The organism is Nocardia sp. CA-136227, assembly GCF_050955695.1.
Taxonomy (GTDB): domain Bacteria; phylum Actinomycetota; class Actinomycetes; order Mycobacteriales; family Mycobacteriaceae; genus Nocardia.
Map to the genome: position 1 here is coordinate 5,811,599 of NZ_CP192081.1, position 56,064 is coordinate 5,867,662.

Here is a 56,064-nt window from a genome sequence, read left to right on the forward strand (position 1 = left end):
GGGTGGCGGCCCGCTGGGCTGGTCGGATCTGCTGGTGCGTTCCGAGCCCGTCCCCGCCTACCTGGACCACGACTGGACCCGTGACTGGGGCGAACTCCAGCGCCTCACCCCGTACGTCGACGCCCCCGCCGCCCCGGTCACCGTGCGGGTGGAGAACCGCTGGGGCTGGGCCGATGACGACCCCATCCGCGCCGACCCGGCTCGGACCCCGTAGCCGGACGGCGCGGGGAGCCTATAGTCGGTCGATATGACCTTTCGCAGCGAGAGCAGCACGGTGCCGTCGGTCGTCCTGAACGACGGACATGTGATTCCGACGCTCGGTTTCGGGGTGTTCCAGGTCGCCGACGCGGAGGCGTTCGACGTCGTGACCGCCGCGCTCGGCGCGGGGTACCGCAGCATCGACACAGCCGCGATCTACGGCAACGAGGTCGAGGTGGGCCGCGCGATCCGCGAGTCCGGAGTGCCGCGCGACGAGGTCTACCTGACCACGAAGCTGTGGAACTCCGAGCAGGGCTACGACTCGACCCTGCGCGCCTTCGACGAGAGCATGATCCGGCTCGGCCTGGACTACCTGGACCTGTACCTCATTCACTGGCCGGTGGCGCAGGCGGACCGGTTCGTCGACACCTTCCGGGCCTTCCAGACGCTGAAGTCGCAGGGCCGGGTCGGTTCGATCGGCGTCTCGAACTTCACCCGCGACCATCTGTCCCGGGTGATGGCCGAGACCGGCGAGATCCCGGCGGTGAATCAGATCGAACTGCACCCGCACCTGGGCCAGGCGGACCTGCGCGCCTTCCACGCCGAGCACGGCATCGCCACCGAGGCGTGGAGTCCGCTCGGGCGGGGCGCGGATCTGAAGGATCCGGTCGTGGTGGAGATCGCGGAGGAGACCGGCCGCACCCCGGCGCAGGTGATCATCCGCTGGCATCTGCAGCTGGGCAATGTGGTGATCCCGAAGTCGGTGACGCCGTCGCGCATCCGGGAGAACTTCGACGTCTTCGGTTTCGAGCTGACCGCCGACCAGATGCACCGCATCACCGCCCTGGATCAGGGCATCCGGATCGGCCCCGACCCGGACGTCCTCACCTACGGATTGGACGTTTAGACGAAATTCCCGGCCGGAATCCGCTGAGCGGGACGATCTCTGACCGACCGGCATGAGGGTTCGGACGCTTACCGGGAAGCAGCGCTTCCCCGTAACGAAAGGGCCTTCACGCCAATGAAGTTCGCACGCCTGAGCACCGTCGCCTGCGCCGTGACCGTGGGCCTGACCGCACCGCTGCTACCACTGGATTCGACGGCGGCGGGCCGGGCGGACACCGCGATCGGCATTCGCTACGTCAACTCGGTGACGCTGTCGGACGACACCCAGTTCGGCGGCTTCAAGGTGGGCGGCCTGTCGGGCATCGACTACGACAACGCGAAGAAGAACTACCTCGCCATCAGCGACAACCGCGGCGAACAGGGACCGGTGCGGGCCTACACGCTGCGGCTGCCGATCGGCGCGGATGGCCGCCTGGGCGACCCGCAGTTCGACACCCTCATCCAGCTGCGCGACGCCGACGGCAACCCGTACGGCCCCCGCACCTCCGACACCGAATCCATTCGCTGGACCCCGAATCACAAGGGCTTCTACTACACCAGCGAGGGCGAGGCGAAGGTCGGCCGCCCCGGCTTCATCCGCGAGGCGACCCTGGACGGCTCGTATGTCCGCGATATTCCGGTGCCCGAGGCCTTCCAGCCGGTGCTCGACACCCAGGGCGTCCCGCAGTCCGGCATTCGCGACAACCTCGGCTTCGAGGCCATGGACGCGGCCGGTTCGTCCATCGTCGCGCTCAGCGAGAACGCCCTGACCCAGGACGGTCCCGCGGCCGGACCGGAGGTGGAGAGCCGCGCCCGGCTGGTGCGGATCCACCACACCACCGGCGCGGAAATGGGCGAGTACATCTACCCGGTGGACAAGGTCGCCCCCGGCGCGCTGCCGGTCGCCACCGGTGTCGCCGAGATCCTCTCGATCGACGGCGACCGCTACCTGACCCTGGAACGCAGCCTCGTCCCGAACCAGGGCTTCACCGCCCGCATCTACGAAACCTCCGTCGCCGGTGCGGATCCGGTGACGGGTGCGGCCTCGGCTCCGGCGTCGGCCGAGCCGATGTCCAAGCGGCTGCTGTTCGATTTCACCGCCAACGGCCTCGACCCGCAGTGCGCGGAGGGCATGACCTGGGGCCCGGAGCTGCCCGGCGGCGGTCGCTCGCTGATCCTGGTCTCGGACAACAACTTCGGCCAGGCGGGCAAGACGGCCTTCCACCTGCTGGCCGTCGACAACGCGCGCTGACCCGCGGGGGTCAGGCGGCGACGAGGTGTTCGGCGCGGTCGCGCTCGATGTACAGGTCCCAGTAGACACGGGCGATGTCATCGGGCGCGGCGTGCGGAATGCCCTCGGGCGCAACAGCTCCGATGAACACATTGATGGCGACTGTGGCCGCGTACAGTCCGGTGCCGCCGAGCACATTGTGCAGGTTCAGCGCCCAGTTGCGCAGTCCCGCCTGGGCGATGTTCAGGGTGGCCAGCTGCGGATACGGTGAGATGGCGCCGCCGCCGGTGGTGAACAGCAGAGTCCCCGCGCCCGCGGCCCGCATGGCGGGCAGCACCGACTGCACGGCGGTGACCGCGCCGTAGAGGTACCGGTCGACCTCGGGCCGCAGCGTCTCCATGGTCACCGCCTCCGGATCGACCATGACGAGCCCGGCGTGCGGCGAGAACTCCAGCACGTCGATGGACCCGAAACGCGTTGCGGCAGATAACTTCAAATTTGAAGTTTCGCAGAGTGAGCTTTACTACAATCTTGAACTTATTGGTGAACCAAAAAGATCCGCTGCCGGCCGGGAACCCGGTCGGCAGCGGATCTTCGGTATCGCGACCCGCTAGTTCTGCGGCGGGCCGGCAGGACCGTTCGGCGGCTGCGCCCCGCCCGGACCGTCCCCGGGCGGCGGGCCCGGCTGCGCGCCCGGCGGCAGCGGCTTGCCGATGTGCTGGGCCAGGTCCGGCAGCATGCGCGTGGCGACCTGCTCCCAGTTGCCCCAGTTGTGGACGCCGATGCTCGGGTAGTCGTAGCTGACATTGTCGTAGCCGAGCGCCTGCAGACGGGACTGGAACGCCTTGGTGTTCGCCAGGGCGATGCCCTCCAGGGGCATGCCCTGGATGATCGCGTCCGGCGAGGACAGGTCCTGCTGCGCCGGGGTCCCGCTGCCCGCGGCGATGTAGAGCCGCGTGTTGTTCTCGATCAGCTTGGGCGCGAAGCCGTACGGGTCCATGCGCTGCCATTTGGCGCTGCCCGCGGCCGCCATGGAATCGATGTTGTAGCCGCCCGCGGCGAGCAGCGCCAGACGCAGCGCCTCCCGCATGCCGGGCGCCGCCAGGGACAGATAGCCCGACATCGAACCGGCGTAGACGAACTGGTCCGGGTGGTAGGCGGCCATCAGCAGCGCCGCGCTGCCGCCGCTGGACAGTCCGAAGATGCCGTTGCGAGAGTCACTGAACCCCAGGCGATCCCGCAGCGCGTCCCGCAGATCGTGGGTGAGGAAGGTCTCCCACTGATAGGTGTAGGACTTGCCGGAGCTCTCGTCCCAGCCCGCGATCGCGGACCCGGAGTCGCGGCTCGGGAACAGCCCGGCGTCCGGATTCACGCCGCCGAAGCTGCTCGGGGCGTCCCAGTCCTGGTAGAAGCTGGACTCGCCGCCGACCGGCAGCACCACATTGATATTGAATTTGGCCAGTGCGGCCGGGATCTCGGTGTGCAGTTCCCAGCCGTTGTAGTCGTTCTGAGCGCGTTCACCGTCGAGCAGGTACACCACCCGATCGGTATTGCCGTCCGCCGCCCGCACGATCCGGGTCTTGATCGACCCCATGCCCGAGTCGACGAAGAAGTCGAATGCCTTGGGATTCGGCTCCGCCGCAACCGGTCCGGCCGTCACCACCGCCGCCCACGGCACCACGGTCGCCAGCGCGGCTCCCACCAGGCCCCGTTTGGCCCATCCACCCCGCATATCCTGTTGTCTCCCCTCGATCCTCCCCCGCTGCCCTGTTCCCGGCGCGGCGGTCCGCCAGGCAGCATATCCGGTGCGCCCGGGCGGGTCGCCCCGAATACCGTTGCCGCCCAGCCGGGATCGGCTCAGGCGGTGGCGATCGCGTTCTCCAGCATGCCGGGATCGTGCGCACACACCATCAGCAGATCCGGTCCGCTCGACCGGAACAGCTCGGCCAGACGCGCCTGATTGGCGTGCATCACCGCGCGGTCGTGAGCGAGGACGTTCTCGGCGAGCGCGTGCATGCGCGGCACCGGCGACCCGTCCAGGCGACCCGGGTGCAGGAAGGCGTCGCCACAGTGCAGCACCCAGCGGTGACCGGCGTCGACCGCGACCGCGGCGTGCCCTCGGGTGTGACCGGGCATGGGGACCAACACGATTCCGGGACTGATCTCGGTCAGTTCCCGCGCGGTGAACCCCCGCCAGCTCTCCCCCTCCGGCGCGTACTCGACGATCTTCGGCCCGTGCGCCCAGAAACCCGGGCGGAAGCGGTTGCGCTCCTGCCAGGTCGGCTCATGCATCGCACCCAGCGCCTCGGCGGCGGTGATATGCAGTGTGGCGTGCGGGAAGTCGGCCATGCCGCCGATATGATCACCGTCGAGATGGGTGGCGACGATATGGCGGACATCCTCGGGCGCATAGCCCAGACCCGCGAGCTGACGCACCGCGGTCTCCGCCGGATCGAGGATGGGCCGATTCATGAACCGGGCGGGCCCCAGCCGCCCCGCGGGATCGGCGATATCCGCCAGGCCGAAGCCGCTGTCCACCAGCACCAGACCGGCCGCGGTTTCGATCAGCAGCACGTGACAGACGTACGTGGCGAAGGGCAACCGCATGGTGCCGCAGTTCAGGTGGTGGACCTTCATGACCCGATCGTGCCCCAAAGTTCTTGTTAAGCAAACCAGTAGATCACTCGCGAAATCTAACCTCCAACGAAAGAAGGGGGTCAGTGATGTTGTCGGGCATCGCATGGATGACGGGCTCGGTTTTCTTCGTCGGCGGTCCGCTGCTGTTGATGCTCATCTACGGAATCAAGCAGTCGAACGCCGATCGGGCGCGGAAGGAACGGCTGTGGCGGTGGGCGGTAGCCAATGGCTGGCAGTTCCAGGAGCACGCCGTCGCGCCGTGGACCGACCGGCTGCCCGGCCGCAACCGTCGCGGCCTCGGCGTCATGGTGACCGGGGTGATCGGCGGACATTGGGTGACGATCGCGGAGTACACGTTCACCGCCACCGATTCCACCGAGCACTATGTCGTCGTCAGGATCATGCTGGATCGCCCCCACCCTTCGGTGGCCGTGCAGCGGCGGGGACTCGCCTCACAGTTCGGGCGGGCGCTATTCGGTGACAAGCCGACCGCGACCGGCAATGTCCTGTTCGACTCCCGCTACACGATCACCGCCTCGGACCGCTCCCAGGTGAAGGCCATGGTCGGCCAGCCCTTGATCGACGCCCACGTCCATGGCTGGTTACCGTCCTGGAGTCTCGTGGGAAACGAGTTGCTGACCTACATGACGGCGGGAAAGTTGCAGGACCCGAACCAGATTCTCGCTTGCGCGGGTCCGCTGCTCCGGGTAGCCGACCTGCTCGGCCCCACCGACTTCGCGCCGCCGACCGACCGCTGATCCCGGCTGCCGGTGGAGGATCAGACCGGTTCGAGGGTGAATTCCGGGCTGCGCCCGCGGGCGTCCAGCCGCCCGTCACCCCAGCTCGAGCTGCCGTAGGCGTCGACCTCGATCGCATACGTCCCCGCGGGCAGGTCATCGGGCAGCCGGACCGAGGCGCGGTCCAGCCGATCGACCAGGCTCAGATAGGTTCGGGGCGAGGGGGATTCGACCGCGACCAGGAACACCCGCGCGGACTCGAAGCGCGGCGAGTCCGCGTCCGAGGACCAGCACACGCGCAGTGACCGATGCGCCCCATCGGCGAATTCCACGGTCACACGCAGCACCGGCACCCCTCCAGGCTAGACCGCGTCGTCGAGGGTCACGCGAACGCTGACCCGCCCGTTGTCGCGCTCGGTCACCGCGTGGCCGCTGCGGTCGACGCCCTGGAGGCGCAGCGAGATCGGCCCGCCCGCGCCCAGGAAGTTGCGCCACCACGTCTTCTTCTCCGGCATGGCGACACCGATGACGATGTCCTTGCCGGAACGCATGTACCCGACCGGCAGCGAGAAGGTCTTGCCCGACTTCCGCCCGGTGTAGGTGATGACGACCAGCCCGCGTCCCACGAACGGCCCGATCACGGGTAGTTCGGTCAGCGCGGCGATGCCCGCGTTGACGCCACTCATCAGCTGTGCCACAACATTTTTCACGATGGTGCCCTTCTAGTTCATGACCGTTGACTGGGCGATGATGGCCGATCCCATCCAGCGGCGCAGGTAGCGCCGCAGTTCGGCGTCGCTGCGCGGCGGGTTGCCCGGGGAGATGAAGAACGACTGCATGGTGCGCAGCAGGAATTCGACCAGCTCGCGCAGGGATTCGTCGTCGTAGCCGTAGTGCCGCCAGTCGACGTCGAAGCGTCTGATCATGGTGAGGCCGAAGGCCTGCGCCTCGTCGGAGGTGATGCCCGCGGGGTCGGCGCTGGAGGAGGTGGCGGCCAGCAGCAGCCCCAGGTGCGGGGTCCGGCGGACCTCGGTGATGGTGTACGCGATGCCGTGGGTCATCGCCTCGACGGCATCGGTCATGCCGCTGACCTCGGCTTCGAGGCGGTCCAGGAAGCCGTCCACGGAGGCGATGGCGGAGGCCCGCATGAGGGCGTCTGCGCTGGGGAAGTAGCGGTAGACGGTCTGCCGGATCACGCCCAGGGATTCGGCGACGTCGGCGATGCTGATCGCGGCGCCGGTGCGCGCGATCAATTCGACTGCGGCGGCGACGATTCGATCCGACGCCTCCGCGTCGTTCTCCGGGGGACGACCTCCCCATCCGCGCCTGCGTGCCACGGCCCGACCGTAACACGCGGACCTCGACAACCCACCGCGGCATGCCCCTGAGCAGGGATTTCATATCATACACTTGTACACGTGAGTGTATGTTTGTATGTTCACAGCGGCAGCGGTGCGCGCGACCGGGCCACCGGACCCCACCCCCTCCGGAAGACGAGGAATCGCCCGATATGACTGATCTGATTGTGCGGAAGCTGACTTTCGCGTTCGAGCAACACGACGTGCCGTTCCTCTGGAATCCGGAGAACCCGGCCTTCTCCAGCATGGCCAACGCGGTCTCGTTCCTGGCCATCGGTTTCGAGAAGATGATCGTGCAGATGATCACCCAGGCCAAGTCGCAGTTCACCGACCCGGAGGTCGCCGAGGAAGCCGACGCCTTCATGCGGCAGGAGGGGCAGCATTCCACCGCCCACCGCCAGCACGTGCGCGGCCTGATCCGCGCCTACCCGGGCCTGCAGGAGACCCTCGACGAGGTGGTGGGGGAATTCGACAAGCTCACCGCCGAGAAGCCGCTGAAGTACCGCCTGGCCTACACCGCCGACCTGGAGGCCACCTTCACCTCGGTGTTCAAGCTCATGCTCGACAACGAGGCCTCGCTGTTCCGGCCCGGCGACGACCGTGTCGCGTCGCTGTTCATCTGGCATTTCGTCGAGGAGGTCGAGCACCGCAGTTCCGCGCTCATCATCTTCGAATCGCTGGTGGGCAGTGACCTGTACCGGATGCGGGTGGCGCCGTCGATCTTCCGGCACGTGCTGCGCATGGTGCGGATCGCGTGCGCCGGATTCAACAAGCATGTGCCGCTGGAGGAGCGGAAGATCGACGCCATGTCGATGTTCGCGACCTACCGCTATCAGCAGCTGCTGGGCAAGGTGGTGCCCAGCCTCGCACTGCCGTACGCGGGTCCGGGCCCACGCGCCTTCGACGATCTGCCGATGAGCCAGCAGCTCGCGGCGCTGCGCGGCGTCATCAGAAGCCAGCTGCCCAAACACGATCCGGCGCACGAGGCCACGCCCGCACTGGCCGACGTGTGGTTCAAGCGCTACCAGGAGGGCTACGACGTGACCCGCTGGTACACCGCCGAGACATCCGGAGCGGGGGCGAACTGATGGCCGAGCATTGCGCACCCACCTTCGAGGGGCTCGCGAAGTCGCTCGGCTTCTCCTGTGAGGAAGCCGGCGGACTGTTCGAGCTGAGAAGCCCGCTGGCACTGGAGAACTGGACCCTGCCGGTCCTGGAAACCACCATCATCCTGGGCTCGATCCTGGCGCTGGTGTGGGCCGTCATCCGGCTGCGCCGCCACGGCGACCCGACCAACCTGGTGCTGTGGTTCGGCGCGACCGCGTACCTGTTCGTCATCGAACCGCCGCTGTACTTCCCCGCCGCGTTCGGCATCTCCGAACACGTGGACACCATGTTCGCGCACAACGTGTTCACCGTGGACTTCCTGTGGGGCCGCCTGCCGCTCTACATCGTGGCGATCTACCCGTTCATGGCCACGATCGCCTACGAGATCGTGCGCATGCTGGGCGTCTTCCGCTACGGCGCGCTCGCGGGCGCGACCTGTGTCGGCTTCGTGCACCACGCGTTCTACGAGATCTTCGACCAGATCGGCCCGCAGCTGCGCTGGTGGGAGTGGACCACCGACAACCCGCTCAACCAGCCCATGTTCGATTCGGTGCCGCTGCCGAGCGTCGTGGTCTTCGCCGCCCTGTGGCCGATGTCGCTGGCCTTCTGCGTCTACCGTTTCGTGGGCCGCCGCGTGGATGCCGGTGAGCGGTTCACCGGTCTCCAATTGGTGTGGCGCACACTGGGGATCGGCCTCGCGGCCTCCGCGGGCACCTTCATCCTTCCGCTCCCGGCCACGGTCCTCGGCGCGGGCAGCACCACCGTGCGCGGCGTCATCTACGCGCTCGAGCTGATCGTGCTCTCGGTGGTGGCGGTCTGGCTGATGTACCGCCAGTGGTCGCGGCTGCGGCAGCCCGGCAACACCGATCCGCGCTACGACAACGCCTTCGTCCGCGTGTACGCCGCCGTCTACCTCGTCGTCTTCGCGGTCCTGTGGGCCACTGCCCTCCCGGACTTCTTCAACGCGAAGAACGGCATCACCGAGAACGGCGACCCCATCGGCAACCTCTGGTACACCCTCGCCTGCTTCGCGGTCGGGATCGTGTCCGTAGCAGCGGTTTCGTTCCGCCCGGCGACCGGTTCCCACGACGCGGGACTGACCCCGGCCCTGGCGGGAGGCGACAGCTAACATTCGGCCATGGCTGGTGGTACCCACATGTGGCCGGTCGTCGACCTGACGGACCTGCTCGATGTTCTCGATCTGACCGAGGCCGGGCCCGGGCGGTTCCGGGCCCGCAATGTCACCTCGACGCTGCCGACGACCCTGGGCAGCCAGACGCTCGCCCAGGCCGTCATCGCGGCCGAGCGCACGGTGCCGCACATGGCCGTCCAGTCGCTGCACGGGGTGTTTCCGCGCGGCGGGTACGCGGATCGCGACGTCGAGGTGGAGGTCGAGACCGTGCAGTCCGGCCGGGCGCTGGCCACCGTCCAGGTGTCGTTCCGGCAGGAAGGGCGCGAGCACGCGCGCGTGCTGGCCATGCTGAGCGTCGAGGAGCCCGACTTCCTCGCCCACAGCGCCCGCCTGCCCGAGGGCGTGCCCGGTCCCGACGAGTGCGACGAGCTGCCCTGCGCGCTGCTGCCCTGGGAGGTTCGCACGCTCGGCGGGGCCGACGCGCTCGCGCTCGAACTGGCCGGCCCGCCGACCCTGGACGTGTGGATGCGCTGCGACAAGGCTCCGGACGAGCCCGCTCTCGCCCGTGCGCTACTGGCTCACGGCAGCGAGGGCTTCCTGGGCCCGGTCGCCATGCGGCCCTATCCCCAGTCCGAGATCGCTCGCCTCGGTGGTCGCGGCGCTGCCGCGATGCTCGCCCAGACGGTCACCTTCCACCGCCCGTTCAGCCTGCACGACTGGCTGCTCATGCGGTGCGAGAGCAACTTCGCGGGCAGTGGGCGGATGCACGGCCGGATCCAGATCTTCACGCGGACAGGCGATCTGGTGGCCTCGGTGGACACCCAGGGCCTGATGCGCAGCGCCGCCTGAGAACGGCCGCTCCGGCCGATGGGGGGGCAAACCGGTCACCCACGGGTGTCCGGTCGGTCAAGGCGGTGAGTCCCCAGTCCACCGCCTCTACCTCTGGGTATGTTCTTGCGAAACCAGCCGGACACCCGCCGTTCAGTGTTCCCCCGAGGGGACGGCGGGACTCAGAGGAGTTCCCCACCCGCATGCGCAGATCAGTTCGCAGCCAAGGCAATCGCGGTCGTTTGATGCGGTTCGGTGCGATCACGGCCACGACCACCGTGCTCGCCCTGGGCGGGCCGTTCCCGGCCGCGACGGCCGATCCCGCGCCGCAGCCGATCACCGACGCGACCGATCTGCTGGCGGCGATCCACGGTGGCCGGTTGCTCGGGGTGCCGCCCTTGCGGGATGTGATCGCGGGCAGCGCCGCCAGCCTGTCGTCGCCCGAATTCTGGTCGAACTACGTGCGCGAGATCCTCGTCCACAACAAGGTGCTGCTGCCGCTCCCGATCGATGTGGTCAAACCCGATGTGGCCCTGCCGCACGCGCCGATCGCGGCCGGGGCCACCGCCGCGCTGCCGCCGGCACCCGTCGATCTGCTCGACGTGACCTACGAGTGGGCGGGCGGCACCAAGACGGTCGCCGATTTCCTCAATGACTCCGGCACCGACGTCATCGAATTCGCGCACTGGGGGTCCCTGGTCGCGCAGTACTTCGCGAATGGCTGGTCCAATGACACCGCGCATCAGGCGTGGTCGACCACCAAGTCGTTCGTCTCGACCCTGGTCGGCATCGCCGTCGACCAGCACCTGATCGCCTCGCTGGACGATCCGATCGAGCGCTACATCCCCGAGCTGACCGGCACCTCCTGGCAGGGCGCGACCGTCCGGAATCTGCTGGAGATGCGGTCGGGCATCCGATGGGACGAGCACACCGAGGAGCTGTCGCAGAACACCCAGGTGACGCAGTGGATCGAGATGTCCCTGGACTACTACACCGAGGGCGGGTCGGGGAAGACCCGGGACGAGTTCCTGAAGTCGCTTCCGGCGGATCGGGCGCCCGGCGTCGCCTTCAACTACAGCAGCGCCGATACCCAGGTGCTGGCCTGGATGCTGGAGAGCGTCTACCACCAGCCGTTCAACCAGGTTCTCTCCGAACAGTTGTGGCAGCCCGCGGGCATGGAAGCGCCGGCCGACATCATGACCGACCGGACCGGCGCGGCCATCGCCTCCGAAGCCCTGTTCGCCCGGCCTCGCGACTTCGTGCGGCTCGGTGAGCTGCTGCGTACCGGCGGCCGCACGCCCGAGGGCCGGCAGGTGGTGTCCCCACAGTGGGTCACGGCCGCCACCACCGGCATGAAACCGGCCAGCGACGCCGGGGACGCCACCGTCGGCGGCTACGGCTTCCAGTGGTGGAGCGGTGCGACGCCGGATGGCTTCCAGGCCAACGGCTTCCAGGGCCAGTACATCACGGTCGCCCCGTCGAACTGCGTGACCGGTGTCCGACTGGCGCACACTCTCCAGCTGAGTACGGACGGGGAGTTCGCGGGCCAGGGCAATGACGAATGGCACGCCCTGTACCGGGCGGTGCTGGCTCGGCTCGGCGGCTGTTGAGCCCCGCCGCGTTCGAGGGGTAGCCGCCGGTGTCCGCTGGTGTAAACGATCTCGCGAACTTAGATTGGACGTGTGACCAAGTTTGGCGTCCGTCGGTGCGAGGTCCGGACGAAGTGAGCACGAGGCTGGATCTGCCCACGATCCCCCCGTCGGTCCTGAGCGGGCTGGTCGAGATCGGCGCGCGGGAGGCCCGCGACGTCGGGCGGTGGTTCACGGGGACCGGTCTGACCGCGCCGGATGTGCTGACCGCGGACTCGATCAAGGTGTCCTTCCGGCAGGCCGTCACCGTCCTGCGGCGCGCCATCGCGGATATGCCCGGGCGGCCGCTCGGCATGCAGGTGGGCGGGCGGGACATCCTGCTGTCGATGGGCATGCTCGGGGTGGCCATGCGCTCGGCCGCCACCGTGGGCGAGGCGATGTCGATCGGGCTGGAACTGCACCAGGCGTCGGGCAGCCTCATGGACATCGAACTCGAGCGCGACCAGCACCACGCGGCGCTGCGCCTGCACGAACGCTGGCCCGAACCGCAGCTGCTCAGCTTCCTGTGCGAGGAAATACTGTGCAGCACCATGATTTTCGTGCGGTCCGTGGTCGACTCGGACTGGTCGCCCACCCGGGTGGAGCTCAGCTATGCCCCGCCGCCGTACGCCGGTCACTACGAGCGATTCTTCCGCTGCCCGGTCGAGTTCTCCGCCGAGGCCAACCGGGCGGTCTTCCCCGCCGCGGACCTGACCCTGCCCTTCGCCACACACAGCGAGCCGACCCGGGCGATCGCGGTCGACGCGTGCCGCCGCCTGCTCGATATCGGGCGGCGGGAACCGGATGTGGTGCTGATCGTCGAAACCCTGCTCGAGCAGAATCTGCGACATCCCCTGACGATGGCCGAGGTCGCCGCGCGACTGCACGTCACCGAACGCACGCTGCGCCGCCAACTCGCCACCGCCGGTGAGAGTTTCAGCTCGGTCCGCGATCGGGTGCGGGAACGGCGCGCCACCTATCTGCTGCAGGATTCGGCGCTGCCGATCTCGGCGATCGCGCACCAGATCGGATACAGCGATATCCGCGAGTTCCGCCGCGCCTACATCCGCTGGACCGGGTCCGCGCCCAGCGTGGCCCGCCGCACGCTCGCGTAGCCGGTCCGCCTCCCGGACAAGGGATCCGGACCGGCTGAGCGGTCACAGCGGCAGGTGTTCCTCGTACCAGCGGGCGGCATCGAGGATCGCTTTGTCGATATCGCCCGGGTAGTAGCCGAGTTCGGCGATGGCGCGGACACTGCTCGTCGCCTGCGGCAGGGACAGGTAGCGGGCCAGACCGGGATCGAGTTCGGGAGCGGTCCGGGTGACCATGGCGGTCAGCTCCCCGAACAGTCCCGCCGCGCGCACGATCGAACCGGGCAGCGGCAGTGGCCTTTTCGCCGCCCCGACCAGTTCCGCCATACGGCTGAACACCTCGTGGTAGCTGTGGTTCGGCCCGGCGAGAATGTAGCTGCTGCCGCGGGTGCCGGCGTGTTCGAGCGCGGCGATCATGCCGCGGGCGACCGCCCGCACGTCACACCAGGACGTGGTACCGGGCGGGCACGGATAGCGGTGGCCCTGTTGCAGCGCCCGGATGACCCGGCCGATCTGCAGGGTGTAGTCGTAGGGGCCGATCATGAAGCCCGGGTACACGATCACCGCGTCCAGTCCGCGCTCGATCCGGTGCCGGACCGCGATCTCACCGGCGAGTTTGGTGTCGGCGTAGTGATAGCCGATACCGGTGAACAGCTGGTCGCCGCCGTCCTCGGTGACGGGTCGGCCGTCGCGGTGATACCCCAGCACATCGGTGGTGCTGGTGTGCAGGAACCGTTTCACGCCGGACTCGAGTGCGGCATCCGCGAGCAGCGCCGGGACCACGGCATTGACCAGCCGCCGCCGTTCCGCCAGGCCGGACCAGGTGGAGGTGTCGCCCGCGACGTGAAAGACCCAGTCGTGGCCGTCGACCAGGCCGCGGGCCGCGCCGGGCGCGGTCAGGTCGGCGAGGCGAATGGTGATGGGAAGCTCTGCGAGCCAGCGGGTTTCCGAGCCCGGCATGCCGGACGCGGTCACCTGATGACCGGCGCTCAGGAGTTCCCGGACCAGGTTCGCGCCCACGAATCCGGTCGCGCCGGTGACCAGGCACCTCATGACCGGGCCTCCGACGCCGACCGCCCGGCCCGGATCGGATCGAACAGGCCCGCGGTGAGGTTGCTCCAGCCGAATCGCTTGCGCAGCACCGCGAGATAGCTGTGATAGGCGTGGGCGTCGACATAGGCGCGGTGCCGGGCCGAGGCCAGGAACTTGATGCCGCCGTTGAGTTTCGGCCGATCGCCGGCGATGAGTCCCTCGAACGCGGCCGCCCGTGCGGGGTTGCGCTGCTGGTCGTGCAGGTACTGGGCGACGACATTGCTGATGTGGTCGAACAGCGTGTACGCGCTGGAGTTGACCTCGAGATAGCCGAGGCCGAACAGGTTGCGGTGCTCGCGATTGAACACCGACAGGTACAGGTCGGGTCGGCCCTCGGTCCAGTCGAAGTACTTCTCCGCATAGGGAATCGACCAGTCGTAGCCGGTCGCGTGGAGGATCAGGTCCACCTCCTCGCTGCTGCCGTCGGCGAACCGGACCCGGGCGCCTTCCAGCTTCGCGACATCGGGGCGGATCGCGACATCACCGTGCTGGAGGTAGTGGATCAGCTGACTGTTGAGCAGCGGATGCGATTCGAACAGTTTGTGATCCGGTTTCGGCAGACCGTATTTCGTCAGATTCCCCTGGAGCAGCCGCAGCAGCGCCTGGAAGAACGGGCGCTCCAGCCACAACGGCAATTGCGGTCCGCTATTGGCGATTTCGTCGCTGGGGATACCGAAGATGTGTTTCGGGATGACGTGATAGCCGCGCCGGATGCTGACGAAGGCGGCCTCGGCATTGGCGGCGGCGTCGCAGGCGATATCGGCGCCGGAGTTGCCCAGTCCGACGATCATGACCCGCCGCCCGCGGAATTCGAGGGGACTGCGGTAGGTCGAGGAGTGCCGGATCTCTCCGTCGAACGAGCCCTGGTGTTCGGGCGAGCGCGGCTGCCAGGTCACGCCGGTGGCGCAGATGACCGCGGCGTACCGACGCTCGGTGCCGTCGTCCAGCGTGACCAGCCAGTCGAGGCCGGCCTTCAGCACATCGACTACGGCGCAATCGAATCGGATCGCCTCGCGCAGGCCGTATGCGTCGGCGAAGGAGCGCGTGTACGCCAGGATCTGCCGGTTACCCGGATAGTCCGGGTAGTTCTCCGGCATCGGAAAGTCGAAGAACCCCGACGTCTTTCGCGACGAGATGAAATGCGCGGACTCGTACATCGGGGTGCCCGGGTTGTCGAGATCCCAGATGCCGCCGACATCGGAATGCCGCTCGAACTGGTCGTAGGGAATCCCGAGGCGTTTCAACGCCCGAGCCGCGGACAATCCCGCCGGCCCGGCGCCGATGATACAAACCCGACCCGGCCCCTCGGCCGCTTGTGTTCCGGACATGAACCCTCCGTTCGACGGTGACGATAACGGCATCCAACAGCCGCCGGGCCCCTGCTGACGAGGGGTGATGCGGCTGGAAAGGGGGGATAACCGGACACGCCGGGCGCGCTGCTACGCTCGCGGTCCGCGGATCTTCCCGACGCACCGTCGGTAAGTTTGTCTCCGCAGAGAGGTGAAGGCACCGACGATGAACAACTTCCCCGGAGTCGACGGTTTCCTCGGCACGAGAGCGTCGTGGGCGATGGACACCATGGTGCTCGCCATGGCGATCGTCGTCGCCGTCCTGGCGTGGAGCGTCTACCAGGCCAGGGTCAATCGAAAGTTCGGCCTGCACAAGGGAGTTCAGATCCTGCTGGCGGTGGGCTTGCTCTCCGCCGTGGTGCTCTTCGAGATGGATGTCCGCTTCAACGGCTGGCAGGAGCGGGCCGCGGGCGTCGTCGGCGGGACGGCCTCCACCGTGGTGTGGACCGCCTTGGCCATCCACCTGGCCTGCGCGGTCTTCTCGGTCGTCCTGTGGCCCGTGGTGATCATCCGCGCGGCCCGCAACTTCGATTCGCCGCCGCACCCCGGCGCGCACAGCGCCTGGCACCGCCGCTGGGCGCCGATCGCGGCCATCGGCATGACGCTGACCGCCGTGACCAGCTGGATCTTCTACGGCCTGGCCTTCGTCGCGTAACCCGCTGCGGCTCAGACCTTCTTGCCGACAGCCCCGTACAGCGACACATTCTTGTCGTGACCCGGCGGGAATACCTCGTCGGGATTGCGCCACCGGTGGATCATCTCCACCCCCGGCTCGACCAGTTCCAACCCGTCGAACAGCCGCTCGACCGCGTCCCGGGTGCGCGGCTGCACCGGTATCCCGCGATCGATATAGACCTGCAGCAGCCGGGCCATCCCCTCGGGATCGTCGGGCCCGGCGTCGAAATCGGTCGTGACATGCGAGACCGCCAGATACGACCCCTTCGCGAGCGGCTCCATCAGGGCCCGCACGATCTCGTGCACATCCCCCGGCACGAAATGCAGCACCGCCATCAGCGACACCGCGACCGGCTGCGAAAGATCCAGCGTCTCGAGCAGTTCCGGAGCCTGGAGAATCTCCTCCGGTTTCCCCGCGTCGGCCAGGACGAAGGCCGTCCGCCCTTCCTCCGCACTCACCAACAATGCCCGCGCGTGCGAGAACACCATCGGATCATTATCGACGTAAACCACCCTCGACTCGGGCGCCAACCCCTGCGCCACCTGATGCAAATTCGGCTCGGTGGGAATCCCCGTCCCGATATCCAGGAACTGCCGAACCCCCTCCCCGGCCAGATACCGGGTAGCGGTCCGCATGAACTCCCGATTGGTCTGCGCGGTCACCCGAACAGCCGGAAACTCCGCCAGCGCCTTGTCCCCCGCATCCCGATCCGCCTCGTAATTGTCCTTCCCCCCGAGGAAGTAGTCGTACATCCGAGCCGAATGCGGCACATCAGTACGTAGCTCACGCGAACCCGCCACCATGGCCCCCTAGACCCGTATCCGAAAACCCGTCCCCCGCCTGTATACCGCAGCGCCCTGATCACCGCCCCCGGATCGGGCAATACCCCGAACCTCGGAACCCACGCGAAACACCCCGTCGGCAAGGACATCCCGCCTCTCAGCCACTCTCGACCGCAAGCCGGGAGGTGCGCGCTTCGGATATAGATCTGAGCGAATCGCGCATTGGAACGCTCGCGGGAGTGCCATAGCGTTGGTCGGGTACCAAACGCTCAGGGAAAGTGGAGGCCTTCGGTGGCTATTCGGATCGGTGTATTTCTGCCCACGTCGGGACCGCACAGCACGGGGTCGGGACCGCGGGAGGTTCGGGAGAGCGCGCGGGTGGCGGAGGCCGCGGGGCTCGAATCACTGTGGGCGACAGACCACCTCGTCGCCAGTCAGCCGATGCTCGACAGCACCGTCGCTCTCAGCACGGCGGCGGCGGTGACCGATCGGATTCGGGTCGGGTTCGGGGCCATGTTGGTGGCGATGCGGCCGGTTGCGTGGGCGGCCAAGGAGATCGGGACGTTGCAGCAGGTGTCGGAGGGGCGGCTGCTGTTGGGAATCGGGACCGGCAATCCGGCGCACGGGGATGTCGGGTGGCGGGCGGCGGGTGTGCCGTTCGCGGAGCGGGGGGTTCGCACCGATCGGGCGCTGGCCGTACTGCCGGGGCTGATCAGTGGTGCGCGGACGGCGCTCGACGAGGGCCTCGACGTCGCACTGTCGCCGGGTGCGTCGGTGCCGCCGATTCTGATCGCGGGCAATAGCTCTCGGGCCCGTCGCCGGGCCGCCACCTATGGGGATGCCTGGATGCCGATCAATCCGGGTCTCGACGATCTTCCCGGCTTGCTGACCGAGTTGAAGGACCTCGCTCAGCAGCATGGCCGGCAGACCCCCGCGGTGACAGTCGTCGCGCCGGCGCTCTCGGCGGATCCCCGTCGGGCCGCGGACGAATTGGTCGCCTACGAAGCCGCCGGTGTCGAGCGGGTCGTGCTGGCTCCGACCGGCCCCGATTGGCGGCGCGACTACGCATTCGCCGACGACGTGCGCGCCGCGCAGTAGAGCTCCCTCCACTCTCGATCACAGGACAGACCATGTCGGTTTCGCAGCGCCTCATCCTCGCCACCCTGTCGGCGTCGATGCTCATGACCATCCTCGACGGCAGCATCGTGACCGTCGCCATGCCCTCGATCCAACGGGATCTCGGCTTCAGCCCGTCCGAACTGAGCTGGACGGTCAACGCCTATCTCATCGCCTTCGGCGGACTCCTGCTGCTCGCCGGGCGGCTCGGGGATCTGATCGGGCGCCGGACCATGTTCATCGCCGGGAACGTCGTCTTCACCGCGGCCTCGGTTCTCGCCGGTGCGGCCACCGGACGGGAAGTGCTGATAGCGGCGCGGTTTCTTCAGGGCGTCGGCAGTGCGCTCGCGGCGTCGGTGGTGCTCGGCATCCTGATCACCCATTTCACCGGGAATGCCGAGCGCGCCAAGGCCATCGGCGTCTTCAGCTTCACCGGCGCGGCCGGCGCCTCGGTCGGGCAGGTGCTCGGCGGGGTGCTCACCGATGCGCTGAACTGGCATTGGATCTTCCTGATCAACGTGCCCATCGGGCTGGCGACCGTCGTGCTGGCCCTGCGGGTGGTGCCCGCCGATCGCGGGATCGGATTCGGTGCGGGCGTGGACGTCCTCGGCGCGGTGCTGGTGACGTCGGGGCTGATGCTGGGGATCTACACGGTGGTCGGGATCGCGGAGCACGGCTGGCTGGCGGCTCGGACGCTCACGCTCGCCCTGGTGTCGGCGCTGCTGCTGGCGGGTTTCCTGGTTCGTCAGGCCACGGCCCCCGCACCGCTGCTGCCGCTGCGGATCTTCCGTTCCCGCAATGTCTCCGGCGCGAACGCGGTGCAGATGCTGACCCTGGCGGCGATGTTCGCCTTCCAGGTCCTCGTGGCGCTCTACATGCAGCAGGTGCTCGGTTACAACGCGCTGCGGACCGGGTTGGCGATGCTGCCCGCCGCGGTGGCCATCGGCGGGGTGTCGTTGTTCGTGTCCGCCCCGCTCATCACGCGCCTCGGTGCGCGCACCGTGCTCGTCGCCGGACTGTTGTTGCTGCTGACCGGCATGGCCTGGCTGACCCGCCTGCCCGTGCACGCCGACTACACCGTCGATCTGCTGCCCATGATGGTGTTGATCGCCGGTGGCGGCCTGGTGCTGCCCGCGCTGACCGGACTGGGGATGTCCGACGCCGAGCCCAGCGATGCCGGGCTGGCGTCGGGACTGTTCAACACGACCCAGCAGATCGGGATGGCGATCGGTGTCGCGGTGCTGACCACGCTCGCGGCCTCGCGCACCGGAAGTCAGCTCGCCGAAGGAGTTTCCGAGGCCGCGGCGCTCACCGCCGGGTACCGGCTCGCCTTCACCGTGGCGGCGGGCCTGCTGGTGGCGGCGTTGATCGTGACTGTCACCGTATTGCGTCGCCCGGCGGCGGTGGCCGGTTCGGTTTCGTCCGAAGCGCTCACGGTCGCGGGTTGACGCCGGGTCGGGGTCAGCAGCGCCACGCAGGCGATGCTGAAGATCACGCGGCGGTGATATTCCAGCCCAGTTCGGTCGCGTGCTTGGGCAGCATGAGGATCACCACGTAGAGCGTCGCGGCATGCAATCCCAAGGCCACCAATAGCTTTCCGCGCCCGCGCAAGGATTCAGCGCCACCCGTGGGCCTGCGGACGCCCGGAGACGCCGGCAGTCGAGCCGCCAAGTAGGCCGTCACCCCGAGTCCGACCGCGCCCAGCAGCGCGTAGGTGGCCCGCACCCCGATCGGATCGAACAAGGCGGTCGCCGCCCACGGCGTGATCAACTGCCCCAGATTGATCCCGAGCGCGGCCCGGGCGAGCGACGGTCCGGCCTGATCGCCGTGCACCCGCCCGATCAACGTGGTGACCGTCAGCGTGGACGATGCCGCGAACCCCAGCCCGCCGAGCACCATGTACGCGGCGACGAATTCCCAGGTCCGGGTGACCACCGACAGCACCAGGGAGCTGCTGGAGATCAGTGTGAGCCCGCCGATCAGCACCGCCTTGGCCCCGATCCGGTCGAGTAGCCACCCGATCGGATACTGGGCCAGCCCGGTGACGGTGGTGCCGAGCGCGGCGGCTACGGCCATGGCGGCCGCGCTGATCCCGTAGTCGGCGGCGGTCGGCGCGAAGAACACGCCCATGGTGAAGTTCAGGCCGAAGGACACGGTCATGGCCGCGAGCCCCGCCCAAGCGATCCGTGCAGAACGCATGATGTTGTCTCCCCATCGAATAGGACGAACGCCGGTCGATCCCGAGTCCCTCAGCTCGCCGCTGCCCGCAGGGCCGCGTTCTCCCGCTCCAGATCGGCGATCCGCTCCCGCAGGTCGGCCACCGCCTCCAGCACTTCCTCCCGCGGATACAACTCCGGAATGTGCTGACTGCAGTTCCAGTCGAACGCCTCGACCTCGATCAACACCGCCCGCTCCGCCTGCGCCCGATACCCCGGAACAGACAGCGAGGCAACAAATTCCGGCTGCTCCGCAGCCTCCACCACCCGCGCCCGCCCGAAAATCTTCAACCGAGTCCGCGCCGCGTAATCCATCAGGAACAACGCCACCCGACCGTCATGATCGAGATTCCCCCGACTGATGTACTGCTTGTTCCCCCGAAAGTCCGCGAACCCCAACGTCCGCGAATCAACCACCTTCAAGAACCCCCGACCCCCACCCCGATGCTGAATGTAAGGCCACCCCGTCTCACTCACCGTCGACAGATAGAAACTGTCCCGCTCCCCGATGAACCAAGCCTCGTTCTCCCCCAACCGATCCGCCACCTCCGGCACCGCCGCCATCCGCTCATACCCCCGCAAACTCCCATGCACCGCCTGATGAGCCCGAACCCCCTCAGTGAACGCAACCTGCGCATAATGCCCGGTCATCCCCCAACCTCCCTCTCGATCGGCCCATGCGAGATGCGCCCTTCTAACTGTTAATGAATGTTTTAACAGTTAGAGGCGATGGGTTGATTCCCGAGCGGGAACATTTGTCCTATATCCGGGGTGGGTGGGCGGTGGATAGTGGGGGCTCGTTCACAAGGAGGGCTTCGTGCGGATTCTTGTCTCGGGGGCTGGTGTCGCGGGGCCGGTGTTGGCGTATTGGCTGAACAGGCATGGTTTTTCGGTGACCGCGGTGGAGCGGGCTGCGACGGTGCGCAAGACCGGGGGGCATGCGGTGGATTTGTTCCGGCCTGCGGTGGAGATCTCGGAGAGGATGGGGGTGCTGGATCGGATCGAGGGGTGCGCTACCGGGACTGCGCGGTTGACGTTGCGGCCGGAGGGGTCCTCGCGGGCGGTTCGGGTGGATCTCGGCAAGATCTTCAGCGCCGCCTCCGATCGGCATGTCGAGATCATGCGGGATGATCTGAGCGAGATCTATTACGACGCAACGTGTGACGATGTGGAGTACCTGTTCGGGGACTCGATCACCGCGTTCTCGCCGGACGGCGAGGTTCGGTTCGAGAATGCGGCACCGCGCCGGTTCGACCTCATCATCGGCGCAGACGGGCTGCACTCCACGGTCCGGCGGCTCGCCTTCGGCGACCAACCCGGTTCCAGCGCTTTCATCGGGGCCTATCTCGGCGTTCTCACCCTGCGCGATGCCGCCGCGCTGGAGCGTGAGCTGCTCATTCACGTCGGCGTCGGCCGGACCGTGGGGATGTACGGCACCCGCCATTCCGGCGAGGCACGGGCGCTGTTCCTGTTCCACAGCGAGCAGGAGCTCGACTACCACTACCGCGATGTGCCACGGCAGAAGGAACTGCTGCGCAACGCCTTTCAGGGCATGCATCCGGACGTGGACCACTGGCTGTCCGAGCTCGACAGCACCCCGGCCTTCTACTTCGACTCGATCACCCAACTCCACCTGAACACCTGGTCCAGAGGAAGGGTGACGCTGGTCGGCGACGCGGGCTACTGCCCCGGCCCGGCTGTAGGCGGCAGCACCACCCTGGCAGTCGTCGGCGCCTATGTCCTCGCGGGCGAACTGGCCAGAGCCGGCGGCAACCACGAACGCGCTTTCGCCGCTTACGAACGCGTGATGACACCCCACATCCAGGCCGGCCGAGCAGCCGCCCTCAGTGCCGCGAAAACCCTCATCCTCGCATCCCACCTCGGCATCACCGGCCTGACCCAAGGCGCCCGTCTGATCTCAGCCCTCCCCGCTCGCCCGCGCCGAGCCCTCCTGCGGCTCGCCAGCAAGACCGGCCGCCTCTACAGCTCCATGCCCATCGACGACTACGAACATCAGAACCAGAGTGCATGGGCGACGACGAGAACTGGAGTCGATGAGGGATAGCGCCTGACCCGGATCCGGTCCAGCGGCGACAGTCCCATTCTCACTCCGTGGCCCGTCGCCGAAGAGTCACCGGCAGTGAGTCTTCCGGCAGCGGGGTCGCGCTCATGTCCAGGGGCATGATGTAGTCCTGCGGGACTTCCCATTCGAAGCTGCGGAGCAGCTGGTGGAGGACCATTTTGATTTCGAGGCCGGCGAAGTGCTGGCCCAGGCATTTGTGGGGGCCGCCGCCGAAAGGGGCCCAGGCCATGCGGTGGCGTTTGTGTTCGGCGCGGTCGTCGCTGAAGCGTTCCGGGTCGAATTCCTCGGGTTGGGACCAGATTTCGGGGCGGTGGTGGTTGGCCAGGGCGGGGACGACCACCATCGAACCTTCGGGGACGAAGTAGCCGCAGATCTCGGTGTCCTGGACGGCCACGCGGGGCTCGATCTGGATCGGCGTGCACAGGCGCGTCGTTTCCTTGAAGATCCAGTCCAATTCGGTGAGGTCGGCGAGTTCGTCGTAGCCGAGTTCGTGGGGCATGTCGAGGGAGCGGACGCGGGCGCGTTTCTGCCAGTCGGGGTACTTGGCCAGGTTGTAGACGATATTGGCGAGGGTGCCGGTGGTGGTGTCGTGGGCGGCGGCCAGGAGGAAGACCATGTGGTTCACGACGTCCTCGTCGGTGAAGCGTTCGCCGTCCTCGCCGGTGGCGTGGCACAGCATCGACAGGAGGTCGGTGCCCGGCTGGTCGCGGGCGGTCGTGATCCGTTCGGCGAGGAACACTTCGAGGGTGCGGCGGGCGCGCAGACCCTTCCGCCAGCGACTGCCGGGCAGCGATATCCGCACCATCGCGCCGCCGGCGTGCAGGAGCGCCATGATGGCGCCGCTGATCCGGTCGGCCTCCGCGCGGGGCAGGCGCGCACCCATGAAGACCTCGAGGGCCACGTCCAGGGTCAGCTGCTCCAACCGCTTGTGCATGAGCACCGGGTTGCCCTCGGCCACACTGCCTTCCGGAAGCTCCGCGATGTGGCGTTCCACGATGGTGTGCAGGGCTTCCAGGTAGGAACTGAGCGCCGAGCGGCCGAAGGCCTGCTGCATGATCGCGCGGTGCGCCTTGTGCTCGTCGAAATCGAGCATCAGCAGGCCGCGGTCGAAGAACGGCCCGTTGAGCGGCTTCCACGCGGGACCGTTGGCGAACACCCGGTCCCGGTTCATCAAAACCTGCTGTGCCGCATCGGGACCGGCGGCGATGATCCACCGGCTGCCGAACATGTTCAGCACATGCACCGGGCCGTAGGTGTTCTCGTCCTCCCGAGCCGAACCGTGCGGGTCGCGGCGCTGACGCCGCAGCTGCGAGATCCAGTTCGTGGCCGGCCCGCTGATCTGCCGGAGCTCGCTGCCCGCCGGTGGTGCCGCGACGAATTGTGTTCTGGGCAAGGCAAACCCCTCCTGCGTAACTGTCGACAAAGCCGAAAGTTACCTGCAGGGAAGGGGTCCACACCGCCGTTCGGCGTATTTTGCCGAATACTCCTGCGTTTTAATGCAGATTCGCCACGACGTCGGCTGCGATCGCCTTCGCCGCGGCCTCCGAGGCGGCCGCGCCGTTCCAGTCGTTGACGACGACATCCACGACGGCATTGCCCGAACGCAGGATGATTCGGGCGTCGGAACGCCCCGGAATCGCTTTCGGACTACCACTGACCATGGCGGCCGACTGCACCTTCGACCCGAGTTCGGCGGGGGTGATCTCGACGGACTTCGACTCGTTGAGCTGCGGCTGATACACATCGGAAAGCGAGCTCTGGGCACGGCTGTACATCGACGGCGAGCCGGCGGCCATGCGCAGGACCACCTGGATGCTGACCGGATGCGTCACGGAATCGACCGTGGTCCAGCTCGGCGTGTGGGTGACCTCGTCGGGGTTGAGCGTCATCGTCGGGGTGCGCTTGCACTGCGCCCCCGGGGTGTACCGGCTCAGCAGCGCGGCGGACACCAGCGTGCACTCGTCGCTCGTGTCGTGGTAGGTCGGCCCCGCGGCCGCGTCGTCGGAAGAGCTGGACGTGACGAGATATACAGCGCCGCCCGCGATCGCCACTCCCAGCACCACCGCCCCGGCGATCCACACCCGCTTGGACCGAGGCTGTCCCTGCCGCACCGGGGACATCACCGCACTCACCAACCCGCTCCGATCTAGAGAACTCAGCTGGTCAGAGATTACCGCACCGCAAGCCATCCGCTACACCCGGCAACCAGCACCTCGGGTGTGAAACAGATTGACGGCCAAGCCAATTGACTCGGTGGTCGGCAACCCTGCCGCGATTCAGCCGCCGATCTCGTTTCGACACCGAGTCATCGCATCCCACAGCCCTCCCTCTGCCCGCCGGTTATCAACGGTAGTGGGCATCGTCGCGGCGTACGACCATGATCACCTCCGGTTCGCGCACGGCCACGAAAACGGCAGAGCCGCAGGCTATTGACCTGCGGCTCCGCCCCCGTGGTCTCATGCATGCATTACCTCCGTCGGCGATGCGGCCGTGACCGAGGGCGTGGCTGGAAACCGGCCAGCGTTATTCGCCGAAGAATGGGTGGTCGACGGCGTACAGCCACCGTCCGTCCGGTTGTTTGCGCGCGACCTCGGTCGTGGTCGTGGTCAGCGGCTGGGACGCCAGCCGGGTGACGGTCGCGTCGCTGGACAGCAGTGCGATATCGCCCGCGGTGTGAATCTGCCGCAGGCTCAGGGACACTCGCGCTCCGGCGGCGATGTAGTCGCGCAGACTTTCCCGGATCGCGTCGGCGCCCGCCACCACGGTCCCCGGTGCGGGCGCGAGAACCGCCGCGGGCTCGTACAGTTCGACCAGCCCGTCGAGATCGCCTGCCGCCAGTCGTTTCTCGAAGAGTTCCGCCAGCTCCTCCGGGGTCCCGGCCAGTTCCGATGTACGCGCCGCCGGTGGCCGGTCGCCCCATCCGGTGACCCCCATCAGGTCGTGCCAGTCGGGGATCTCGCCGTAGGGCAGGCGGGCGCGCAGCAGCAGTCCGGGGAAGCTGACCGGGCTCGCCTTGCTCGGCTTGCCGTGCGTCTGCGCGAGGATCTCCTCGGTGAGCGCGAAACTCAGGTCGGCCCGGGGATACACGGCGTGCACGCGCTCCACCAGTTCGACCGGCAGCTGCTCGCGGTTGCGCCCGAGGACATCGGCCGAGATTCCGACCTGCGCGAGCGCGACTTCGGGTTCGCGGCGACCGGCGATCCCGTCGGAGGTGTGCAGCGCCACCGCGTCCCACACGATGCGCACGCGCTGCTCGGCCACACCGTGCTCACGGAGGAAGGAGGCGGCGGTGTCGGCACCGTCGACCTCGAAGCGCTGATCACCGTTACCCAGTTCGCTCAAACCGATGTCGTGGAGTACGCAACTCAGGAACAGCAGCTCGTCATCGTAGCCGGCGTCTGGATGCAGCCGCGCGGCCAGTTCCCGCGCGTACAAGTAACTGCGCACACTGTGCGCGAACACCACCGGGGTTTCGGCAGACTGCGCGAAACTATATGCGGATACCGCCAAATCCGTTGCGGGCAGTGCGAAGTCGATGAAGGGATCGGGAATTCGATTACTCAAGGTCGGCCTCCTGTGGGTCTGTGCTCCCGATTCTTCGACGCACCCCCGCAACCCGACAGTGGCCAGAATGCCACGGTGCGTTAAATTCTGGCCATGCACGTGATAGCGGTTCTGGCGCTCGACGGCGTGGTCCCCTTCGAGCTGACGATCCCGGGCCAGGTGTTCGGCGTGGCCAACAGCCTCGCGGCCGGGGCGAGTTACGAGGTCCGGCTGGTCGCCCCTGGAGGCGAGACCGCCACGGACCCCGCACTCGGCGCCTTCACGCTGCGCACCGACTGGGACGTGCCCGATCTGGCTGCCGCCGACACCATCATCGTGCCCGGTCACGCCAATTTCGCAGCGCCCCACCCGGATCCGGTGCTGACGGAGTTGCGCGCCGCGGCGGCACGGGGCGCGCGCATCGCCTCGGTCTGTGTGGGGGCGTTCACCCTCGCCGCCGCCGGTCTGCTCGACGGCCGCCGGGCCACGACACACTGGCGGCACGCGGCCGACCTCGCCGCCCGCTATCCCGAGATCGACGTGGATCCGGCCGTATTGTTCATCGACGGCGGGCAGCTGCTCACCTCTGCCGGCGTGGCCGCGGGTCTCGATCTGTGCCTGCACCTGGTGCGCCGCGACCTGGGCGCCGCGGTCGCGGCCGAGACCGCACGCGGCATAGTCATGCCCCTGCAGCGCGAGGGCGGCCAAGCGCAATTCATCCAACACCCGGCCCCGGACCGCACCGACAACCCGCTACAACGCACCCTGACCTGGATGGAAGCCAACCTGCACCGCCCGCTCACCCTGACCGATATCGCACGCCACGCGGCCTTGAGCGTACGTACCCTCACCCGGCATTTCCAAGACCAAGTGGGCACCACCCCGCTGCAATGGCTCCTGTCGACCCGGGTCCGCTACGCCCGCGAACTACTCGAGACCACCGACCTCCCCGTCGAAACCATTGCCCAGCAAGCAGGTTTCGCAACCTCCACCACCCTGCGCCACCATTTCACCCGCCGCCTCGGCACCTCACCACAGCAGTACCGCAACACCTTCCACGCCCGATAACCCGCGCGGCCGTTCCAGCGCCCCCAGCTGGAATGCGATCGAACCCGAGCCGGTCACGAGGTGTCCCCTGAAGCCGGTCTGTCAACATCCCGCCCGCCAAAACGACAAGAGCCGCAAGTCTCTGACCTAACAGCTCGAGCTGACGGGCAAGCATACGAACAGCGCGGTGCTGATCGACGGGCCGTCCATCGCGATCCGACCAGTCGACGGACGACAAACAGGGTGACCGATCCTTCGGGCCAGATGCGACGAACCAACCAGCTCATTAGCGACGAATCAACCACTCGAGTAGGCCAGTGAGCTCCGGTCAGATGGTCCGGCCGCGTACTGTCTGCACAGTGGAGCGTGCAACGCAGTGGAGCATCCTCGGGGAGCGGCTGGTCGACGAGAATCGGCACATTCGACTCTCGACTGTGGATGTCGAGCTACCGGATGGCGTCCGGTTCACCCAGTACGTAGCTCGGATGCCACGGTGCGCGATGACGTTGGTACTCAACGAGAATCGCGAGGCGCTGCTGATGTACCGGCATCGGTTCATCATCGATCAGTGGGTGTGGGAGCTGCCGGGTGGCTACGTCGATTCCGCCGAGGACGTCGCGGTGGCGGCGGCTCGGGAGGTGGAGGAGGAGACCGGGTGGCGGCCGCGGACGATGCAGCATCTGGTGACCTATCAGCCCGCGATCGGCACCCTGGATCAGCCGCAGGAGATCTACCTCTCCCGGGGCGCGGATCTGACCGACACCGCACCCGACATCAATGAGGCCGAGGACGTGCGCTGGATCCCTCTTACCGAAGCGGCGTCCATGATCGACCGGGGCGAGATCGTGGGTGCGGCTACGGTGGTCGCGATCTATCGGGCGCTCAGCCTCGCCGAGTGAGATCGAGGATCTGCTGACGAAACTCGGCGACCTCGGTCAGGTCGTTGAACGGTCGCAGCCGGTAACGCAGGTCTCGCAGGTAGGACAGGCTGCGGCGTGACGCGAGATCAGCGGCGATATCGAGCGCGCCGAGCCCGATCCGCACGGCCTCGCGCGGATCGGTGACCGCCAGAGCGGAGGCGAGCAGACTCAGGTTGAATGCGCGCCCACGCTGGTACCCCACCGACATCGTCAACGACCGCTGCGCGAATTGCGCCGTGCGTATGTTGTCGCCGAGTTCACGGAAGCAATGAGCGGCTTTCGCGGACATGTAGGACTGGTCGAAGTAGGCCAGCCATGCCGGTTGTTCACCGGGCCTCGCACGGTCGAACGCGCGTTCTGCGGCACCGAGTGCTGCGATGCAAGCTGTTTCGTCTTGGCGGGCGGCGTGCCCATGGGCTTCGACCATATGGCATTCGGATTCGAGGGCCGCCAGACCTGCAGTGCGGGCGGCGATCTGCGCGGCGCGAGCCAGGTCGATGGCATCTCCGGGCCGACCGACGTAGGTGGCCTGATGACTCATCGCGGCCATGATTTCGGAACCGAGTGCGCCGTCACCGGCGGCGCGGGCGAGCCGGAGGGCTTGGATCAGGTAGCGCTGAGCGAGGCCGTGGTCTTCCTGGTCGTACGCGGCCCAACCGGCCAACCGAACGAGTTCTGCTGTGGAGCCGAACAATTGGCGACCGATGTGCTCGTTGAAACTGCCGCGCAGCAGCGGCGCGACCGAGCTGTGCAAGTACTGCACGATCGTCGAACGGACTTTGCCGCCACCGACCTTGTTATCCAGATCCCGGAACGCGGCAGCCATGGTCTGGACGGCATCGACATCGATCTGTCCCACCCGTCGCGACGAGCCGATCGAGACGGGATGTTCGGGACCGGGCAGTGTCAACCACCGCATGGACGCGGCCGGGTACACCGCGACCGCATAGGACGTGTCCTGCAGAAATCGTCGGTGCTCGATATCGCTGCGCCACAACGCGGTCGACGCGTCGACCGCGCCGGACAGGCTGAGTGAGAACTCCAGGCCGAGATCCGCGGCCGCATCCCGGAGGTTCGACATGCCGCACATGGCCGGTGTGATCGTGCGCCCGAGTAACTCGGTCAGGGTGTCCGCGATCAAGTTGGGCACCGGCGGCTGTGGCTGTTCCCCTGCGAGCCAACGCCCGATCGAGGTGTGGTCGTAGCTGAGCTCGAGTCCGAGACCGCGGCCCCGGTCGACGATGCGGCGGGCGAGCGCCTTGCGCACCCCGCCGGCTTCTTCAACCAGCTCTTCGAACTGCCGATTCGGTTGCTTCGCACGGCGTCCCATGAATCGCAGTGTGGCATCGGTAACGTCGAACCGCTATCAATCGGCGATTGTGCACACCCCCTTTGCACACACCCGCCCACGCCGCGCATCTACCGCCGACTGCTCGGTGTGGAGTGGACTGGCAATCAGCCCCAATACCGGGTGGGCACTTCAGTCCACGAGCTCGCGGTATCTGGGTGCGCTGCAACGACCGCCGAGTACCGGGAGCTGCCGAACATGGACATCATTCTCGCCCTCACACTCGTCTCGCTACTGGTCTTCGCCACCGCCACGACCGGCCACATCCTCGGGGACGTCGACCGCCCTGCCACTCGGCTGACCGTCGCCGACATCCAGGCACGGCTGGCGGCTGAACCGCCACGCACCTACATTCCGATCAGCCGAGGACGGTGAGCGATGGCATTCACCGAACCTGAAGCGAAAGTGCTTGGCACACTGTCGGATCTGGACCCACACCAAGCGCTGACCGTCCGACAACTCTGCCGCGCGACAGGGCTGACCGAGACCACGATCCACCGCGCGCTGCTGCGACTGTCACGCACCGGGCTGGCCGTGGGCACCCTGCAAGGCCTTGCCCGCTGGCGATGCACCGATCGGGGCCGACTCGCGATCACCCGACCCGTGTACCGCGACTACGCCGGGACACGACCATGACCAACTACGTGATCGGATTCCTCCGCCCCGATGTGTCGGGCGAGCGATGGCAGCGCGACGAAGCGCGCATCCACACGCTCGCCGAGGAACGTGGATGGTCCCTCATCCTGGTCTACTTCGGCGACCCGAAACGCCCCGGAGCCATGATCAACCGCCTGATGAATCTCGCCTACGCCGAATGCGTAAACGAGGTGATCGCCCCGAGCGCCAACCATTTCGAGCCCGATGACATACCAGCCTTGGTCAAGATCGCCGACATAATCTGCGCGGACACCGGCACCAGGTACACCATCGTTCCGGCCGAGAACCGATCGAACTCGGCACACCTGGATTCGGCACCGTCCACCGCGATTGAGTTATTCGCCACCGGCACAGCTCGAGGCGCTGCCAGAATCGCCACGGTCGTTCCCTCACTGCCGACACGGATCCACTGATCGCCGACTGGTCCTCCGCCAAACTGTTCATCGCCGAATGCAGCCTGACACCGGATACGGAAAAGCCGGGCTCGGCGATCTTGCCGAGCCCGGCTGGCGGTGGTGTCCTAACTCAGTAGACCCGGTCCGTCTGGTCGGGGATGACCGCGCCGGTGGCGTCGTCCTTCGCCGGGGCGCCGGATCCGTCCGGGTTGGTGTAGCCCTTGGTGGAGCACGGGTACAGCGAGGTCTTCTGGGCCTTGGGCTCGATGAACATGGGGTTGATCAGCCACTTGCTGTCGCCGTTGGAGTACGCGGGGCACATCAGCTCGGTCTTGTTGCGGTTGATCACCAGGTGCAGGGCGGTCGCGTCGCGGACGAAGGTGGTGTCGGTGGTGGAGTCGCCCGCCGCGAAGACCTGGCGGGTGTCCTGGCGCTCCCACGCGGCCGGGCCGCTGACGCCGAAGACGCGCTCGTTGATGAAGCAGCGCTTGCCATCGAGGTAGGTGATCGCCTGGTCGTCACCGGAACCGCCGCAGCCGACGGTGTGGTAGCTGCGCACACCGTGATCCATGACGTTCTGGATTCCCACGATGTGATTGCGCTGCACGCCCAGATGCGGCGCCCAGGCCTCGATCACGGCCTGCGGCGAGGCGGTGATCACCCAGACATCGAAGCCCTCCTTCTGCAAGGTGCGGTAGAGGTCCGCCATCTGGTCGTAGTAGCGGACCCAGGCCACGACCTTCTTGGTGCCCACCATCTGCGTGGCGCCGACCGGGTTCGCGAGGTTCTCCGCACGGGCGGCCTCGGCGAACTTGGTGACGGCCTCGTCTTTGTAGCCGGAGAGCAGGTTGTTCACCCACGCGTACGAGGCTTCCGTGCGGCGCTGATTCCACCCTGCGAACGCGGGCTTGCCGCCGGTCGTGGTGGTGTCGTTGTACACCGTGTACAGCTCATCGGCGCACGCGGTGTTCGTGCTGGTCGGCAGCGGCTGCCCGGCGGCAACATCGGTCCCGCAAGCCTTGGACAGCGCGTCCGCCGCATCCTTCGTCAGATACGGACTGGTCTGCATCCAGTCCTTGTTCGGCGGCTGCAACACCTTGTCATTCCGCAGGATCCAGAACGTGGTGGCATCACCCGCGTCGTTCTTGATCGTGGTGTTGTCCCAGTCGAACGTCGCAACCGGATGCTTGTTGCCGTGAACGGCCTTGTTGCACTTGCCATATTCATTGATCATCTGCTGCAACTTGGCGGCGTTGTCGCCATACCACTGCAGCGAACTGTCGAGCTGTGCACACTTATCGCTCGACGGAGCCGCGCTCGCCTGTGGCGCTCCCAGTGAGGCGAGGCCCAGCATGACCGCCAGCGCGAGTAGAAATCGTTTTGTCATGCGCGGCAGGCTAGGCACCGCACACCACCGCGAGCCGTCACCCACATGAATACTGGTCAGTTGTTCAGTTAACATTGTTCACGAAAGGCCTGCCGACCCGGAACCCACTGCAGTCCGCCAGGTTTCGCATATCCGCGCCACCGTTGCCCTCCCCCGCGACAGACACCAGTCCCACCGGTCTGTGTGCCGGACCGCATGTACGCGTTCTGCCGCCACCTCGATGCGCTTCTCGCCGATACTGGAGTGGTTGATCGGTCGGGGTGTTACTGACGGATCGGCCGCTTGATCCGCAGTTGATTCGTCCGGTTCTAGGGCGTCGATGGATCGGCGTGGCAGGTCGTATCCGACTCCGGCAGCGTCCCGGCGTCGAAGTAGCTGTTGATGGCGTCGTTTACGCAGGCACTCAACTTGGGCCGGAAGGTCATGTGAATGCGGACGTCCTGCAGCGTGACCATCCGCGACCCCGTCATGTCCTGGTGCAGCCGCAGTCCGTGGGCGTACGGGGTACGAGGGTCTCCGGTCGCCTGAACGATGAGCGCGGGCACCGAATTCCGAACAACGGTGGGCGCTTCCACTGGCCGTGGCCAGAACGCACAGGGCTCGACATTGCTCGCCAACGCGCCGAAGACCGGCTGCGTGACCCGGCTGTCCTCGATATTGCGCCAGTACGAACCCAGATCCGTCATCGCACCCGCGTCCCCGCAGGCGATCTGCGCCAGCGTCGAGTTCTCCCCGTCGCGCAGCGCTGCCACGATGGCCGCGAGCCGAGGCGACCGAGACGTGGTCGGCGGCCCGCCCGCGGCGTCGGCGAGCTCCCGGACGGTCTCGGCCACAGCCGCATTGATCCGATAGTTCATCAGCGTTCCGTGCAGGATGAACGGCAGCCAATGATCGTCGACGGCGAAACCGTCCACCACGATCGGCTGCCGTGCCGCAGCCCGCACCAGCTCCTCGATTCCGGCCCGCACCTGCTGCGGTGTCGCACCCAACCGATACGTGTCATCCCGCGTGGCCGCCCACGCCGCCCAATCATCCAATGCGATCTCATCCGCCGGCCCCCAATCCTGGACCAGCCCTTCCCAATACCGATCCGGATCGATGGCACTGTCGAGCACGATGCGATCTGCCCGCTGCGGGAACATCTGCGTGTACACCGCGCCCAGGTAGGTCCCGTAGGACGTCCCGTAGTAGCTGATCTTCTCCTCGCGCAGCGCGCTCCGGACGATATCCATATCCCGTGCTGTATTGCGAGTAGTGAACTGCCGCAACAACTCCGGATCACGAACCAGGCACGAGGCAGCCATTCCCGCCGACTGCACGGTGTCGTGCGCGAACCCCAGCAGATCCACGCCCGCCGATCGGATCATCTCGCCCACCGGCCACCCGCACCGCCCAGTCCGCCCCGATCGCCCGACACCACGCGGATCCATTCCGATCAGGTCATAGGCGGCCAGCACCTCCGGGCTCAGCACATCACCGAGCAGGTCCAGGCTGTCCAACCCCTCCGCGCCCGGTCCGCCGGGATTGGACAGCAGCACCCCTCGCCGCCGTTCCGGATCACTCGCTCGCACCCGAGATATCGCCACTGTCGTCGTGCGCCCGTCGAGCTTCCCGTAATCCACCGGCACCACCACGTCCGCGCACTCCCCGCCGGCCGCGTCCAACTCCGTCGTCCCGCAAGCCCGCCAATCGATCGGCTGCCCCTGAAACCGCTCCAACCCCAGCGGTTGCGGCTCGCTTCCCGGCCCGGGCGCGGCGGAACTGTACACACCCACCGGCGCGATGACGGTCACCGATACGACAAGTGCGGTGATCGAACGCCGGAATAGTCGCACCAACAACAGAATTCGCCTCTCAACCACGCTCACACAGTCGGTCAAGTAAACCGCACGCCCGTGCGGGGACAACCACCTACATATCAGAAGTCCAATGCCTGCCGATCACTCGACACACCGCACCTTCCGCATCCCTCGACCTGGAAGCGACGATGGGGCCGGTACCGCTTTCGCGGTACCGGCCCCATCGGGAACAGATCGTGTATTGAAGCCTTCGGTGGAGCTGACGGACCAGCATACGAACCGGGCGGTGCTGGTGGATGGGCCGGACATCGTGATCAGGGCGGTGACGGACGGGCCGCGATAGCTGCCGACCGAACCCGCTTACTTGGCGGCTTTGGCAGCTGAGGGGCGTGCCGGGAGCTTGTGCCCCAGAATCTTCTCGGCTTCGCGACGGCGCTCGGCGATCTGCTCCGGTGTGAGCTTCACCCGGGTGACACGGCTGGTTCCCTGCGTCAACGCACTCATCAGTCGCCTCCTCGCACGATTGCCTTGATGCGCCACATACTACGCGTGCCGTCCCACCCGACACCAACGACGAACAGGATCCGCGCGTCGATCACCAGGACTTCCTTCTCTGCTGGCTCCTCGGCGAGGTCGCCCAGGCGCAGGGCCGGTACGCCCGCTTGCACTACCAAATCCAGGATCACCGGGTCGGCACGTGTGCACGAATGCGGCGGAGTAGCCGAACCCGAGGTCGACAGGAAGCCGTGGTGAATGATGTCTTCGTCGATCAGCGCATACGCCGAGTCCGCATCGACGATGCCGTACTCCGAAGCCTCGATTTCCCTGGTGACACGAACCGCCCTGTCGAGCGGATATTTCGCCAGTCCTGATCTGATCAGGCGAATGCGTCGCTCGATTGCCGGTGTCATCGCGATCTCACCCCAGAGCGCCTTGTTGATGGTGTCATGCGAGTTGTAGGTGTAAGCGCGAATGACATCTGCTTCGCTCTCGGTGAGCCGGTCGGCCCGCTGCCCTGCCAGCGCCGTCTCCGCCAGCGGGATCGCGTCGAAGCCGTACGCGTCGCCCTCATCCGTCACGTACTGAATCCTGGACTACACCCGGGCTCTACACGCCGAGATCGCAACAGATCCCACCTGACACCACGTGCGCTCGCAACGTGATCGCGGGCGCCCGGATCCCACCGCACGCGGTATATCAGGAATGGGCGAAAGTCCTTCCAGTGCAAAGAAACCAGGCTCAGCGTTGCCGCTGAGCCTGGTTTCATGGTGGAGCTAAGGGGATTCGAACCCCTGACCCCCTCACTGCCAGTGAGGTGCGCTACCAGCTGCGCCATAGCCCCTTGCGGTTGTCGCTGGGATTACCCGGCGACTGGACGAAGGTACACCATGAGGGTTGGGGGTGTGCAAATCGCCTGGTAAAGGTGGGTCTTTCACGGGAAGGGGTGGGTTGGATTGCACGGATGACGGGGCGCTCGGGGTTGAGGTCGGTGGCTGCGGCGGTTGCCGTGGGGGTGGTGGTGCTGGGTGGCAGGAGTGTCGCGAGGGGGGATGTGGGGGTGGGGAGTCGGCCGTTGGGGTGTGTGCCGACTGTCGGTACGTTGCAGGTGATTCCGCCGTTGCCGGGGTTGTTTCTGCCGTTGCCGAGTGTTCGGGGGGTGGCGGAGTTCGATGATCTGCCTGGTGCGCCTGAGGGCGTGGGTTTCCCGGCGCGGGTCGAGTTGCGGGATGGGACACAGGGTTTCAACAGTTTCGCGGAGGTTGTGCTGCGGGACGGGTCGTTGTACACGCGGCCTCGGGAGTCGGGGAGTACGTGGCGGAAGGTGCCGACACCCGGGTGTTTGGACGGGCAGGTCACCGCGGTGTCGGTGGACGGGAACATGCTCGTGGCCGCGGATCGGAACGGGTGGATCTACTCGATGGACAATCTGCTGTCGGGGCCGATGTTGTGGAATTGGACGTTCTCGTTCGGCGGGCCGATCTGGTTGTGGCCGGGTGAGCAGGTGCCGGGGACCGGGGACGGGCCGATCGCGTCGAGCCGGTGGGCGATCAGTCATCGGATGTCGAAGAGTTTCGAGGATGCGAAGGGGTACGACCATCCGACCACGGCGGGGCTGGTCGAGTTGGTCGCCTTGTCGCAGGACGGGTCTCGGATCACGTATCAGGATCCGTGGCTGCCGGCGGATCTGAGCTATGAGATCGGCGGGCCGATGGGCGGGCGGTTCGTGTCGGAGTCGCTGTCGGTGTCGGGGTCGGTGACGTTCGTGATGAACCGGTACGGGGACATGTTCACGCGTAAGTACGACCTGGATATGGCGGGGTCCAATCACGTCCGCGAAGCCGACCCGGCCGGTAACCCGGAACTGGCGCGCTTCGTGAACGGACCCCTCACGGGCAAGCCGGTTTTCGAGGTGACCGTGCAGGCCACCCGATCCCAGCTCACCGTCGCCCCGCTCGGCGCGACCCTGAACCGGGGCTGACGGCTAGTTCGGGACCATCGCCCCGGGGTGGTAGGTGACCGCGGGATTCCACAGGAAGAACCCGTTGTACCCCGCCGCATAGGTGGCGTCGATCTGCGCCTTCACCTGCTCGTCACCGTAGGAGACGCCCAGGCTGAAGTCCTGTAGCCAGGGAATCACCTGCGCGCTGGTCCCTGCCGTGCGCGCCCGGAAGTCCTGCAGGGACCGGAACACGATGTCGTAGGGCTGCGAGTTCGGGCTCGCGACATCGTATTCCCCGGCGTGCCAGTGCGACGGGTACAGCATGGGCGCCAGGAAATCCGAGTAGCGCGCCATCGCCGGAATATCCTGGGCGATCTCGTCGGGCCGGGTCGCGGCGATACCGAACACCGCGGCGCTCAACGACGCACCGGCCTGGTGGATCGGCTCCCGGCAGTCGCGCAGGAAGTTGGCGATCGAGTCCGACGGGGATTCGGTGAGTCCGGGGAACTGCATGCCGCCGAGCCCGCCGTCGGGGCGGCGGATGTAGTCGTACATGACGCCGTCGAAGCCGAGCTTGGCCGCCTCGACGGCGAGATCACGGTTGTAGGACCGGATTTCGGGGCTCGCGAAGTTGGTGAAGGCGATCGCGCCGTAACCGCTGGAGTACGGCTGCCCACCCGCGTTCTGGATCACCCAGTCGGGGTGGCCGTTGCGCCAGGCCCACACGGCCACCGTCGGATCGCGGAAGGCGACGATGCGGCCGATCACCTTCAACCCCATGTCGTGCAGCTGCTTCAGCGCGGCCGGGGCGTCGTAAATCGTGGTGGTGGCGCCGGATTCGCGGGCCAGCGGCACCTGCGAGTCGTAGCCGATCATGCCGTCCTCGTCCTTGATGTCGAGCTGGACGGTGTCGATGCGGCCCTGGCGAGCGAGATCCAGCACCGCCTCCCGCATCGGGTCGTAGGCCCACGCGTAGGCGGTGACGTGGACGGCGCGGATGCGCGGCAGCGTCACCTCGACCTTCACCGGGCTGACGACGGTGTCCCCCGCCGCACCGGTCGCCACCACGGTGGCATCGACGGGCCCGTGCGGCAGCCGGATCTCGAAGGAGCCGTCCGGTCCGGGTCGCACCGACTGGTCTCCGATGGCGACCTGCTTGGCGCCGATCGCCTTGCCGCGCACCAGCACCGGGTCCCGATAGGAAGTGGTGGCGGGGGTCGGCGCGAGTTCCAGAGTTGCCGGCTGGACGGCCGCCGAGGGGCGGCTGCGGCCGAAGACGAACACCACCCCGGCGAGCACCAGGCACAGCACCGCGCCGATCGCGAGCAGGGCGGACCGCCGTCGGCGGATCGACCGGAGTCGCATGAGCAACCTAGACACCAACTTCCACAGAGGGCTGTTGGGCATCACTATCTCGCCTGTATGCGAACAACGTCCGATTTTCGTCGAGATCACGTCAAAACCGTTGTCGCCGCGTAGCGTTGCGGCGATGAAGGCGTCGACCATGCTGCGAATGGTCACGGCGGCGCTGCTGTGCGCGACCGCCACCGCGTGCGGAGGATCCACCGCTCCGAGCCCGGCGGCCGCGCCCGCCCCACCCCCGGCGGCGGCCAGGCCACCGGATCCGGCCGCGGTCGCCGCCAATGAGCTGGGCCAGATCCCGATCCTCATGTATCACCGCGTCGAACCCGCGCCCGCCGGCGAATACGACCAGACCCCGGCGAAATTCACCGCCGAACTGGAGCGGCTCCACGCCGAGGGCTACCGCCCGATCACCATCACCGAGTACCTGTCGGGCGTCATCGACCTACCCGCGGGCACCCATCCGGTGGTCCTCACCTTCGACGACTCCACCGGCAGCCAGCTGACCCTCACCCCGGCCGGCGACCCGACCCCCGACTGCGCCGTCGGCCTGCTCGAGCAATTCCATTCCCGCCACCCGGATTTCGCGGCCACCGCCACCTTCTACATCAATAACGAACCCTTCGGCGAGGACGCCCGCGCCCTGCCCTGGCTGGTCCGCCACGGCTACGACATCGGCGCGCACACCGCCACCCACGCCAATCTGGGTCAGCTGCCGCCCGCCGACGTGCAACGCGAACTGGTCCAGAACATCCGCGCCATCACCACCGCCGCCCCCGGCACCACCATCCGGTCCATGGCCCTGCCGCTCGGCGTCTATCCCGCCGACCACGGCCTGGCCCGCGCGGGCAGCTGGGACGGCACGCCCTACCGGTTCGGCGGCGTCCTGCTGGTCGGCTCCAACCCGGCCGCCTCGCCCTTCACCGCAGCGTTGGACCCGGCGGGCATCCCCCGAATCCGCTCCGGCCGCAGCCCCGTCGCGTTCGACTCCGGCTACTGGCTCGACTGGCTGGCGGCCAATCCGGCCGAGCGCTACACCTCCGACGGCGACGCCACGCACGTCTCCTTCCCGCGTGCGGCCGCCGCGGAATTGGCCGTGAGCTGGAACTCGACCGCGCAACCGTACTGACCGCGGGGGCAGCGGCCCAGGCAACCCGGCGGAACGATCTCGCACCACCAGGGTTTCGGCGGCGGGATGGGGGCGTGGCGATCCACGCCCGTTTCGGTTCACTGTCGCGCTGCTGCGGTTCGGCACCGGCGCGGCCGGATCTGTGTCACGGTGGATCCCGTGTTCGGCGAGCGTGTGGCGATGATGCGATGGCGACCCGGCTCCGGCCGCCTGGTCACCATCATGGCGGTCTGCTTCGGGCTCACCGTCGTGATCACCCGGCTGTACCTGATGGCCACCGGCTATCCCAAGATCGGCGGCAGCACCTACCACATCGCACATGCGCTGTTCGGTGGATTGCTGCTGGTCATCGCCTGTCTGGCGATGTTCCTGTTCGCCGGTCGCGGCTCCCTGACCACCGCGGCGGCGCTGTCCGGGGTGGGGCTGGGCCTGTTCATCGACGAGGTCGGGAAGTTCATCACCTCCGACAACGACTACTTCTTCCCGCTCGCCGCGCCCATCATCTATCTGGCCTTCCTGCTGATCGTGCTGGTCGCCCGGTACGCCGCCCGCAGCCGCGTGCGTCCGCCCGCCCTGGTGCTGGCCGATGTCGTCGAACAGGTCGGCATGGATGTGGGCACGCCGATCAGCGTCGAACAGCGCAATGCCCTGCTGCACACCCTCGACCGCGTGGACCGCGGCGGCTTCACCCCCGACACCATCGCCCTGTGTGACGCGCTCGGCGACTATCTGCGCACCACCCACGAGGCCGCTCAACCCTCCCGTTTCGGGCGATTGCGGCGGGCGTATCGGCGGGCCGAGGACGCCGTGCTCCCGCAACGGGTGATGGCGGCGGTGTTGATCGCCGTCCTCATCGGTCATGCCGTCTGGACGCTGTTGCGGCTGATGCTGGCCGTCATCGTGCTGGCGGGCCGGCATTCCCCCTCCCCCGCCCTCGATCACTTCCTCGACGTCACCCAGAATCACGGCTGGAAGGCCTTGGCGGGCTTGGGCATCGCCGCGGCCGCGGAACTGCTGGTCGGTGTCGGTTGCGCGGTGGCGGCGGCGCAGTGGATGCGCGGCCGGGTGGATATCGGTGTCCGACTGGGCATTTGGTCCAATATTCTGTCGCTCACCGTGGTGAATGTGCTGGCCAGCTATTTCAGCCAATTCCTGACCGTGTTCACCGCCATCGCGGAAGCCCTGCTGCTTTGGCTCCTGATCCGGTATCGCGCGCGATACTGTTCGGTGTGAGCGCAATTCGGCACAGCCCTGCCCCGGCGAGGTCGAGCGGACGGGTTCCGCGCAACGCCGAATTGCTACTGTGCGCGGCGGCGCTGGCGCTGACCGGATTCGCGTATCTGGCCATGACCTCCACCACCGGCAGCGGGTTCGACGGGCAGAGCATTCGGGCGCTGGTCGTCTTCACCGTGTTCGTGTTGGTCACGCATCTGGCGGTGCGGCGATGGGCGCCCGCGGCCGATCCGGTGTTATTGCCGTGCGTGGTGCTGCTCAACGGGATCGGGCTGGTTCTCATCGACCGGCTCGACCGGGCGGAGGCGGCGCAGGCCGCGCACGCGGGCAAGCCGGTTCCCTCCTCGGATTCGGCGCACCAGCTGATCTGGACCGGCTTGGGCATGGCGTTGTTCGTATTGGTACTGGCGTTGGTGCCCGATCACACCAAACCCGCCCGATACGGCTACACCTGTGGACTGGCCGGAGTGGTATTCCTGCTCATCCCCGCGCTGCTGCCGTCGCGCTTCAGTGAGGTCAACGGCGGCAAGAGCTGGATTCTGATCAGCGGCTTCTCGATCCAACCGGGTGAGTTCGCCAAGGTGCTGCTGATCATCTTCATCGCCGCGTTCCTGGTCGCCAACCGGGACCTGTTCACCACGGCGGGAAAACGTCTCCTGGGCATGACCTTCCCGCGCCTGCGCGATCTGGCCCCGCTGCTGCTGGTCACCTTCGTCGCGGTGCTGGTGCTGGTGTACGAGAAGAACCTCGGCTTCTCGCTGCTGGTGTTCGGGACCGTGCTGGCCATGATGTACATCGCCACCGGGCGGGCATCGTGGCTGCTGATCGGGCTGGCCATGTTCTCGGTCGGCGCGATCATCGCCTACGGGCTGTTCGCGCACGTGCGGGTGCGCGTCCAGGTGTGGCAGGACCCGCTGGCCACGTATTACACGACGGGGTACCAGATCTCGCAGGGCCTGTTCGGAATGGGCACCGGCGGTCTGATCGGCACAGGAATGGGCAATGGCCGGCCGCAGGACGTGCCGTTCGCCAAGACCGACTTCATCATCTCCACCATCGGCGAGGAGCTCGGACTGGTCGGGCTGGCCGGGGTGCTGGCGCTGTTCCTGATCCTGTGCGTGCGCGGTTTCAGCGCCGCCCTCACCACCCGCGACGCGTTCGGCAAACTGCTGGGCGGCGGACTGGCGTTCTCCATCGGCTGGCAGTTGTTCGTGGTGGTCGGCGGTGTCACCAAACTGATTCCGCTGACCGGTCTGACCACGCCGTTCATGTCCTACGGCGGTTCCTCGCTGCTGGCCAACTACATCATTCTGGCGCTGCTCATCCGGATCTCCGGTGACGCCCGCTCGGCCCCGCCGCCGCCCGCGCGCCCCACCGCGCCGGTGCCGCCGATCGCCGAGGACCTGACCGCTCACGTGTCCCGCCGCCTGCTGCCGCGCCGCCGCTGAACCGGAGGCCGTCGATCCGATTGCGCTGCCGCACAACCCGAACCGGGAGCATGCTGGACGGGTGACTTCCTCCAGCACCGGCCGGACCGCCCTCGACAATGTGCGCGTCTTCGACGGCCGTGGCCTCACCGCACCGACCACGATCGTCATCGACGGCGCCGTCATCGGCGCCAACGCCAATCCCGGCGTCCCCATGAATCCCGCGTTCGGGGCGAGCCTGCACCACGAACTCGAACTGCTGGTCGCGGCCGGACTCTCCCCCGCCGAGGCGCTGCACGCCGCGACGGCCGGGCCCGCCGAACGGTTCGGTCTCGCGGATCGTGGGGCGGTCGCCCCGGGGCTGCGCGCCGATCTCGTTCTGCTCGAGGGGGATCCGCTCACCGACATCACCGCGACGACGCGTATCCGCCGGATCTGGTCCGCCGGAACCCCGGTCCCCCGGTAGGTTTCAGTCCCGGCCGGGCAGCCGGTCGGTCACCAGGCGCGTCAGCGGGCTCAGGGTCAGGCAGATCGTGAGCCAGCACGCGCCGAACAGCCATCCGGCCAGCACGTCCGTCGGCCAGTGCACGCCCAGGTAGAGACGCGACAAACCGACGGCGAGCACGAACAGGGCGGCGAGCGCGGCCACCACGAGCCTGGCGACCGGTCGGAGCCAGGGCAGTGCGACGACCACCAGGATCCCGATCACCACCGTCGAGCCGAGGGCGTGGCCGGAGGGATAGGAGTGGTTCGTCTCGGTGACGAGGTGATCGACCGCCGGCGGGCGGTCGCGCCCGATCAGGAGTTTGCCGAAGAAGACGATCAGACCCGCCCCGGCCGAGGTCACGGCGACCAGCACCGCCCGGTCCCAATACCTGCGCCAGGCCAGGAACAGACAGGCCAGCGTCGAGTAGACCGCGACCGACGTGGTGTCGCCCGCCGCGCTGATCGCCTTCGCGACCGTGGTCCAGGTGTCGGTGCGGTGGTCGATGAACCACCGCAACCAGGTCGCATCGGGGCCGGCGGGCCCGTGGGCCCAGACCACCACGCAGGTGAGGGCGATGATGATCGCCGCCAGCACGGACGCGATGAACACACCGGTGAGCGTGTAGTCGGCCGGTGGTGAAGTCGGCGCTGTCTCCTTCGACGCGGGCGGTGTGGACGGCATGTCATCGAGGTTGCCATGCCTTCGCTGAGAGAATCTCGAGAGAGGGGTGCGAGGGGTGAGCCAGGGCTTTCTGTCGCGGAGCCCTGGCGTAGGAGCCGAAACAGCCGCATACTCGAAGTTGTAAGCATTGGCTGATTACTTATTGCCGACCCATCTTCGGAGGAAGGGCGCTGACATGAACGATATTTCGATCGAGACCCCCTACCGGTCCGGCGTCTCCCGGACAGGTATCGAGAATGCCCTGGTCGCGGCCGGATGCAACCTCGACGAACTGCGGCTCACCGATCTCACGCTGGTGGAGGACTTCCACACCATGGGCCGGATCGCCACGGGCGCACTGGTGGAGCTGGCGGGACTCACCGCGGAATCACGGGTGCTGGATGCCGGCAGCGGGATCGGCGGGACCGCGCGATTCATCGCCGACAGCCGGGGCTGCCGGGTCACGACCGTGGACCTCACCGAGGACTACTGCGAGACGGCGCGATGGATCAACAAGCTGGTCGGACTGGATGATCGGATCACGGTGCGACAGGGCGACGTCACCGATCTGCCGTTCGCGGACAACAGCTTCGACGCGATCTTCAGCCAGCACGTGCAGATGAACATCGCCGACAAGGACGGCCTCTACCGCGAGGCGTATCGGGTGCTGGATACCGGTGGCCTGCTGGCCATCTGGGATATCACCACGGCATCCGTGGGTGAGCCCGAATTCCCGCTCCCGTGGGCGGACCGGTCGGACCAGAGCCATCTCGTGACCGCCGACAATCTGCGCGCGGCCGTCGAGCGGTCGGGCCTGACGGTGGAACAGTGGGACGACCTCACCGAGCAGGCGACCGCCGTCATGCGGATGGTGCTGGCGAATCCGCCGAATCCCGTTGGCCTGCAATCCTTCGTCGCGAACTTCCCGGCCAAGATCGAGCACCTGACCGAGGCGCTCGCGGACGGGCGCTTGCGGGCGACCCGGGGGATCGCCCGCAAGCCCTGATCAGCTCGACCAGCCCGGCTCGGCCTCGGCAAGCCCGGTTCTCAGCGCAGGGTGACCGTGGTCGGAAGGGTCGCGAAGCCGCGGTTGTTGGAGGCGTGGATGCGCTTGCTGCCTGCGGTGTCCACCTCGAAATCGGCTACGCGGGAAGCGATTTCCTGCAGAGCCGTGCGCAGCTCCAGCAGCGCCAGGTTGGAGCCCAGGCAGTGATGGCGGCCGCTGCCGAAGACCAGCGAGGCGGAGGTGTCGCGCTCCAGATCGAAGGTGTCCGGGTCGGCGAAGACCTCCGGGTCGCGGTTGGCGGCGCCGGTGAGCAGCAGCACGCGGGCGTCGGCGGGAATGGTGACGCCGTGCAGTTCCACCGCCTCGGTGGTGGTGCGCAGCTGGGTCTGGGTGGCCGGATCCCAGCGCATGGCCTCGGCGATCCAGTCGTCGATGCGGCCGTCGAGGGCGGCGCGGCGGGCCTCCGGGTGCAGGGCGGCGGCGTTCCACGCATTGCCGAAGGTCAGCATGCTGGTCTCGATACCCGCGCCGACCAGCAGGATCAGCACGCCCACGATCTCCTCGGGGGTGAGCCGGTCATCGCCCTCGGCGGCGTCGAGCAGGCCGGAGAGCAGGTCCTCCTGGCGGGACTTGCTGCGCTCGATGGTCAGCTCGGTGTAGTAGCCGACCAGCGCGCCGATCGCCTGCATGGCCTCGGGCCGCAGGTCGGTGGACTCCTCCTCGGTGTACATGATCTCCATGCCGAGCTTGCGCAGCATCTCCCGATCGCCCTCGGGCACGCCGACCAGCTCGGAGATCACCTCGGTCGGGAACGGCCCGGCGAATTCCGCCATCAGGTCGAAGCTGCCGCGCGCGAGCAGCGGTTCCAACATCGAGACCGCGATCTCGCGCAGCCGCGGCCCCAGCGCCTGCACCCGGTGCGCGGTGAAGGCACGCGTCACCAGGCCGCGCAGCCGGGTGTGCTTGGGCGGGTCCATGGCGACGAAGGAGAAGAAGCGCTCGGCCTGCGGTCCCCAGAAGGCGGGCTCCATGCGCAGGCCATTCTTGCTGGAGAAACGGTCCGAATCGCGGAGGGCGGCGAGCACGTCTGCATGGCGCGACAGGGCCCAGAAATCGTCGGTCTCGTTCCGGTATACCGGGGCCTCACTGCGCAACCTGGCATAGTAAGGGTACGGATCGGAATGGACTTCGAAATCGAACGGGCTGTATCGCAACTGCATGACGAACCTTCCGGCGATGTCGCGGCGCGGGCGCGGGACCGCCGCTACCGATCCGCAACTGGAGCTGACGTAGTCAGACAGTAGCCGAAAAGGATTGGGAGCGTTGTGAACTCGGATTCAGCGTCGGAGCGCGTCGACACCACCAAACCACACCCGGCCCGCCGGTACGACTATTGGCTGGGTGGTAAGGACAATTTCCCCGCGGATCGCGAGTCCGCCGACGCGGTCGCCGAAGCCTTTCCGACGGTCCAGCTGGCCGCGGTCGAGAATCGGAATTTCCTGCGACGCGCCGTCGCCTATCTGACCGGTGAGGCCGGAATTCGCCAGTTCCTCGATATCGGCACCGGCCTGCCCACCGCGGGCAATGTGCACGAGATCGCCCAGGGCATCGCCCCCGAATCCCGCATCGTCTACGTCGACAACGACCCCATCGTCTTGGTGCACGCCCGGCACCTGCTCGACAGCTCCTCCGAGGGCAGGACGGCCTACCTGGACGCGGACCTGCGCGACCCGAAACACATCCTCGACCACCCGGACCTACGCTCGACCATCGACCTGAGCCGGCCGGTCGCGCTGATGGTGGTGGCGGTCGCGCACTTCATGACCGACGACCAGCACCCCTACGAGCTCATGCGCACTCTCACCGACGCGCTGGCGCCCGGCAGTTACCTGGTCATGTCGCACGCCACCAACGACTACATGGACGAGCACGATCTGGAGCGTTCGGCCGAGGCCAACACCCGCAGCGGCGTGCCGTTCCGACTACGCTCCAGCACCGAGTTCGCCCAGTTCTTCGACGGCTTCACCCTGGTCCCGCCGGGCATCACCGCGGTCACGCTGTGGCGGCCGGAGGAGTATCGGCCGCATCCGCGACCGGAGGCGGTGTCCATGCTCGGCGCGGTGGCTCGCATTCCCTGACCGGTCCGCGCCGAGCCGCGTGGTCACAGCCTGCCGACATCCTTGAGCACCCGCCGGGCCTGCGCGAAGAGCATGCCCACATTGACCGACTTGCGGCACACCATCACCACGACCACGTCCTCGCGGCTCTCGGTCCGCACGAACAGGTGGGTGAGGTTGTCACTGTTGACCAGGATCTCCTGGAAGTAGTGGCGCTCCAGGCGGATGCCGCGGCGCTCCTTCCAGATGTTCTCGATCATGACCACATTGCGGCCCTGGAACAGCTCCAGGGTGGCCGCGGCGAGCAGATCGAGCACTTCGGTGGGGTGGTTGTCGACGGTCTCCACGGCCAGCAACATGCCGGTCGACATATCGATGGCGCCCGCGGCGATGCAGTCGGGCACATCCGATCGCAGCACCTTGACCAGCGTCGCGATTCGATCCGTCATACTGCCGGGTGCGCCGGCTCCGCTCGGATTGTTCATGGCGTCCTCTCTGATTTCCTTGGGGTGAGGCTTCGTTGACCGCCGCGCAGCATGGGCTGGGGCGGGCTGGGCGGGAGCGCGTCATTGATGCCGCTGGCCCCGCGGCGGCGGCGTGGCAGCAGGGTGCGGCCGGTCACGCCGTGGATGGGCGCCGGGTCGAGCGGGGCCGGATCGGCTTCCACCGATGCGATGACGAGCAGGTCGTCGTCGAGCATCCGGACCACCTCGACGGTGACCGCGTAGAGGCTGCGGCACAACAACTTCGCGATATCGCGGCAGCTGCGGCGGCCGTTGGACCACAGCAGGATCTCGCGGCGATGGCCGCTGCCCGGACCGCTGAGCAACACCCGGCCGCGTTCGGTGAGCTGCACGTGATTGCGGTGCGGGGAGATGCGGCCGTGGGCGAGCGCGCCCAGCCGCCGTTCGGTCTCCAGTAGCAGCCACCCGGGTTCGAAGCCGGGCCCCTGCGGCGCGGTGTCCTCGAATGTGCCTGGCGCGTCGGCGGATTCGGGGTGCGGGTCCGACTGCCAGAAGCAGTTGCCGATCCAGCCCGAGGTGATGGCGAAACAGCCGTCCACCGCGGCCATCATGGTCACCACCCGCAGATCGGCCTCCCCGGTGGAGGTACGCCCGGGGCGCGCGAGCAGTTCGCGCACCCCGGGCGCGCCGGGCGAGTCCACCATCACCACCAGCCCATGGACGATATGGAGATCGCCGCCCGGCTCGCCGGTCACCCGCAGGACCCCGGTCCGCGTGGTGGCCGCGGCCTGTGCCAGTTCCCGGACCAGCTCGCGGGCCGATTCGCGGTCCAACGCCGGTAGGCGCCCGGGTCCGGCGACAGGTCCCCTAGTCATGCGCGAACTCCTGGGAAATAGGCAGGGCGACATGGCGCGAATGCGCGGCCGAGTGCGGCCGACAGCGAAACGTGCACGCCTGGTTGATATTTCGACGGCGAATCGCACCGACCCCGCTCACCGCGTGTGGGATATCGTGACAGCCCAGCAGTTTTGGAGCAATGGATTCCTGCGAATCGAGTACTTAAGTCCCTTCGCGGCTATCGAATTCGCTGGGCGAGATACCAGCATCACCAGCGCAAGCGATCCGCTACACGCGCGCCACCGGGGTTAATCCCTATTGACAGAGGCAGTGCGGAGTCACAATTGTTCCCGACGGAATGATATTGCGGCGCAATATGAACCGCCCGGTCGAATTGATTTGTCTGATTTCGAATCGGTGCGATTATCGAGGCGTCACCGATCGCGCGGGACGACGCATTCGGCCAAGGCCAGCAGATCCACGGCGGGACGTCCCCCCAGCATGTCCGCGGCGGCGCGCATATGGCGCAGGGATTCCGCTTGCGCCCAAGCCTTTCCACCCGCTCGCGCGATGAGATCCGCGGCGTGCGCGGCCGATTCCCGATCCAGGGCGGTGTCCGAGGAGTAGAGCTCGGCGAACTCGCGGCCAGCCGGCGTCGGCGACTCGAGGGCCGCCACCACGGGTAAGGAATGCTTGCGCCGCATCAGGTCATGGCCGACCGGTCGGCTCGGATTGCCGGGCTCACCCCAGATCCCGCGCAGGTCGTCACACAGCTGACAGGCGATGCCCAGCTCCCGGCCGAACCGATCCATGGCCGCCACCACCTCCGAAGGCGCGCCTGCGCACAACGCGCCCATGGCGCACGCGCACCCCAGCAGGGCCGCCCGCTGGTGGCGCAGCGTCTCCAGGCACTCCTCGAGCGACCCGGCCGGAGCGGATTCCTGGGCCCGGTCCTGATGCCGGCCCAGGCAGAGCTCGATGACCACGTCCGCCAGCCGCGCGATGCTGTCCAGGGTCGCGGTCGCCGGGGCGTCGGCCAGGGTCCAGATGGCCAGGCTGTGCAGGGCGTCCCCGACCAGCACCGCGTCGTCCACACCCCACAACTGCCACACCGTGGGCCGCCCCCGGCGCACGGTTCCGCCCGCCACGATGTCGTCGTGGATGACCGTGAAGTTGTGGACCATCTCGACCGCGGCCGCGGCGTGCACGGCGGCGGCGGGCTTCGCGTCCAGGGCCGCGGCGGCCGCGAGCACCAGCGCCGGGCGCAATCCCCGGCCCGACTCCCCCTCCGCCACCGCACCGTTCGCGTCGCGCCAGCCCACGTGGTACTCGGCCATCAGGCGCAGTTCGCTGGGCAGGGTGTCGAAGGCGGCCCGCAGCAGCGGCCGGGTCAGGCGTTTGGCCCGCCGCAGCAGGTACGGGGCTCGCTCATCGGGCCCGATTCCGCTGTCCCGCGCGCCTTTCCGGTGGGAGAAGGCGGGATCGGCCGCTGTCGACGAACTCATGGCAACCTCCAGTGAACTGCTGCGGAATCGTGGTCGCCGGACCCGGCGCCGGACCCGACCGGGTCGGCGCCGACCCGATGGGCGCCGGGGCCCGCGAGATGTGGGTACCGACCGGCTCAGCGACGAGCCGCCGGGACCGCGTGCGCGCTGGTGAACGGCCCCGGGCGGCCGAGGATCGGCCTGGGCCGCGACGCGCGCAGCGCTGCCTCGGAATAGCGTCCGGTCCTGATGTGCCAGTGCAGGTTTCCGGCCATGTGATCACGCAGCCGATCGACGTGCGTCAGCAGCGCGGCCCGAACCTCCTCCGACAGTTGATGATCGGCCATGAAGCCCGGAAGCTGATCGCGGACGACGAGTTCGAACTGCCGCAGCCGCTCGTTGGCCAGATCCACCACGATCGCCGACGCGCGTTCCCGCGAACAGCCCAGGAACGACTGCGTCAGATACACCAGATTGTGCAGTTCGTGGTCATATTCGATTTCCCGCTGATACGAGTACAGATCATTGACCAGACCGGCGTAGTCCTGCGCCGAATGTTGCAGCTGCCGGACGATACTGGAGTCCGCGAGTTCCGCGACCGCCGGATCCGAGACAACTCCGGGCGAATGGAGAGCATCCAGCGCGCCGAACAAGGGACCACCGGAGGTGATCCGCCGCAATTCGAGATAGTCGACCGGGTCCGGCAAACGGTTCCGGGTCTCGTTCTCCAGCACGGTGATCCAGCCCTCGACGAGGTCGATCACCGCCGCACGCAAGCGATTCCGGCCGCTTTCGTCGCACACGGCCGAGGTCTCCCGCCACAACGCGGCCAGACCGAACTCGAGCGGACTGGAGGGCGGCGGCGCGGTCTCGCCCAGTTGAAGAGGTAAGCGCCGCAATTGATCCCGGCCCGAGACCGGATCGGCCCGGAACACCCGGGTTCCCAGATCATCGGCGTAGGTGCCCCAGGTGCACCAGCGCGAGCGCAACTTCAGGGTGTCGGCGTCGGCCTCGGGGTCGGCCATGGCCAGGAGCGCCGGAAAGTCGGCGTCCGCCAGCGATTCCGCCGTCCAGCCGACCCGCGGATCCAGCAGACCCACCGACGCCGCCCACGCCGGGACATCGGCGCGGGCCAGCTCCACGTGTGGATTCACCCCCACGACGTAAGGCATCTCCAGCCCGTCGACCGGCAGCGGACCCGCCACCCGGGGCGGCGGCACATGCTGATTCAGCCGGACCCTGAGCCCGGGCCGCAGCCGCGCGCTGGCGGTACCCAAGCCGGTCGGACCGCGGTCGACGCCACTGTTCATGTATCGGCTGGACCGCAGATGCCATTCGTGTCCGCCGGACTGCCAGTCCTGCAGTCCCAGCGTGTAGCGCGTCACCGCGAGTTGTTCCTCGGGAGTGGCCGCGCGTTCGGTGAACAGCTGCGGCACCTCGGCGAGCGCGGTGTGCTCGAACTGCTCGAGGCGGGAGGTGAGCACGTCATTGGTGAGCTCGGCGGCCGCCTGGGTGGGTAAGCCCAGGAACCGTTCCAGCACCAGCACCATGTTCGCGTTCTCACCCTCGACCCGCACCTCGCGTTCGTAGGAGAACAGGTCGTTGCGCAGATGCACTGCGTCGGAGAAGGTCTCGCACAGCACGCGCAGCGGGCGCTCCGCGGCGAAACGGCCGGGCACCTCGGCGCCGCAAGCGAATTCCACCAGTGCGGCCGACCAGGGCGCGCCGCCCACCCGGCGGCGCATCTCGATGTACTCGACGGGATTGGCGACCCGGTCGCGGGCGATATTGTCCAATTCCCAGAGGGATTCGACCATGAGGTTGTGGGTGGAGCGCCGCATGCGCCGCCGCCAGTCCTCCGACATGGCGGGCACGGTGCGGGCCCAGCAGTCGGCCAGCCCGGCCTCGGAGGCGTTCTCCGGTTCCGGTGCGGGACAACCCGGTTCGGCCATGAACTCTTCCAGGCGGGCCAGGTAGCGGGTGGCCTCGGCGCGGTTGCCGGTGCGCTTGTAGGCGTCGAGGAACCAGTCGTCGAAGTAGAAGACCCAGATGTACCACTCGGTGAGCAGCGCCAAAGTCTCGGCGTCGCAATCGGGATGGGTGTAGGCGCACAGCAGCGCGTACCCCATGCGCTCCAATTTCTCGGCGTCCCAGATGGGTTTGCCGTCGACCCCGGGCTCACCGAGCATGCCCAGGCGCTCGGCCCACGCGGCGGCGTGGGCGCGGGCGTAGTCGTGATGCGGATTGAGCCGGGCGGGGTGCGGTGAATAGAAATCGGGCAGGGTGAAGGGCTTCAATGCGGGGCCCTCTCGCTGGGCTGATCAATGAGGACATGCCGGTGAGCACTGCTTTTGGGAAATATCGCTACTCGGGGAAAAGCCGAACGGGACCGCGTCGGAACTGCACTGCGAAGACGTGACTCTTACTGCGACAACGTGATCAGTGTCACAACCATGGTAAAGGCCCGTAGCCGTCTCGCCAACACCCCGCAATCTTCTCCGACCGACCGGTACCTCCCGGACCGGTCCCCGGAGCCGTTCCCGGGATAGCCTGGGCGCTGCCCCACCCACCCGACCCACCCCGCCCAGGAGGATCGTCCATGTCGAATCCCGCCGCCGACCGCGCCCCGATCCTGCAACGGCTGGGCGATCGTGGCCGGGTCCGGGTGATCGTCGCCGGCGGCGGCACCGGCGGCCACACCTATCCGGCGGTCGCCGCGGTCCGGGCGCTGCGCGATCTGGCCGCCGAGGCCGGCGCCACCGCGGAGGTGCTGTGGGTCGGCGTCCCCGACAGTCTCGAACAGCGGGTGGCGGCCGAGAACGACATCGACTTCACCGGCATCAAGGCCGGAAAGCTGCGGCGCGACCGCAATCCACTGAAGATGCTCAACAAGGACAATGCCCGCGACGCGCTGCGGGTGCCGGTCAGCGTGCTCACCGCCCAGGGCGTGGTGGGCCGCTTCCGGCCGGACGCGGTGCTGTGCACCGGCGGCTACGTCTGCGCCCCCATCGGCATGGCCGCCGCGCTGCGCCGCCGCCCGCTGGTGATCCACGAGCAGACCACCGGCATCGGCAAGGCCAATCTGCTGCTGGCCCGGATGGCCGACCGCATCGCGCTGTCCTCCGACGCCTCCCTCGGCATGCTGCCCGCCAAGGTCCGAGGCCGGGCCCTGGTCACCGGCAACCCGATTCGGCCCGCGCTCACCACCGGCGATCCCGCCGCGGCGGTCAAGGCCCTCGACTGGGACGGCTACACCCCCGGCCTGCCTACCGTCTACATCACCGGCGGCGCGCAGGGCGCGGTGCAGATCAACGATCTGATCCGGGAGCTGCTGCCCGAACTGCTGCACTCCGCCAACGTGATTCACCAGTGCGGGCGGCTGTCCTACGAGCAGGTGCGCGAATTCGCCGCCACCCTGCCCGAGGACGTGCGCGGCCGTTACCTGGTGCGCGAGTTCATCGGCCCGGAGCTCCCGGACGTGCTGGCGCTGACCGATGTGGTGATATCCCGTTCCGGCGCGGGCACTCTCGCGGAGCTCACCACCCTCGGCAAGCCGTCGGTGCTGATCCCGTACCCGCATTCGGTGGGCGGCGAGCAGATCCGCAACGCGCGGATCCTGGCCGACCACAATGCCGCCCGCGCCCTGGTCGGCGAGGACGCCACCGCCGCCAATCTGCGCGCCGCACTGACCGAGCTGCTCACCGAATCCGAGACCCGCGCAGCCGTTTCCGCCGCGGCCCGCGCCCTCGGACACCCGGAGGCCGCCGAGCACCTGGCGCTGACCGTCCTGGACCTCGCCACGCGGTGAACCCGGTCGCCGCGCGGTGATTCCGGTCCCACGCGCGCGATCCCACAGGCGAGTCTCAGCCGGGGTAGGTATGGTCGAAGGTGTCAGCAAGTTCTCGGCTATTACCGAGAAGATTGGAGATGCCAGCCATGCAAATCCAGGTCTTCGCCGACAAGAACGTCGGTGGCGGCGCGATCGCCCAGGATGCAACCGATACCATCGCTGCGATTCTGGACCGGTTCGCGGATCATCTCACCCGGGTCGAGGCCCACATCACCGATGTGAACGGCCACAAGGGTGGTTCCGAAGACAAGAAGTGCACCCTCGAGGCCCGGCCCAAGGGCCAGCCGCCGGTCGCCACCACGCATCGCGCGGCCACCGTCGAGGACGCCTACACCGGGGCCGCCGACAGCATGGCTCACCTGCTCGACAGCAGGTTCGGAAGACTGCATCACGCCAAGGGCGGCGAATCCATCCGCCACCTGGTTTCCGACTAGTCGATCAACTCACGGGGTTCGGGGGCGCGCCCCGGAACCCCGTTCCGGTCGGGAAGCACTCACGGTAGGAGCCCGAGGCGGCGTGCTCGCACGACCGCCTCGTGGCGATTGTGCGCCCCGAGTTTGGTCATGGCGCTGCGCAGATAGCTCTTCACCGTCTCCGGACTCACCGAAAGCCGCTGGGCCGCTTCCACATTGGTGCAGCCCAGGGCGATATGGGACAGCACGTCCAGTTCCCGCGGAGCCAGTGTCACCGCGTCGTCGGCGGCCGCCACCCCGGACACCAGGCGGGCGAGTTTCTCCGTGACGTCCCGCAGCCGCGCCCGCGCCGTGGCGTCGGAGACCACCTGGGTGATCCCCCGCAGTTCCGCGTGCAGATCCCGGAGTTGTTCGGTGGCAATCACATTGGCGCTGTTCATGGGTTCGCGCGCGAAGGACAGCCGCAGCCGCCGATCCACCTCGTCGCGGATGGCGAGTTCCGTGCTGAGCCGCCGTGCGGCCTGCACCATCTCGTCGGCCACCCCGTCGCCGATCACCCCCGTCTCGCGATTGGCGACGTAGATCACCGCGCGCGCCTCGCCCTTCACCACCACGGGCACCGCCACCACCGAGCGGAGGCCCTCCCCCAGGACCGGGACGTCGTAGTGGTGGGTGATGGTGGACGCCGAGCGATAGTCGGCCACCGAGCGCGGGCGGCCCGTCGCCACCGCCGAACCGCCCAGCCCGGAGCTGTGCGCGACCGCCAGCCCCCGCATGCCGTTGGTCCGGGTTCCGACGAACTCGCTGAGCACCAGCGTGCCCGCGTTCACCTCGCCCCCGAAGACGACCGGCAGCTTGCTCAGGGCGGCGAGGGCGCGCAGCTCGGCGCGCAGCGCGTCGCCGTCGCTGGGGCGTAGGAGCCCGTCGGCGGCCGTAGTCATCGGGTAGCCCCTTTCGGGGGTAGTCGAGGCCGGGTGTGACGTAGATCCTACTGGTGTGACCGAGAGCACGAGCTACACCTTCGGAGTCTGGGACGCTCCCCCGCTGGGCGACACCATCGGGGCGAACCTGGACCGGACCACGGCGGCGCATCCGGACCGCGAGGCCCTCATCGACTACACCACCGGCATCCGCTGGACCTACCGCGAGTTCACCGACGAGGTGAATGCCCTGGCCCTGGGCCTGCTGAGGGCCGGGATCGGCAAGGGCGACCGGGTGGGCATCTGGGCGCCGAACTGCCCGCAGTGGACGCTGACCCAGTACGCGACCGCCAAGATCGGCGCGATCCTGGTGAACATCAATCCGGCCTACCGGGCCCACGAACTGCGCTACGTGCTGGGTCAGGCCGGGATCCGCCTGCTCGTCGCGGCGCCCGCGTTCAAGACCTCCGACTACGCGGCCATGATCGACGAGGTCCGTCCGGAATGCCCGGAGCTGGAGCAGGTGGTGCTGCTCGACAGCACCGAGTGGCGGGACCTGTTCGCCACCGGGCGCGCGGCCGATCCGGACCTGCTGGCGGCGGCGCAGTCGGCGCTGTCCACCGACGATCCGATCAATATCCAGTACACGTCCGGCACAACGGGTTTCCCCAAGGGCGCGACGCTCAGCCACCACAACATCCTCAACAACGGGTATTTCGTGGGCGAGCTGTGCGGCTACACCGAGCAGGACCGCATCTGCATCCCGGTCCCCTTCTACCACTGCTTCGGCATGGTGATGGGCAATCTGGCCGCCACCACGCACGGCGCGGCCATGGTGATCCCGGCCCCGGCCTTCGACGCGCGCGCCACCCTGGAAGCCGTTGCGGCCGAACGCTGCACCTCGCTGTACGGGGTGCCGACCATGTTCATCGCCGAACTGGCCGCCCCGGACTTCGACGCCTACGACCTGTCCTCGCTGCGCACCGGCATCATGGCCGGATCGCCGTGCCCGGTGGAGGTGATGAAGCAGGTCATCGAGCGGATGGGCATGCGCGAGGTGAGCATCTGCTACGGCATGACCGAGACCTCCCCCGTGTCCACCCAGACCCGCCGCGACGATTCGCTGGTGCAGCGCACCGCCACCGTGGGCCGGGCCGGGCCGCACATCGAGGTCAAGATCGTGGACCCGGTGACCGGGGTGACGGTGCCGATCGGCGCCGCGGGCGAGCTGTGCACGCGCGGCTACTCGGTGATGCTCGGCTACTGGGGTCAGCCCGAGAAGACCGCGGAGGCCATCGATTCCGCGCGCTGGATGCACACCGGCGACCTGGCCACCATGGATGCCGACGGGTATGTCGCCATCACCGGGCGGATCAAGGACATGGTGATCCGGGGCGGCGAGAACATCTACCCCCGCGAGATCGAGGAATTCCTCTACACCCACCCCGACATCCTCGACGCCCAGGTGATCGGCGTGCCCGACGCCAAGTACGGCGAGGAGCTGATGGCCTGGGTCCGGCTGCGGCCGGGCGCGGAGGAACTGACCGCGGCGAGCCTGCGCGAGTTCTGCACCGGCAAACTCGCGCACTTCAAGGTGCCGCGGTACGTGCACGTCGTCGAGGAGTTCCCGATGACGGTGACCGGCAAGATTCGCAAGGTCGAGATGCGGGAGATCAGCGCGCGGCTACTGGGACTGACCGAGGAGAACGCGTGAGCACCGCCAATACCGAGGCCTATCGCGCGGCCCGTGACGGGCTGCTGGCCGTCGCCACCGACTACGACGCGGCGGTGCGCGATTTCGCGTGGCCGCGACTGTCCGGCGCATTCAACTGGGCGACCGACTGGTTCGACGTGATCGCCCGCGGCAACGACCGGCCGGCGCTCTGGATCGTCGAGGAGGACGGGTCCGAGCAGAAGGTCGGCTTCGCAGAGATGGCCGAGCGCTCGGACCGGGTGGCCACCTGGCTGGCCGGGCTGGGCGTGGCCAAGGGCGACCGGGTGATGCTCATGCTGGGCAATCAGGTCGAGCTGTGGGAGGCCATGCTGGCCGTGGCCAAACTGGGCGCGGTCATCATGCCGACCACCGGCGCGCTGGGCCCGGCCGACCTGAGCGACCGGATCGAGCGGGCCGGAGCGCGTTTCGTCATCGCCAATCAGGGCGACGCGGGCAAGTTCGACGAGGTGCCCGGCGACTACACCCGAATCGTGGTCGGCGGGGCCGTCTCCGGCTGGCAGAACTACGCCGATGCCGCGGCGGTCGAGTCGGCCGGTCCGTTCCGGGCGGTCACCGAGGTGACCGATCCGCTGCTGGTGTACTTCACCTCCGGCACCACCAGCAAGCCGAAGATGGTGCAGCACTCCCAGATCAGCTACCCGGTCGGTCATTTGACCACCATGTACTGGATCGGCGTCCGGCCCGGCGACACGCACCTGGCCATCAGCGCGCCCGGCTGGGCCAAGCACGCCTGGAGCTGCTTCTTCACGCCGTGGCTGGCCGAGGCCACCGTCTTCGTCTACAACTACGCGCGTTTCGACGCCGCCGCCCTGCTCGCGCAGTTGCGGCGGGCCGAGGTGAACACGTTCTGCGCGCCGCCCACGGTGTGGCGCATGCTCATCCAGGCCGATCTGGGCGAGCGTCCGGCCGGGCTGCGCGAAATCCTCGGCGCGGGTGAACCATTGAACCCCGACGTCATCGCGCAGGTCGAGAAGGCGTGGGGCCTGACCATCCGCGACGGCTTCGGCCAGACCGAAACCACCCTGCAGGTGGGCAATACGCCCGGACAGCCGCTGGTGCCCGGCTCCATGGGCCGTCCCGCGCCGGGTGTGCCGGTGGCGCTGGTGGATCCGATCACCGGGCAGCTCGCCGACGAGGGCGAGATCTGCCTGGACCTGTCCGCGGGGCCGGTCAACCTGATGACCGGCTACCTCGGCGATCCCGAACGCAATGCCGCGGTCATGGCGAACGGGTACTACCACACCGGCGATGTCGCGGC

General features: G+C 67.8%; 56 protein-coding genes and 1 tRNA gene (2 of these 57 only partly in view). 29 read left to right on the forward strand and 28 right to left on the reverse strand.

Going from position 1 to position 56,064, the window contains the following annotated elements:
- The 3 genes from ACQP06_RS26855 to ACQP06_RS26865 form a co-directional block, all read left to right on the forward strand.
- Nucleotides 1-214 carry the final stretch of an arabinosyltransferase domain-containing protein gene (locus tag ACQP06_RS26855; protein ID WP_433667185.1) on the forward strand. It extends 3,476 nt beyond the left edge of the window, so only the last 214 of its 3,690 coding nucleotides appear in the window; its start codon lies beyond the left edge, outside the window; it ends in the stop codon at nt 212-214.
- A 33-nt stretch (nt 215-247) separates the two neighbouring features.
- Complete coding sequence (locus tag ACQP06_RS26860; RefSeq protein ID WP_433667186.1) at nt 248-1,105, forward strand: aldo/keto reductase; 858 nt, start codon at nt 248-250, stop codon at nt 1,103-1,105.
- 114 nt (nt 1,106-1,219) lie between these two features.
- Complete coding sequence (locus tag ACQP06_RS26865; RefSeq protein WP_433667187.1) at nt 1,220-2,335, forward strand: esterase-like activity of phytase family protein; 1,116 nt, start codon at nt 1,220-1,222, stop codon at nt 2,333-2,335.
- A gap of 10 nt (nt 2,336-2,345) precedes the next feature.
- On the opposite strand, the gene ACQP06_RS26870 is transcribed toward ACQP06_RS26865, so the two are convergent.
- The 3 genes from ACQP06_RS26870 to ACQP06_RS26880 form a co-directional block, all read right to left on the reverse strand.
- Nucleotides 2,346-2,810, reverse strand: a complete 465-nt coding sequence (locus ACQP06_RS26870; RefSeq protein WP_433667188.1) for an SDR family NAD(P)-dependent oxidoreductase — start codon at nt 2,808-2,810, stop codon at nt 2,346-2,348.
- A gap of 114 nt (nt 2,811-2,924) precedes the next feature.
- Nucleotides 2,925-4,046 carry an alpha/beta hydrolase gene (locus tag ACQP06_RS26875; protein WP_433667189.1) on the reverse strand — a complete coding sequence of 374 codons (1,122 nt, stop codon included), beginning with the start codon at nt 4,044-4,046 and terminating at the stop codon, nt 2,925-2,927.
- 125 nt (nt 4,047-4,171) lie between these two features.
- Nucleotides 4,172-4,951, reverse strand: a complete 780-nt coding sequence (locus tag ACQP06_RS26880; protein WP_433667190.1) for an MBL fold metallo-hydrolase — start codon at nt 4,949-4,951, stop codon at nt 4,172-4,174.
- 107 nt (nt 4,952-5,058) lie between these two features.
- Here ACQP06_RS26880 and ACQP06_RS26885 point away from each other — a divergent pair, with 107 nt between their 5' ends.
- Nucleotides 5,059-5,709: a hypothetical protein gene (locus ACQP06_RS26885; protein ID WP_433667191.1), complete on the forward strand. Its 651-nt coding sequence runs from the start codon at nt 5,059-5,061 to the stop codon at nt 5,707-5,709.
- 20 nt (nt 5,710-5,729) lie between these two features.
- Here the strand turns inward: ACQP06_RS26885 and ACQP06_RS26890 are convergent, their stop codons facing one another.
- Genes ACQP06_RS26890 through ACQP06_RS26900 form a run of 3 tightly spaced genes read right to left on the reverse strand, consistent with a single transcriptional unit; the run spans nt 5,730 to nt 7,025 of the window.
- Nucleotides 5,730-6,041, reverse strand: a complete 312-nt coding sequence (locus ACQP06_RS26890; protein WP_433667192.1) for a hypothetical protein — start codon at nt 6,039-6,041, stop codon at nt 5,730-5,732.
- Between the two features lie 9 nt (nt 6,042-6,050).
- The gene (locus ACQP06_RS26895; RefSeq protein ID WP_433667193.1) at nt 6,051-6,398 is read right to left on the reverse strand and encodes a nitroreductase/quinone reductase family protein; all 348 of its coding nucleotides are present in this window, start codon (nt 6,396-6,398) and stop codon (nt 6,051-6,053) included.
- Between the two features lie 12 nt (nt 6,399-6,410).
- Nucleotides 6,411-7,025 (reverse strand): TetR/AcrR family transcriptional regulator, encoded by a 615-nt coding sequence (locus ACQP06_RS26900; RefSeq protein ID WP_433667194.1) that lies wholly within the window; start codon nt 7,023-7,025, stop codon nt 6,411-6,413.
- A gap of 173 nt (nt 7,026-7,198) precedes the next feature.
- On the opposite strand from ACQP06_RS26900, the gene ACQP06_RS26905 reads away from it, so the two are divergent.
- From ACQP06_RS26905 to ACQP06_RS26925, 5 genes are all read left to right on the forward strand, one after another.
- Complete coding sequence (locus tag ACQP06_RS26905; protein WP_433667195.1) at nt 7,199-8,134, forward strand: metal-dependent hydrolase; 936 nt, start codon at nt 7,199-7,201, stop codon at nt 8,132-8,134.
- Nucleotides 8,134-9,282: a hypothetical protein gene (locus ACQP06_RS26910; protein WP_433667196.1), complete on the forward strand. Its 1,149-nt coding sequence runs from the start codon at nt 8,134-8,136 to the stop codon at nt 9,280-9,282. The genes ACQP06_RS26905 and ACQP06_RS26910 overlap by 1 nt, the downstream gene beginning before the upstream one ends.
- A 9-nt stretch (nt 9,283-9,291) precedes the next feature.
- Nucleotides 9,292-10,134 carry an acyl-CoA thioesterase gene (locus tag ACQP06_RS26915; RefSeq protein WP_433667197.1) on the forward strand — a complete coding sequence of 281 codons (843 nt, stop codon included), beginning with the start codon at nt 9,292-9,294 and terminating at the stop codon, nt 10,132-10,134.
- A 182-nt stretch (nt 10,135-10,316) separates the two neighbouring features.
- Nucleotides 10,317-11,723, forward strand: coding sequence for a serine hydrolase domain-containing protein (locus ACQP06_RS26920; protein ID WP_433667198.1), 1,407 nt, complete (start codon nt 10,317-10,319; stop codon nt 11,721-11,723).
- Nucleotides 11,724-11,836: 113 nt separating this feature from the next.
- Entirely contained in the window at nt 11,837-12,856 is a 1,020-nt protein-coding gene (locus ACQP06_RS26925) for an AraC family transcriptional regulator (RefSeq protein ID WP_433667199.1), read from the forward strand.
- A gap of 42 nt (nt 12,857-12,898) precedes the next feature.
- Here the strand turns inward: ACQP06_RS26925 and ACQP06_RS26930 are convergent, their stop codons facing one another.
- Nucleotides 12,899-13,885 (reverse strand): NAD-dependent epimerase/dehydratase family protein, encoded by a 987-nt coding sequence (locus ACQP06_RS26930; protein WP_433667200.1) that lies wholly within the window; start codon nt 13,883-13,885, stop codon nt 12,899-12,901.
- On the reverse strand, nt 13,882-15,252 hold the full coding sequence (locus ACQP06_RS26935; protein ID WP_433667201.1) for a flavin-containing monooxygenase: 1,371 nt from the start codon (nt 15,250-15,252) through the stop codon (nt 13,882-13,884). The genes ACQP06_RS26930 and ACQP06_RS26935 overlap by 4 nt, the downstream gene beginning before the upstream one ends.
- A gap of 187 nt (nt 15,253-15,439) precedes the next feature.
- Here ACQP06_RS26935 and ACQP06_RS26940 point away from each other — a divergent pair, with 187 nt between their 5' ends.
- Nucleotides 15,440-15,928 (forward strand): DUF420 domain-containing protein, encoded by a 489-nt coding sequence (locus ACQP06_RS26940; RefSeq protein WP_433667202.1) that lies wholly within the window; start codon nt 15,440-15,442, stop codon nt 15,926-15,928.
- Nucleotides 15,929-15,939: 11 nt separating this feature from the next.
- Here the strand turns inward: ACQP06_RS26940 and ACQP06_RS26945 are convergent, their stop codons facing one another.
- Nucleotides 15,940-16,752 (reverse strand): SAM-dependent methyltransferase, encoded by an 813-nt coding sequence (locus ACQP06_RS26945; protein WP_433667203.1) that lies wholly within the window; start codon nt 16,750-16,752, stop codon nt 15,940-15,942.
- A 270-nt stretch (nt 16,753-17,022) separates the two neighbouring features.
- On the opposite strand from ACQP06_RS26945, the gene ACQP06_RS26950 reads away from it, so the two are divergent.
- Together ACQP06_RS26950 and ACQP06_RS26955 are read left to right on the forward strand one after the other, a co-directional pair.
- Nucleotides 17,023-17,829: an LLM class flavin-dependent oxidoreductase gene (locus ACQP06_RS26950; RefSeq protein ID WP_433667204.1), complete on the forward strand. Its 807-nt coding sequence runs from the start codon at nt 17,023-17,025 to the stop codon at nt 17,827-17,829.
- Nucleotides 17,830-17,861: 32 nt separating this feature from the next.
- A complete protein-coding gene (locus ACQP06_RS26955; protein WP_433667205.1) occupies nt 17,862-19,295 on the forward strand; it encodes a DHA2 family efflux MFS transporter permease subunit in 1,434 nt (477 codons plus the stop codon).
- Between the two features lie 43 nt (nt 19,296-19,338).
- Here ACQP06_RS26955 and ACQP06_RS26960 read toward each other — a convergent pair whose 3' ends face one another.
- Complete coding sequence (locus tag ACQP06_RS26960) at nt 19,339-20,046, reverse strand: MFS transporter (protein WP_433667206.1); 708 nt, start codon at nt 20,044-20,046, stop codon at nt 19,339-19,341.
- Between the two features lie 50 nt (nt 20,047-20,096).
- Complete coding sequence (locus ACQP06_RS26965; protein WP_433667207.1) at nt 20,097-20,714, reverse strand: pyridoxamine 5'-phosphate oxidase family protein; 618 nt, start codon at nt 20,712-20,714, stop codon at nt 20,097-20,099.
- Nucleotides 20,715-20,880: 166 nt separating this feature from the next.
- On the opposite strand from ACQP06_RS26965, the gene ACQP06_RS26970 reads away from it, so the two are divergent.
- The gene (locus ACQP06_RS26970) at nt 20,881-22,128 is read left to right on the forward strand and encodes an FAD-dependent monooxygenase (protein ID WP_433667208.1); all 1,248 of its coding nucleotides are present in this window, start codon (nt 20,881-20,883) and stop codon (nt 22,126-22,128) included.
- A 40-nt stretch (nt 22,129-22,168) separates the two neighbouring features.
- Here the strand turns inward: ACQP06_RS26970 and ACQP06_RS26975 are convergent, their stop codons facing one another.
- From ACQP06_RS26975 to ACQP06_RS26985, 3 genes are all read right to left on the reverse strand, one after another.
- A complete protein-coding gene (locus ACQP06_RS26975; protein ID WP_433667209.1) occupies nt 22,169-23,539 on the reverse strand; it encodes a cytochrome P450 in 1,371 nt (456 codons plus the stop codon).
- Between the two features lie 100 nt (nt 23,540-23,639).
- Nucleotides 23,640-24,278, reverse strand: a complete 639-nt coding sequence (locus ACQP06_RS26980; RefSeq protein WP_433667210.1) for a hypothetical protein — start codon at nt 24,276-24,278, stop codon at nt 23,640-23,642.
- 391 nt (nt 24,279-24,669) lie between these two features.
- On the reverse strand, nt 24,670-25,710 hold the full coding sequence (locus ACQP06_RS26985; RefSeq protein WP_433667211.1) for a nuclear transport factor 2 family protein: 1,041 nt from the start codon (nt 25,708-25,710) through the stop codon (nt 24,670-24,672).
- 93 nt (nt 25,711-25,803) lie between these two features.
- Between ACQP06_RS26985 and ACQP06_RS26990 the strand changes: the two genes are divergently transcribed.
- Nucleotides 25,804-26,757, forward strand: a complete 954-nt coding sequence (locus ACQP06_RS26990) for a GlxA family transcriptional regulator (protein WP_433667212.1) — start codon at nt 25,804-25,806, stop codon at nt 26,755-26,757.
- 479 nt (nt 26,758-27,236) lie between these two features.
- On the forward strand, nt 27,237-27,635 hold the full coding sequence (locus ACQP06_RS26995; RefSeq protein ID WP_433667214.1) for an NUDIX hydrolase: 399 nt from the start codon (nt 27,237-27,239) through the stop codon (nt 27,633-27,635).
- On the opposite strand, the gene ACQP06_RS27000 is transcribed toward ACQP06_RS26995, so the two are convergent.
- The gene (locus tag ACQP06_RS27000; protein ID WP_433667215.1) at nt 27,619-28,986 is read right to left on the reverse strand and encodes a hypothetical protein; all 1,368 of its coding nucleotides are present in this window, start codon (nt 28,984-28,986) and stop codon (nt 27,619-27,621) included. The two genes, ACQP06_RS26995 and ACQP06_RS27000, sit on opposite strands and share 17 nt — an antisense overlap.
- A 216-nt stretch (nt 28,987-29,202) precedes the next feature.
- On the opposite strand from ACQP06_RS27000, the gene ACQP06_RS27005 reads away from it, so the two are divergent.
- The 3 genes from ACQP06_RS27005 to ACQP06_RS27015 are packed head-to-tail and all read left to right on the forward strand — an operon-like array spanning nt 29,203 to nt 30,074.
- Nucleotides 29,203-29,379: a hypothetical protein gene (locus tag ACQP06_RS27005; protein WP_433667217.1), complete on the forward strand. Its 177-nt coding sequence runs from the start codon at nt 29,203-29,205 to the stop codon at nt 29,377-29,379.
- Between the two features lie 3 nt (nt 29,380-29,382).
- The gene (locus ACQP06_RS27010; RefSeq protein WP_433667218.1) at nt 29,383-29,640 is read left to right on the forward strand and encodes a helix-turn-helix domain-containing protein; all 258 of its coding nucleotides are present in this window, start codon (nt 29,383-29,385) and stop codon (nt 29,638-29,640) included.
- Nucleotides 29,637-30,074 (forward strand): hypothetical protein, encoded by a 438-nt coding sequence (locus ACQP06_RS27015; protein ID WP_433667221.1) that lies wholly within the window; start codon nt 29,637-29,639, stop codon nt 30,072-30,074. Before ACQP06_RS27010 ends, ACQP06_RS27015 begins: the two co-directional genes overlap by 4 nt.
- 112 nt (nt 30,075-30,186) lie before the next feature.
- Here ACQP06_RS27015 and ACQP06_RS27020 read toward each other — a convergent pair whose 3' ends face one another.
- The 5 genes from ACQP06_RS27020 to ACQP06_RS27040 form a co-directional block, all read right to left on the reverse strand.
- Nucleotides 30,187-31,443, reverse strand: coding sequence for a haloacid dehalogenase-like hydrolase (locus ACQP06_RS27020; RefSeq protein ID WP_433667222.1), 1,257 nt, complete (start codon nt 31,441-31,443; stop codon nt 30,187-30,189).
- A gap of 308 nt (nt 31,444-31,751) precedes the next feature.
- Complete coding sequence (locus ACQP06_RS27025) at nt 31,752-33,107, reverse strand: alpha/beta hydrolase (RefSeq protein ID WP_433667224.1); 1,356 nt, start codon at nt 33,105-33,107, stop codon at nt 31,752-31,754.
- A 495-nt stretch (nt 33,108-33,602) separates the two neighbouring features.
- Nucleotides 33,603-33,746 (reverse strand): hypothetical protein, encoded by a 144-nt coding sequence (locus ACQP06_RS27030; protein ID WP_433667226.1) that lies wholly within the window; start codon nt 33,744-33,746, stop codon nt 33,603-33,605.
- Nucleotides 33,746-34,321 (reverse strand): ADP-ribosyltransferase, encoded by a 576-nt coding sequence (locus ACQP06_RS27035; protein WP_433667228.1) that lies wholly within the window; start codon nt 34,319-34,321, stop codon nt 33,746-33,748. Before ACQP06_RS27035 ends, ACQP06_RS27030 begins: the two co-directional genes overlap by 1 nt.
- A 187-nt stretch (nt 34,322-34,508) precedes the next feature.
- Nucleotides 34,509-34,584 (reverse strand) — tRNA-Ala (locus tag ACQP06_RS27040).
- Between the two features lie 480 nt (nt 34,585-35,064).
- On the opposite strand from ACQP06_RS27040, the gene ACQP06_RS27045 reads away from it, so the two are divergent.
- The gene (locus tag ACQP06_RS27045) at nt 35,065-35,721 is read left to right on the forward strand and encodes a hypothetical protein (RefSeq protein ID WP_433667229.1); all 657 of its coding nucleotides are present in this window, start codon (nt 35,065-35,067) and stop codon (nt 35,719-35,721) included.
- Between the two features lie 3 nt (nt 35,722-35,724).
- Here ACQP06_RS27045 and ACQP06_RS27050 read toward each other — a convergent pair whose 3' ends face one another.
- On the reverse strand, nt 35,725-37,047 hold the full coding sequence (locus ACQP06_RS27050) for a putative glycoside hydrolase (RefSeq protein ID WP_433667231.1): 1,323 nt from the start codon (nt 37,045-37,047) through the stop codon (nt 35,725-35,727).
- A 124-nt stretch (nt 37,048-37,171) separates the two neighbouring features.
- Here ACQP06_RS27050 and ACQP06_RS27055 point away from each other — a divergent pair, with 124 nt between their 5' ends.
- The 4 genes from ACQP06_RS27055 (at nt 37,172) to ACQP06_RS27070 (ending at nt 41,299) form a co-directional block, all read left to right on the forward strand.
- Nucleotides 37,172-38,173, forward strand: coding sequence for a polysaccharide deacetylase family protein (locus ACQP06_RS27055; RefSeq protein WP_433667233.1), 1,002 nt, complete (start codon nt 37,172-37,174; stop codon nt 38,171-38,173).
- Between the two features lie 180 nt (nt 38,174-38,353).
- On the forward strand, nt 38,354-39,406 hold the full coding sequence (locus ACQP06_RS27060; protein ID WP_433667235.1) for a hypothetical protein: 1,053 nt from the start codon (nt 38,354-38,356) through the stop codon (nt 39,404-39,406).
- Nucleotides 39,403-40,854, forward strand: a complete 1,452-nt coding sequence (locus tag ACQP06_RS27065; RefSeq protein WP_433667237.1) for an FtsW/RodA/SpoVE family cell cycle protein — start codon at nt 39,403-39,405, stop codon at nt 40,852-40,854. The genes ACQP06_RS27060 and ACQP06_RS27065 overlap by 4 nt, the downstream gene beginning before the upstream one ends.
- Before the next feature lie 61 nt (nt 40,855-40,915).
- Nucleotides 40,916-41,299, forward strand: coding sequence for an amidohydrolase family protein (locus tag ACQP06_RS27070; RefSeq protein WP_433667238.1), 384 nt, complete (start codon nt 40,916-40,918; stop codon nt 41,297-41,299).
- A 3-nt stretch (nt 41,300-41,302) separates the two neighbouring features.
- On the opposite strand, the gene ACQP06_RS27075 is transcribed toward ACQP06_RS27070, so the two are convergent.
- A complete protein-coding gene (locus ACQP06_RS27075; RefSeq protein WP_433667240.1) occupies nt 41,303-42,001 on the reverse strand; it encodes a phosphatase PAP2 family protein in 699 nt (232 codons plus the stop codon).
- Between the two features lie 175 nt (nt 42,002-42,176).
- Here ACQP06_RS27075 and ACQP06_RS27080 point away from each other — a divergent pair, with 175 nt between their 5' ends.
- Nucleotides 42,177-42,986: a class I SAM-dependent methyltransferase gene (locus ACQP06_RS27080; protein WP_433667242.1), complete on the forward strand. Its 810-nt coding sequence runs from the start codon at nt 42,177-42,179 to the stop codon at nt 42,984-42,986.
- A 41-nt stretch (nt 42,987-43,027) separates the two neighbouring features.
- Here ACQP06_RS27080 and ACQP06_RS27085 read toward each other — a convergent pair whose 3' ends face one another.
- Nucleotides 43,028-44,140, reverse strand: coding sequence for a cytochrome P450 (locus ACQP06_RS27085; RefSeq protein ID WP_433667244.1), 1,113 nt, complete (start codon nt 44,138-44,140; stop codon nt 43,028-43,030).
- Between the two features lie 171 nt (nt 44,141-44,311).
- Between ACQP06_RS27085 and ACQP06_RS27090 the strand changes: the two genes are divergently transcribed.
- Nucleotides 44,312-45,124: an SAM-dependent methyltransferase gene (locus ACQP06_RS27090; RefSeq protein WP_433667246.1), complete on the forward strand. Its 813-nt coding sequence runs from the start codon at nt 44,312-44,314 to the stop codon at nt 45,122-45,124.
- A 23-nt stretch (nt 45,125-45,147) separates the two neighbouring features.
- On the opposite strand, the gene ACQP06_RS27095 is transcribed toward ACQP06_RS27090, so the two are convergent.
- From ACQP06_RS27095 to ACQP06_RS27110, 4 genes are all read right to left on the reverse strand, one after another.
- Nucleotides 45,148-45,588 carry a hypothetical protein gene (locus ACQP06_RS27095; protein WP_433667248.1) on the reverse strand — a complete coding sequence of 147 codons (441 nt, stop codon included), beginning with the start codon at nt 45,586-45,588 and terminating at the stop codon, nt 45,148-45,150.
- A complete protein-coding gene (locus tag ACQP06_RS27100; RefSeq protein WP_433667249.1) occupies nt 45,585-46,442 on the reverse strand; it encodes a hypothetical protein in 858 nt (285 codons plus the stop codon). The genes ACQP06_RS27095 and ACQP06_RS27100 overlap by 4 nt, the downstream gene beginning before the upstream one ends.
- Before the next feature lie 396 nt (nt 46,443-46,838).
- The gene (locus ACQP06_RS27105; protein WP_433667250.1) at nt 46,839-47,909 is read right to left on the reverse strand and encodes a polyprenyl synthetase family protein; all 1,071 of its coding nucleotides are present in this window, start codon (nt 47,907-47,909) and stop codon (nt 46,839-46,841) included.
- Between the two features lie 116 nt (nt 47,910-48,025).
- Nucleotides 48,026-50,185, reverse strand: coding sequence for a terpene synthase family protein (locus tag ACQP06_RS27110; RefSeq protein WP_433667252.1), 2,160 nt, complete (start codon nt 50,183-50,185; stop codon nt 48,026-48,028).
- Nucleotides 50,186-50,487: 302 nt separating this feature from the next.
- On the opposite strand from ACQP06_RS27110, the gene ACQP06_RS27115 reads away from it, so the two are divergent.
- Both ACQP06_RS27115 and ACQP06_RS27120 read left to right on the forward strand, forming a co-directional pair.
- Nucleotides 50,488-51,696: a UDP-N-acetylglucosamine--N-acetylmuramyl-(pentapeptide) pyrophosphoryl-undecaprenol N-acetylglucosamine transferase gene (locus ACQP06_RS27115; protein WP_433667254.1), complete on the forward strand. Its 1,209-nt coding sequence runs from the start codon at nt 50,488-50,490 to the stop codon at nt 51,694-51,696.
- Nucleotides 51,697-51,815: 119 nt separating this feature from the next.
- Nucleotides 51,816-52,172 (forward strand): ribosomal subunit interface protein, encoded by a 357-nt coding sequence (locus ACQP06_RS27120; protein WP_357086450.1) that lies wholly within the window; start codon nt 51,816-51,818, stop codon nt 52,170-52,172.
- Nucleotides 52,173-52,231: 59 nt separating this feature from the next.
- Here ACQP06_RS27120 and ACQP06_RS27125 read toward each other — a convergent pair whose 3' ends face one another.
- Nucleotides 52,232-53,092: a response regulator transcription factor gene (locus ACQP06_RS27125; protein WP_433667256.1), complete on the reverse strand. Its 861-nt coding sequence runs from the start codon at nt 53,090-53,092 to the stop codon at nt 52,232-52,234.
- 55 nt (nt 53,093-53,147) lie between these two features.
- Between ACQP06_RS27125 and ACQP06_RS27130 the strand changes: the two genes are divergently transcribed.
- Nucleotides 53,148-54,785 (forward strand): AMP-binding protein, encoded by a 1,638-nt coding sequence (locus ACQP06_RS27130; RefSeq protein WP_433667258.1) that lies wholly within the window; start codon nt 53,148-53,150, stop codon nt 54,783-54,785.
- On the forward strand, nt 54,782-56,064 hold the 5' portion of the coding sequence (locus ACQP06_RS27135) for an AMP-binding protein (RefSeq protein WP_433667260.1). It continues 424 nt past the right edge of the window; only the first 1,283 of its 1,707 coding nucleotides appear in the window; the start codon lies at nt 54,782-54,784; its stop codon lies off the right edge, out of view. Before ACQP06_RS27130 ends, ACQP06_RS27135 begins: the two co-directional genes overlap by 4 nt.

Excerpts from the sequence above, each read along its gene's own strand:
- ACQP06_RS26910 (WP_433667196.1), top strand. The coding sequence starts at position 8,134 with ATGGCCGAGCATTGCGCACCCACCTTCGAGGGGCTCGCGAAGTCGCTC.
- ACQP06_RS26995 (WP_433667214.1), top strand. The coding sequence starts at position 27,237 with ATGACGTTGGTACTCAACGAGAATCGCGAGGCGCTGCTGATGTACCGG.
- ACQP06_RS27100 (WP_433667249.1), bottom strand. The coding sequence starts at position 46,442 with ATGACTAGGGGACCTGTCGCCGGACCCGGGCGCCTACCGGCGTTGGAC.
- ACQP06_RS26960 (WP_433667206.1), bottom strand. The coding sequence starts at position 20,046 with ATGCGTTCTGCACGGATCGCTTGGGCGGGGCTCGCGGCCATGACCGTG.
- ACQP06_RS26990 (WP_433667212.1), top strand. The coding sequence starts at position 25,804 with ATGCACGTGATAGCGGTTCTGGCGCTCGACGGCGTGGTCCCCTTCGAG.
- ACQP06_RS26940 (WP_433667202.1), top strand. The coding sequence starts at position 15,440 with ATGAACAACTTCCCCGGAGTCGACGGTTTCCTCGGCACGAGAGCGTCG.
- ACQP06_RS27020 (WP_433667222.1), bottom strand. The coding sequence starts at position 31,443 with ATGACAAAACGATTTCTACTCGCGCTGGCGGTCATGCTGGGCCTCGCC.
- ACQP06_RS26915 (WP_433667197.1), top strand. The coding sequence starts at position 9,292 with ATGGCTGGTGGTACCCACATGTGGCCGGTCGTCGACCTGACGGACCTG.
- ACQP06_RS26930 (WP_433667200.1), bottom strand. The coding sequence starts at position 13,885 with ATGAGGTGCCTGGTCACCGGCGCGACCGGATTCGTGGGCGCGAACCTG.
- ACQP06_RS26955 (WP_433667205.1), top strand. The coding sequence starts at position 17,862 with ATGTCGGTTTCGCAGCGCCTCATCCTCGCCACCCTGTCGGCGTCGATG.
- ACQP06_RS27095 (WP_433667248.1), bottom strand. The coding sequence starts at position 45,588 with ATGAACAATCCGAGCGGAGCCGGCGCACCCGGCAGTATGACGGATCGA.
- ACQP06_RS27010 (WP_433667218.1), top strand. The coding sequence starts at position 29,383 with ATGGCATTCACCGAACCTGAAGCGAAAGTGCTTGGCACACTGTCGGAT.
- ACQP06_RS27030 (WP_433667226.1), bottom strand. The coding sequence starts at position 33,746 with ATGAGTGCGTTGACGCAGGGAACCAGCCGTGTCACCCGGGTGAAGCTC.
- ACQP06_RS27125 (WP_433667256.1), bottom strand. The coding sequence starts at position 53,092 with ATGACTACGGCCGCCGACGGGCTCCTACGCCCCAGCGACGGCGACGCG.
- ACQP06_RS26965 (WP_433667207.1), bottom strand. The coding sequence starts at position 20,714 with ATGACCGGGCATTATGCGCAGGTTGCGTTCACTGAGGGGGTTCGGGCT.
- ACQP06_RS26865 (WP_433667187.1), top strand. The coding sequence starts at position 1,220 with ATGAAGTTCGCACGCCTGAGCACCGTCGCCTGCGCCGTGACCGTGGGC.
- ACQP06_RS26875 (WP_433667189.1), bottom strand. The coding sequence starts at position 4,046 with ATGCGGGGTGGATGGGCCAAACGGGGCCTGGTGGGAGCCGCGCTGGCG.
- ACQP06_RS27015 (WP_433667221.1), top strand. The coding sequence starts at position 29,637 with ATGACCAACTACGTGATCGGATTCCTCCGCCCCGATGTGTCGGGCGAG.
- ACQP06_RS26885 (WP_433667191.1), top strand. The coding sequence starts at position 5,059 with ATGACGGGCTCGGTTTTCTTCGTCGGCGGTCCGCTGCTGTTGATGCTC.
- ACQP06_RS26945 (WP_433667203.1), bottom strand. The coding sequence starts at position 16,752 with ATGGTGGCGGGTTCGCGTGAGCTACGTACTGATGTGCCGCATTCGGCT.
- ACQP06_RS27120 (WP_357086450.1), top strand. The coding sequence starts at position 51,816 with ATGCCAGCCATGCAAATCCAGGTCTTCGCCGACAAGAACGTCGGTGGC.
- ACQP06_RS27055 (WP_433667233.1), top strand. The coding sequence starts at position 37,172 with ATGAAGGCGTCGACCATGCTGCGAATGGTCACGGCGGCGCTGCTGTGC.
- ACQP06_RS26920 (WP_433667198.1), top strand. The coding sequence starts at position 10,317 with ATGCGCAGATCAGTTCGCAGCCAAGGCAATCGCGGTCGTTTGATGCGG.
- ACQP06_RS27105 (WP_433667250.1), bottom strand. The coding sequence starts at position 47,909 with ATGAGTTCGTCGACAGCGGCCGATCCCGCCTTCTCCCACCGGAAAGGC.
- ACQP06_RS27050 (WP_433667231.1), bottom strand. The coding sequence starts at position 37,047 with ATGCGACTCCGGTCGATCCGCCGACGGCGGTCCGCCCTGCTCGCGATC.
- ACQP06_RS27005 (WP_433667217.1), top strand. The coding sequence starts at position 29,203 with ATGGACATCATTCTCGCCCTCACACTCGTCTCGCTACTGGTCTTCGCC.
- ACQP06_RS27075 (WP_433667240.1), bottom strand. The coding sequence starts at position 42,001 with ATGCCGTCCACACCGCCCGCGTCGAAGGAGACAGCGCCGACTTCACCA.
- ACQP06_RS26860 (WP_433667186.1), top strand. The coding sequence starts at position 248 with ATGACCTTTCGCAGCGAGAGCAGCACGGTGCCGTCGGTCGTCCTGAAC.
- ACQP06_RS27115 (WP_433667254.1), top strand. The coding sequence starts at position 50,488 with ATGTCGAATCCCGCCGCCGACCGCGCCCCGATCCTGCAACGGCTGGGC.
- ACQP06_RS26880 (WP_433667190.1), bottom strand. The coding sequence starts at position 4,951 with ATGAAGGTCCACCACCTGAACTGCGGCACCATGCGGTTGCCCTTCGCC.
- ACQP06_RS27060 (WP_433667235.1), top strand. The coding sequence starts at position 38,354 with ATGATGCGATGGCGACCCGGCTCCGGCCGCCTGGTCACCATCATGGCG.
- ACQP06_RS27000 (WP_433667215.1), bottom strand. The coding sequence starts at position 28,986 with ATGGGACGCCGTGCGAAGCAACCGAATCGGCAGTTCGAAGAGCTGGTT.
- ACQP06_RS26935 (WP_433667201.1), bottom strand. The coding sequence starts at position 15,252 with ATGTCCGGAACACAAGCGGCCGAGGGGCCGGGTCGGGTTTGTATCATC.
- ACQP06_RS26905 (WP_433667195.1), top strand. The coding sequence starts at position 7,199 with ATGACTGATCTGATTGTGCGGAAGCTGACTTTCGCGTTCGAGCAACAC.
- ACQP06_RS27080 (WP_433667242.1), top strand. The coding sequence starts at position 42,177 with ATGAACGATATTTCGATCGAGACCCCCTACCGGTCCGGCGTCTCCCGG.